The following is a 57,671-nucleotide window of genomic DNA, read 5'->3' as shown; positions in this document are numbered from 1 at the left end:
GCAGCATCCATCGCGTCCATACCCCGGGGCCGGATGCGGCGCCGGTGATGTCGGCGGCGATGATCTCGGGCACGAGCCCGCCGGGGTCGCCCGCGGTGATGCGCAGCACACGGGCCGGGTAGGCGACGACCTTCGAGCCGTCTGTGTCGACCCAAGCGGCCGCGGTCGGGCTGGTGCGGAAGATTACGTCGCCGGGGCGGGTGAGCTGCGCGTTCGGGTACTGGGTCGCGAAGGCGAGCTGGTCAACGCGAGCGTGGCCGATCGACGCAGGGTTGTCGAGATCGGAGGAGGTCACCACAGCGAGTCCTTCCGAGCCCAACAGGTCAGGATTGAGGCGGGTGCCTTGGATCCTCCTCAAGTGTCGGGCATCGATCAGCTCGAGAATTGACGTGGCTCGCGGCGCGTCGTGCGAATCGGGCGAGATCTCGATCGGGGTGAGGTCGGCGCGAACGGCGTCGGCGGCGATGTCGAGGAGTACGGGAAGTTCTGTCGCGTCCGTGGTCGTAGACGCAGGCTTCCGAGTCGCCGATGCCACAAGCGAACCACTTCGTGCCTGCAACGACGTCGTCCGCGCGAACGCCGCGAACCGGAATCTGTGGGCGCGCATGTCGCGTCCGCTACGCATGCCCGCGATCAAATCCGATACGAGGTCGGCGCGCGCAGCAGGAGTGAGCGGAATCGCGGTGAGGTCGGCAACGGCGGTGACTCGCTGCGCTGGCGTCACCTCACCTACCGGCTCTCCGAGCACCCACAGCGCGAGTGACTCGCGGGACGCGCTGTCGACCAGACCGGCCGCCAGACGTGCGATGCCCCTAACCCGGCCAGAACGCAGGATGTCTGCGCGTGCCCGCTCGTCGGCGGGTACCAACGAATCGACAAGCGCCCGCGCGGGGCCGATCACCACCGCTGCATCCGAATCCCGTAAAGACAGGGAGACCTCATCGACGGCTCGCAGCATCCCGGCCACGTCGTCACTTCGCTCAGACGGCACGCGCGCCACAACGACGGAGCGAGTCGCCGGTTCCTCTGCATCAGTGAGCCAACGACCATCGACTAGCAGTCGGCGTCGAACACGCCGGCTGTCTGACTCGGCAGGCAGCACGATACTTACATCGTCACCGAGTTTGCTCGCAAGCGTCGAGGAGAGAGTGGCGTCGCCCGCATCCAAGGTCACGGTGGTGCCGTCGCCGACGAGCGCGAGCGTGGCCTCGACGACCAGGGCGATGGCATCGGCTACGAGCGGTCCAGCCGACCCTGTCGCTCGATGCGACACAGCATGCCGACGGGTGACAAGCGCTAACGCCGCCGACGGCGAGTACGCCGCGTCGATCAGGTGCATCGCGTAGGTCAGCCACGGTGCACCGCGCCGCACGTGCGCGAGGATCTCGGCCTGGAGCGTGTCATCGAGGGGGTCGACCTCGGCGGCGGCGTCCTCAATCTGTGAATGCGTGAGCTCGCTCAGGTCGTCGGTCTGCACGTAGAGGGTGATGAGCGCTTCCAACTCAGCGACCGCGTTCGAGTCGGCGAACGAGAAGTCCGCCGGTGCGGCCGCTGCCGCGGCATCCTCACGTGCTTCTGGATTGTTCCCGTGCCCTGTGCGTACGAGCCAATCGGCGACCAACTGAGCCTCGAACTGCAGCCGACCGGTCGTCTCGCTGACCGCCCGCGGAAAGGGGTCAGAGGTCGACGCAAATCGCGAACGCCACATCGATGCCACGGGTCGCTGCACGCCGGCCAGCCGAGCGACGCCGGCTAGGTCGATGAGAAGCGATGGCGCTGTGGACATGCGGCCAATGTACTCGGAACCCCGCATTTGTGAGACTGATGGATGATAAGTGGCCTTATCAGACGGATTTGCTTTCGCGGCTCCTGTCTAGTCCACGATCTGTTCCGGCGGCATCAGGTCGCTGCTGCAGGCGGGGCGCTACTGGGGGCCGCCCCGCCTGCGGGATTCGCTCTCGCCCTCTACTTGGAGATACCCATGACTGAGATCACATCGACCAGCGCCTCGAACGAGATCAAGTGCCCGCACTGCGGCACCCGCTTCACGATCGACGAGGCGCAGTACGCCGACATCGTGCAGCAGGTGCGCACCACCGAGTTCGAGAACGAGCTCCACACACGCCTCGCTGCGGCGGAGAAGACCAAGGAGACCGAGATCGCTCTCGCGGTGGCGAACGCGACTCAGCAGGCGCAGAAGGTCAGTGCCGCCAAGGACACTGAGATCCAGCACCTCAAGTCCGAGCTCAAGTCGGCGGCGACCGATCAGGAGCTTGCCGTTGCGAAGGCTGTGTCGGCTGCGGAGAAGAACCTCAACGAGGCCAAGAGCAAGCTGGAGCTCCAGGCGGCTCAGCAGAAGGTTATGCACGCCGCGCTCAAGGAGTCGCACACCAAAGAGCTCGCTCTGAAGGATGAGCTCATCGCACGCTACAAGGACATGAAGGCGAAGCTGTCGGTGAAGCTCCTCGGCGAGACTCTCGAGCAGCACTGCGAGATCGAGTTCAACCGCATGCGCTCGCTCGCCTTCCCCAACGCAAGGTTCGGCAAGGACAACGACGCGTCCGCGGGCACGAAGGGCGACTACGTCTTCCGCGATTTCAGCGACGACGACGTGGAGTACGTCTCGATCATGTTCGAGATGAAGAACGAGTCCGACGCGACCACGACGAAGAAGAAGAACAGCGACTTCTTCGCCAAGCTCGACAAGGACCGCAACGACAAGGGCTGCGAGTACGCGGTGCTCGTTTCGATGCTCGAAGAGGACTCCGACCTCTACACCGGCATCACGGACGTGTCGCACCTGTACCCGAAGATGTTCGTCGTCCGCCCGCAGTTCTTCCTCGCGATCATCGCGCTTCTGCGCAACGCCGCCCAGGGCACCATCGTGGTCAAGGCGGAACTCGAACAGATCAAGAAGCAGAACATCGACATCACCGACTTCGAGTCCGAGCTCGAAGACTTCAAGTCAGCGTTCGGACGCAACTACGACCTCGCTAAGCGCAAGTTCGATGCGGCCATCAAGGACATCGACGTCGCCATCGACCGTCTCCAGAAGGTCAAGGACGGCCTGCTCGGCTCCGAAAACAACCTCCGCCTCGCGAACGACAAGGCCACGGCGCTTACGGTCAAGAAGCTCACCAAGGGAAACCCGACGATGGCGGCCAAGTTCGCTGAGCTGGATGCCCCCGAAGCGCTGGACGCCGCGTAGCACACTGCGGAAGGGGAGTCCTCCGGCGGTGAGGATTCCCCACCCAGCGGTCGTGCCAACGAACTGGTAGCCGGCCTGGCGAGCGATTCAAAGGATGGATCGCCGGACGCGCTCCCGGCATCCGAGAGAAGCACAGCGACGCACCGAGATCACACAGACGAGACCCAAGACCCAAGACCCAAGACCCAAGACCCAAGACCCAAGACCCAAAGACCCCAAGACCTCAAGACCCAAGCCGGACCGAGCCACGAAGGGAGAACGAAGGACCGAGCCACAAAGTGAGAAGGAGAACCAGCAATCCAGCAATCCAGCAATCCAGCAATCCAGCAATCCAGCAATCCAGCAAATGCACGCAGGCACCCACGGTGGACGGCGCCATTTGAAACCGCTTTGCTACAGCTACCTGCAACGCACAAAACTCCCTGGATAGCCGAGAAAACCTAGCCTACTCTGGCGCCATGCGCGGAGGTCTGGAGCGATGGAAGAGAGGCGTTGAATCCCGCGGGGTCCGGCAGGCGATCTCGTACGCGCTAGAGGGCACGTGCGACGCCCACATGCCCTACCCGACGGGCGCCGAAGCGCTCGAGGCGTATGGCGCAGCATCCGACTCAACCGTCTCTCGGTTCGTCGTCGACAACGGCGTCATCACGGCTGACGAGCTCACGGCCGGCGGTCTTCGTGTCTGGCTGACAGGAAACGACCCGGTCACCGGGGAAGAGCGCGGCCTGCAGCGGCTGAGCTCCGACGCCGACCTGCTGCTCGACGGCACGCTCAACCACCCGAAGTCGTACAGCATCGCCGCGCTGCTGCATCCCGAACTCGCAGCCGAGTTCGAAGCCCTCCAAGACCGGTTGCGGGACCGTATCCTGCTCATCTGGCAGACGGAGCTCAACGCACGCCGCGGACACGGCGGACTCATTCGCGAGGCGATCACGCGCATCGAAGTCGTCGAGCTGCAGCATCGACGCTCGCGCGCGCTCGACCCACACCTCCACCGTCACCTTTGGCTGAACATCAAGGTGCTCGGTGCGGACGGCAAGTGGTCGAACCTCGACTCGCGCATCGCGATGAAACTGCACACCGTCGTCAACGCCGAGGGCGAGCTCGCCGCCCGCACAGATCCCGCCTGGATCGCCGCGCTCGGTCGGCACGGATACACGCTCGACCTCAATGGGGAGATCGCCGAGCTCGCTGGCGCCGTCCGACCCGTCTCGCGCCGGTCGGCTCAAATCGAAGCCAACCGCGCGCGCCTGATCGCGGAGTGGTCGGCGGCGCACGGAGGATCTGCGCCGAGCGTGGAGGTGCTGCAGCAGATCGATCGGCGCGCGTGGGCGGTGTCGCGTCCGAACAAGCCGGCCGATCTCGATGAGGCGTCGTGGGAGGCGCGCGTCCGCGACGAGATCGGAGCGATCGATCCGAGTCTGATCACCCCGCGCGCCCCCATTCCAGTCGCTGCAACAGACGTGCATGCCGTCGACCTGGGTCTGCTCGCTGCACAGGCGGTCGTCGACGCGGACGAACGGTCGAGGTCATGCGGCGGCAGGTTCAGCGTGTTCGACATCCGCGCTGGCGCGATACGAGCGCTCTCACGCGCGGGCGTCGTTGCCGAGCGCGACCGGCTCGATGACGTGATCGCCGAGATCACGGAGCGTGCCACGCGTTCCGTCTACCGGCTCGTCCCGGATGATCTGCCGGCGCACGTCAAGGCGTTCATGGCGACGAAGACCGTATGCGCCAAGGTGCGTCTCGCCGGGCGCTTGGACGTGCTCGCTCAACCGGGGCGCTCCCTGTTGCCGGGCGAGTTGCGCCGGCTCGCACCGAACGCGGATCTCTTGGCGCTGGATCCGTCGCAAAGGGTTGCCGCGTGCGCCATCGCGGGCACGGACGGGCTTGTGACGGTGACCGGCCCCGCCGGCGCGGGCAAGACGACGATGCTGCGCGCTGCGTTCGCGGCGCTCACGTCGCAACGGCGACGGATGCTCGTGGCTGCCCCCACGCGAAAGGCGGCATCGGTGGCATCTCGCGAGGTCGGGGCCGCGGCATCCAGCATTCATGCCCTGCTATCGGACCATGGCTACCGATGGGGCACCGACGAGGCCGGCGCGACGATGTGGACCAGGCTTCGAGTGGGAGACGTCGATCCCAGCACGGGCGCCGCATACGGCGGACCAACCCAGTACGTGTTGCGTTCTCGCGATCGGATCGTCGTCGACGAAGCCGGCATGGTCGACCTGCAGACGGCGAACGTCCTCGTCGAGCTCGCGATCGAGCAGGGTGTCGGACTGGCGTTCGTGGGTGACACGCACCAGGCGTTGCCGGTCGGGCATGCGGGCGCGATGGGTTGTGCGATCCGGCACGCGAACGCTGCGGTCGAGCTCGACACGGTGCACCGGTTCCGCGATCCCGACTACGCGGCGCTCACACTGCGGCTCCGGGATGCGGGCGATCGCGAGCGTGCGCTGGTGGTGGCGGGCGAGCTTGCCGAACGCGGTCACGTCGCTCGGGTCGATCATCACGACGCGGCGCGTGAGCGGATGATCGGCGCGTACTTCGACTGGCACGCATGCGGCAAGCGGGTGGCGTTGGTTTCCGGCACCAATGCTGAGGCGGATGCGATCAACGACGCGATCCAGCAGCGGCGAGTCGATCGGGGCGAGCTTGACGTCCGCGTCGTCGCGTGGGGGATCGGGCAGCAGCGGATCCTCGTCGGCGACACCGTCCAGACCCGTCGCAACGACCGGCTGACGGGCGTCGAGAATCGCGCGCAGTGGATCGTGCGCGGCATCCGCGACGAGTACCTGTCTCTTGTCTCGGTGAGCGACAGCGGCGAGGTGGCGCGCGTGTCGACCGAGTACGCGCGCGAGCACCTGCAGCTCGCCTACGCGTCTACCGTGCACGGCGTGCAGGGCGACACCGCCGACGCGTCGGTGGTCGGGCCGGATGTGGATGCCGCAGGGCTCTATGTTGGCCTCACGCGCGGTCGGCTGAGCAACGTCGCGGTCGTTGTGGCGCAGACGGATGCCGCGGCCCGCGAGGGCCTCGCCGAATCGATGCAGCGCGGCACTCCGGAGTTGACGATGCAGGATGCTGCGCGCGCGGCCCAGGCGGAGATGCGGCGTGCGGCGCGGAGCCGGGAGGCAGCGACCGCTACGGGCCCGGTGGTCGAGGCGCCGAGTGCGGGGCACGGAGTGGCGATGCGGGCGCGCGCTTAGCGAGATAGCGTTCCGGCGGGCTACGCGGTCGCCGCAAGCGGGCCTCAGGTTCGCTCGCAACAATCTCCTCGCCTGCTGCTTGCGATCCGGGGTTGCGACTGTTGCACAACTGCGCATTCAGGCGTCAACGCGGATGAGGCATGTTGAATACGGCAAAGCTTGAGCGCAAGTGGACCACCGCCATGAGGCGTGTGTCGAGTTACTTCTGACGGAGGCTCACGCGCAGTTTGCCGTCCTGCAACGGGAACTTGGACACGACGCCCGCAAGTTGTAGGGCGTTAAGGATGGTTCGCGCATCTGCCGAGTCGGTGATGGGGGTGACGCCGAACCCGGGGTCGGCTACCTTAGACCACGGCCGACCGAGGGTCCGCAAGATCCCGCGGAGTTCGTCGCTCGAGATTCGCTCCATGAACCGCGCGAGAAGTGCGATGGTCTTCTCCGCGCTTATGCCACCGGCGCGCGCCGCGTTGATCCCACTAGCGCTGGGCAGGAATCCGCCGGCGAGTGCACGATCCGCGTACGCCTCGTAAGCGTCGCGCGGAATGGTCGGATACTGCTGGAACGCTCGCGCCACGGGGAGATGGAGCGTCGGGTGAGAGTCGTCCCGAAGAAGCGGCGCAATGAACCTCACGTCGAGTGTGTCGGGTGAGATCAGGGCGACGAAGTTCTCGGAGTGGGCCATCGCGTGGGACTGTGTTTGCCAGTCCACCATGAGCCTCGAGGAGAATGCGTTTTCGTCGTCGTGAATCAGTTCGGCGGCGATGAGATTGCCAACGAGCTCGCCCGGTCTCGGTGCTATTTGGGCCGCTTCCAGGACTCCCGGTTCGAGAGATTGCGCTAGCTTCACACGCTGGCTTGCGTCGAGTTCCCTTGCAGTTGAGTTCAGGATTGCGAGCGCCATTTGAGCCCGTTCCGCGGGGTCTGCGTCCGCCCACTCGGTGATCGCCGCCGCACTGCTCAGAGAATGACCGAGATCGTCGTCGACCTCGCCGTACTCCTCGATGTATGCCGCGACGTTTGCAAAGGTCATCGGTGCGCGTTCGCTTCGTGCAACCGCGGGCCATGTATCGGAGGGCACCTCGCTGAGGTCGGAAAGGCGACAATTCGGTTCCGCGTGAGCTAGGACGGTCTCCACAGCTGCGGAGTCTGCATCGCCAACCGCGACCAGGAACTTGATGAGCATCGCGGGCGAGGTGACTGAGTACCGCGTGTCGCCGGACTCGAGAAGCGCGCGCGCATAGTCCGACGCGAGGGTGACCGCGTAGTCGAAGGCGACGGAGCTGGCTGCTGCGAGTTGGTCAAGCGAGATGTCGCTGGGAGTGGCGATCAGTTCGAGGTTCTCGCGGGTCAGGGCGTACGAGCGAGTTGTCTTGAACTCAGCGACTGCTTCCTGAGTGAGCCCTGCGAGTGAGGGGACGACAGCATCTATGTAGCTGACGAAACGCACGACGTTGGCTGCATCTTCTGGCGCGGCGTCGGGAGCCAGCCCAGGAAGCTCGCGATAGTTCGCCTCGATGAAGGTGCGCAGTTCTGGGGAGCGGTGGTAGCGGACCTCGTTGCGGCGGTTCGAGATGGCGGTGTCCATGAGCACGACCCGTTCGGGGAGGCTCAGCGTGGGCGTGGAGACCAGGTGTACGTAGATGTCCTTCATCAAGGGAGCGAGGCGAGCCACCAGCGCCTGCTTCTGCCCACCCGATTCTAGGTACCGGTCGATGAATTCCAATCCCACGGAGTCGCTGTTGGCAATACTCGAGGCAACGGTCGCAGCTTCGTCGGGTCGTGACGACAGTAAATGATCGAGGATGCCGATGTTGAACATGCTTCGTTCGACGAGTACTGCGGATCCTTGGTCCCAGAGAATTGCGTCGACATCGTCACCGTCGAGCGGGTAGTCGGGTTCTGCTACTCCGTGGTCGATGAATCGCATCACGTACGTCATTGCGTCGGGGCGGATCAGCTTGCCGTAGAACGAGGACACGTGCAGAGCGAAGTACGAGGTGATGTATCCGTTGACGACCAGATCAACGGCCAGCCTGGATGGAAGAATCTCCTGCGCCCACGCTCGAAAGCTCACGCGCTTCTGGAGAAGGTGCTGGGAGTACGTGAATCGTGAGTCGGCGGCTAGCTGTTTCCAGGTGTGACGCTGAAGGAATTCGATCTCCGCTTCGTTTCGTTCGATCGTGCGCTCTGCCTCCGCGGCCGAGTCCTCCACGAAATCAGCAGCGTTCAAGGAACGGTCGATGAGGACTTCGATAACCTCCCTACCCAGTTGCATACTCTGCGTGCCGTAACCGCGTCCTGGGGGGTGGGCCTCAACGGTGAGTGGAAGGTCCTCGTCGAGGAAGGTTTCCCAGAACCCCGCCGACTGCAATTTGGCGTCTGGGACTTTCGCGCCCTTATGGCGAATCTCCGAAGTCGCCAGACCGGTGCCCGGCGCTCCGGCGAGCGCGTCGATGCGCTCGCGCAGACGTTGACCGATGTCTTTCGCGTGCTCTGCCGCGGCCGTTCGACGTGCGATGCGACGGCGGAGGTCCCGATTCTCTGCGCGGAGCGATGCGATGTTGGTCCGTACGAGTTCGCGCCAGGTCTCCCAGAGCCTGTCGAGAGAACTTTCCGCGTGGCGAATCTTCTCGAAGTCCCCCATGTGTGCGTTCTTGAACAGGATCATCGCGAACAGCCGGTCCGGGTCCAATTCCGGTACCGGTGTCTCAACATCGAGTAGTCGGTGTTTGAACACCTCGTATTCGTTTAGCGCGTTATGAACCAGACGCATGTCCGCGAGATGCCGAGCCGCAAGGTCAACCAGGTCCTTCGAGATCTTGTGTCCACGCTTGTCGAGCAAGTCGGACATCAGATCGCGGGCGTTCTTGTGCGTGATAAACGGGACGACGGGGATGACGAGTTCGAAAAACTTCGTCCGGTTGGCGCGCGCCAGCTCGGCCCGGGCCTCGTCCGTCCGCGCGATCGTCAGGTCCTGTCCGAGCTTTTCGAACACGCTGTCTCGCACCGCGTAGATGAACCGGATCCTCCGCCCGCCGAGCTGCTGCGCCGCGTTGAGGAGCCCGTTCAACGAACGTAAGGCTTCGAAGATGTTCGGGTCGTTGAAGCGGTCAAGGTCTTCGATGATGACGATGTCACGTTTCCGGTTCGTCTCGAAGAAGTAGATGATCTCGTCGAGATACTCGTCGAAGTAGCTGACCGACCGGGGCGGAAGAGTGATCGTCGCGGGCCCCGCAGTTACTCTCTCAATTCCGAGACGCCCACGAGCTAGGGCGCGCGCTAGAACTGTGACGCCACCCGCGATGAGGGCGACCACAAGGAATAGACCGATCACCGCAAACACGTGAGGACGCTCAGACACGGTCACCGCAAGCGACGGTGACACCACCACGTCAAGACCGATGACCATTCCGAGCGCGACCGCTATTGCTCCGGCGACTCCAGCGATCCACAGTTCGTGCCCCCATCGAAACCGACCGATCCGCCGAAACCGTGACGCCGGCGCCTTCGCCGGCCTCTGCTGGTATAGGAGTTGCTTGACGATCTCCTTCTGGATGCGATTGGTGGTCGATGTGGCTGCCGGGTTCGTGTCCCCGCCCGGCATAACGATCTCCGGCTGCACGCCGAGGGTGAGTAGGGAAAGCTCAACCACCCGCCCGTCGTACACCGTCGCGACTTGGCGAAGGATGCTGCTCTTGCCGGTGCCGTACGTGCCAGCGAGTGCGATGTTGCGCACTTCTGGCTGGGTGTCGATCGTCCTCTTCAAGATCGTGAAGTAGACGCCGTGCGCAGGGAATGAGTACTCGGGTGCCAAGCTCGACATCTGTGGCGCTGACTCAGTGATTTCGGCCCCGGTTCGCTGACGTCCCATTCGAGTCCCTTCTCGTCGCGAGTGCGTCGGATCGGAGCGCCGAAAGCCACGCTCTTGGCTGCTCGCTCTCGAAATCCTACGAGGAGCAATTGCGCGATCCGCTGCCAAGCCATGTCGGCGTGGCGGCATGCGCCGCGTGATCTCCGTCGGCATCCGAGGATCGACACGGGGGCGCAACCTTGGGGAACTGCCCCACGGACGTGGTGGCCGCTGCGGTGCCCCAGCGGCCAACCGATGCGTGCACACTTTGTGTCGCGGCGGACGGGTGTCCGCACCTGACGAGATACTTCAAGAGTGAGCACCAAACGCGGAACCCTCTTGTCGCAGATCGAACGCGATCTTCTCGACGAGAAGCCGCTCGACACGCTGCTGCGCAAGCTCATTCTGCTGGGCGGCAACACGGGGTCTGCGGAGCTACGCGACTGGGCCTCTATGGAACTCCGTGGCTACGAGAAGCAGGACGAGCTCCCGTCGTACAGATCCGTGCATGCACCGCTCCAGATCGACGGATCGGTCCCGGGTGGCATCATCAGGCACCAGACAATCGGCGCGCTCGACATCCCTGACTTCGCCCGAGACGAGATCAAAGAGGTCGTCCCACTGCGCATGGGCGTACGAGAAATTCGCGGCATGGTCGACCAGCAGAGGGGCGACAAGGTAGTGAAGCTGCTGCCTCCCGGGGCTCCAGATCTCGTGAGCTACATGAACATGACAGGCGAACTGAACGGCCACATCACTGACCTGTACTGGAGCGTCAGCACAGTCGCCCTTGAGGGTGTGCTGGACCAGATCCGAACCCGCCTCGCCGAACTTATCGCCGAGCTTCGCTCCAGCACCCCGGCCGGGCAGTCGCTACCCACCCCGGCCCAGGCCGCCAACGCCGTGAGCTTCGTTATCAAGGGCCGAGGAAATCGAGTTCATATCGCTCAGGCCGCCGAGGGGAGCACTGTCACGATTCCTCCCGAAGACGCGACGACGCCTTTCTGGACCCGGGCGAAAGTGATCGGCGCAGCGCTTGTGGGCCTCGCGACGATCGTGGGTACCGGCATCGCAGTGTTGCAGTACGCGGCTTGAACGAGCAGCGAACCTACGAGGAGAACATGTCAGCACCGGAGCTCCCCGAACTGTCACATACGTACTCGTCGAAAAGGACGCAGACTCTGTAACGGTGACGTGGGGTCTCGGCGACCCCGTCGAGACCCCAACGCCCGAGTACTTCGGATGCGGCATGTACTACTACGACCCGGCCGGAAACGGGGGTAAGCGGTTCGGCGTCAGGTTCAGCGCCGAAATCACTGCGTGGATCTTCGACAATGGAGCCGCAACTCAGGCCAACTACCTGGCAGACAGTGTCACGGCAACGACGGATGCCGTCGTCGTTCATTTCAATCATGCGACTCTCGGGTTGCTGCGGATCGGGACGATTGCGGCCTACGGGCACATCGAAGGGCGCAATGAGCAGCTTGAGAACCCCGTGAGCCTGCTCCGCTGATGACCGACGCCGACGCTGAGCAGGCCGACTCATTCGGCGAGAAGATCGTCGAGATTGTGTTCACAACTGGGTCGACGCCGAGTTGACTCGACGCGGCCACGGGTTCACGCGGGCCGATGTCGGCAAAGCGATCATCGAGCTCCCGCCGTTCGGTGCAACGCCGACCGTGCGGTTAAACGACGATGTCTCCCTCCAAGCACGGGCGTGGCGCGGCTCCGATAGCAAAAGTGAGGTGGTCACGCCGGAGAATGTCAGCAGCTTGGAGGCCTTTTGGCCCGTTGGCATCCGCGCCGACAGCGGTTGGCTGGCGTACGTCGTGGTGGGGGCGAGCGGCTACGTTGCCTTCCACTTCCGGTACAACAAGCAGCGCAACGCTGAGCTTCTCGGCTTGGCCGATGACTACCTCGAAACCGCCGGGGGGAATTACGCGCGCGCTCCGCCCAGCGAACGATAACCTGCTCTCGGCCGCCGAGCTGACGGTTCAGGCGCAGACGCTCGGCCGGTCCGAACAGACGACATTCCACAACGTTCGAACAAGTGGCTCCCGGCAACGAGCGCCTGGGAAATGCACCGGACGGATTGTTTGCGCTTCTCAAGCGACTCCGGAGTGAGGGCCCCGCTGCGCGGTACGGAGACGGTATGGATGAGATGCCGGAGTTGATCGCGACAGTACGAACGATGATCGAGCATGCGGCAGCGAGAACTGGCCCTGTCGCCGTGGACCCGTCAGTCGAGACAACTAAGCCTCGATCCATCGATGAGCCTGGGTGTTGAGCTGGTACCGAGACCGCACACTCGGGACCGCAAGCGCGCACTGCCCGCAGGGGGATCCAATTCGAGCGAGCGCTCGTGTGCGGATCCGACGCAGGAAGTTTCGGAGGGCCGAAAGGCTTTCGCGCGTAGCCAACCTCAGCCATGATCGGAACTATGGATGGCCGGAGCACGTTGCTGTACCCAGCGATCGAGTCAACGTAGCCGCGCCAATGTCGTCACGTCGACAACGCGAGAACGCCATCCAGTTCCTCGGCGGACACCCCACGGGTCAGCCTCTCTTCCGCGATGCCAGGCCAGCCCGCAAGCTGCAAGTGCTGGTCGACGTTGACGTGTGGGAGCAGCTCTCGAAACAGCGAGTCGGTTCCGAAGCCACCTTGTATCGCCTCCTCCAGGATGAACGCGTCGAGATGAGCTTGTATAGCGATGATGGCCCCCCACCGGACGTAGAGCGCCACGAAGCTAACGGCTATCTCCGCGGGGACGAGGCAATCGGATGGACCGTCCTATCGCCTGCGCACGACGAGATGGTCGCCTACTCCGTGACGACGGCGACCCGGACTACCGTCGTCCACCGGGCTCTCCTCGCCGACCAAGTACTCATGCCCGGCTGGGTGCTGACCGAGGAGACTGGCGCCGCCGACGATGCGGCGGCTCGCCTCATCGCTACGGCACATGAAATCGGCGTAGATATCCTCATCACCGAGCGGAAGGCCGTCCTCGACACCGAGTTCGAAGACCGCGGGAACTGTCGGTTCGCACCTCCTCTCGTCGCGCTATCGCTCATCGCTCTCTACCTACGCTCAGCGGGCGAGTACATCCTCGCCGCATCCTCGGGCTTCATCGGGACTGCCCACCGTCGAGGGTTCTACGACCGGGCTGCGTCCCGTGCTATTCCTTCGCTTGACACTTTCATAGGGCTTGCTGGCGAGAGCGTGAGTGCCACCAGGCTACTCACCATCACTCGTCGCGCCCGGGCGCTCATTGAGGCGCGCGACCGGCTGGCGTTACTGTTGAGTGAACCGTCCACCGATGACGTCGCTGATGCAGCCGAGGCCACTTTCACACACGCCTTGGTGGACATGGTGGCTTTCCATGACTTGCTGGCACGCGTGGTCAACGAGATGCTGCCCTCCCCAGAGCCCCTTGCGTTTCGGGCCAAGTGGCAGCAGGAGAAGTGGCGAGCGGCCGCCATCGCTGCGTTTCCCGAGCTTCATGACGCTTGGCGTGATGACGGCTTCGCCATGTTGCTGAACAAAGCGCTAAGGGCCTTGAGGAACGAGATCCACGATGTGGCCGCCGTCACCGCTCCGTTTCGGACCAAGTGGGGGCCTCCCGAGATGGGTCTTGCCTTCCACGAGAGAGTCGGCGACAAGGTACTCATTGCCGTGCGCGGAATCGCCCACAACACGGACCTAGGTATCGCTCGGTTCCTCGCCGACGGCCACGCGTTCCGTCCGCTCGTATTCTTCGAGTTCGCGCTGCCCTGGCTCTTCGCCTCCGTACACGCAACGCTCGCCGCGCTAGTCCCCTCTTTGACAGGTGAGGTCCGTCCCGCCGCGATTGGGATTCTGGATACGGAAGCCGTCGGCGAGGTTGTAGACGCCATTATTAACATCCGAGTGGTGACTCCGAAATAGCCCTCAGTTCCCTCAGCCACTAGGACCAGAGACCGCCGCAACTCCGCTCCAATATCGCGATGTCGAGTTCTGCCCTGCACGCTCCAATCTGCCCGCATAGCGATTCGCCGCAGCCGCACAGAACTTATTGCGGCAGCCCAAGGCCGAGCGCTGCTCATCTCGGTTCGGCGCACGCCCGATACACTCACGCTGTGATGAGGTTTGGGCCAATGTGGCCCGCGGTGCGGGCGGCAATCTGCAAACGGATGCCGAGGAGGGCTCGAAATGGTTTCCGGTCGGTCTGCCTGCGGTGGACGAGAGCTCGATTTGCACGTCCTCTTTAGCGCGGAGCGATCGTGCATCTGAGCCGCATCGAAGTTGAAGGGTATCGTGCGTCCGCGATCGCGCCGATAACGTGTGAGTTCGGCGGTCGGTTCGCCCTAGTCGTGGGCGCCAACGGAGCGGGAAAAACCACCATCAACGAGGCAATCGCGCTTTCGCATCCTCGCATTTTTCCTAGGTTGGCGCCGATGGATGCGAGTGCGCTTGGACCTGCCCCGCGCGCGGTTCGCGTGGAGTACGCGTACGAAGTTTCGGATTCAGAGGGTGCATTGGGCGAGTATCGCCAAAGTCATGGACTTCCGGCGCCCAAGTGGAGTCGGCCACTAGAACGTTCGCTCGGACAGGTGCGTGCTGGTCGCCCCGTCGAGCCGCAGAGCGAGTACGAGAACATGCGGCTTGTGCATCTTCCAGCGTTACGCAATCCGGTCGACGACCTGTCGCGACGCGATGCTCGAATCCTCTTGGAACTGCTCCGTGCTGACGATCGGCGCGACCCGGCTGCAGGGGCACTGCGGTCGCTTCGTGCGCAGGCTGAGTCAATGTTGCAATTACTCGCCGAGCACGAGCTCGTCGGAAATGTCGAGGGCCGAATTGCGGAGAACCTCCGAACGATCAGTGGCGGTATCCAGGAACACCACGCCTTTGTTGGCACGCAAACTGTCGACGATACATATCTCGCTCGAGTGTTCGAGATGTTGCTCGCCCTTCTGCCCGATCGCGGTGCGGCTCGGCGTCTACAGGCGTCCAGCCTCGGTTACGTCAACCTGCTGCACATCGCTGTGACTCTGGCTGGCATTCCTGACGCGGGAACGCTTCCGGCTCGTGATGCAGGTCCAGTCAGCAGCCCGCCGACTCTCGACTCGGCGCCGGACTCGAGTGCGGACGCAGCGCGCGCAAGACTCGCGGACGCCGCGGAGTCCGCTGACGCTGACGCTGACTCGTTCTACCCAGAGCTGTTTCACGCGACGGTTCTGATCGAGGAGCCCGAGGCGCACCTCCATCCTCAGCTTCAATACGGCCTAGTGCGATACCTACGCCGGTTGGTTGCCCAACGTCCGGACATTCAAGTGATCGTGACGACCCACTCAGCGGATCTTGTCGCGGCGTGCGACCCGGAGGACGTCGTGATCGTGCGGAAGGATGCGGCGGGTCACACGCTCGCTCGTCGCGTGGCGGACATCCCAGTCTCAGGGAAGCTCAAGACTTCTCTGTTCCAGCAGACGAGGTTGCATCTCGACGCCACTCGGTCCGCGGCCCTTTTCGGCGACCGAGTGCTGCTCGTCGAGGGAGTGACCGAGGCGAGTCTGCTTCGACTTCTCGGACGAGTTTGGGCGGGCGATGACGATGCCAGGGTAGGTTTCATCGACGCGCTGTCGATCCTGCCGATCGGTCACAAAGTTGGGCAATGGCCCATGCGCATGCTTGCTTCCCGAGGGCACGAGCTAGTGACACGGGTCGCAGCCCTGTCCGACACCGATTTTAGGGGCGATCCACTCCCCGACCCGGCTCCGCCTGCATGGCACGCCAAACTGGACCCGGCGTCGGCGCGATACTTCTGGTCGCGACCGACTCTTGAACCATCCCTCGTTGCCGGAAATGAATCGCTCATAGAGCGAGCCTTCGACGCAATCGAACTCACAAAACCCGCGAGCGGGATCGCGCCCGCCAGCGTGGATGCCTACTTTCGCGCGAACCCGAAGAAGAAGGCAAGGTTCTGCCTCGCGCTTGCAAGACTTATCGACACTGACGCCTCAATCGTCGTTGTGCCCGAACACATTGAGAAGCTGTTCTCCTGGCTCTTCGACGGCGACGAGCCAGGGTGACGCCCAAACGATGTGCCCCGGAGAAGTTACTTCGCCCATGATCAACGCTCATGGTCCGTCTTACTGACGCTCAGGTGGTAGCCGCTGCGGCAACAGATCGACTGGTTAATGTGGTGTCCGCGCCGGGCAGTGGCAAGACGACCGTAGCCGCTGAGCGCTACGGGTACCAGCGATTCTCGCACGGCGATTTGCGAGGGGTGATCGGCCTGACGTTTAACCGCGCTGCTGCCGCGGAGCTGGGTCGGCGCGTCCGGGCAAGGTGGGGCTCAAACTGCATCGTTCCGCCGCACCGGGTCGTCACGTTCGACCATCTGCACATCGACCTACTCACCTTCTTCCTGCGTCAAGGCAAAGTGAGCTGGCCGCAGGGGGCGGTCGATCTCGACGTTCGCGATGACTATCGCGGAATGCGGGGACATCGATTCTTGCAATCCGGCGGATATCTTCGGGTAGCCGGACTCGACAAGCGGGCGAACGTCATCTCGACGAGCAGGAGGGTGACGAGCCCTCAGATGGGCATAGGCAATGTCGATGATCATCGTGCCGCGCTATCCGCCGGTGTGTCGAGTCACGATGATGTCCGTGAGGTGTTGCGCGCAGCGATGAAGGTCAAGGGTCTGAGAGAGGCGGCAGCAAACTGGTTGTCAGACAACTATCGTGCCCTAATCGTGGACGAGGTGTATGACGCCGATGATCTTGATTTGATGGTCGTTTACCTTGCGGCCGAAGCTGGCCTGAGCGTCACGATCATTGGGGACCCGTGGCAAGCCCTGTACAAGTGGCGAGGTGCCCGGCCGGAGGTAGTCGAGGAGCTCTTGACGAGCACGACTGACCGCTTCTCCACATACGACCAGCCTGAGTCCTTCCGCTTTCGTGGGGCACAGATGCCTCAGCTTGCGCGGGACCTTCGAGCGGGACGCGGCGTCGAACTCCCCGCCGTCTCGAGTGCTGAGGTCGATGTCGCACTGGCACGCAATTGGTCCCAGCTTTGGTCAGGAGGAGACAACGTCCTCCCCTTGGCCTTTCGTACGGTCAACAACGCGATCGACGCGGCAATGAAGCTGCTACTCGATGTCATCACTCGAACCCGTCTGGGTGTCGAGTCCTACGGGCGTGATGGGTCGATCGCAAAGCTGGGGCTGAGTCGCGAGAGGTTCCGCGCGGAGCAGGACGTAGAGTTTGGTCCGCTCGTACTTAAACTGCGAGAAGGCGACCCTCCGTCATCCATACTCGATGGTCTGCGTGAGGCTGCCAGGCGGATGGGCGCCAGACGACCGTCCAGACTGTCGGACGACAAGGAGGCGGCGCTCGAGCAGCAGCTCACGATGCTCGCCACTCGGTTAAACCAGCCCACGTTGATCCCAGGCCTGACCGTTTTTCAGGCCAAAGGCCGCGAATGGGATCGAGTGGGTGTCGTGCTCTCGAGGTCCCAATCAGCGATCCTGAGTTCAGGCCTACGGGAACACGAGGAGGAACACTGCATAATCTACGTCGCCCTGACGCGTGCGAAGAGCGCGTGCGGGCGTCTCACAGATTCGGAGGGCGTTGCAGCAGACGCTCTCCCGTTGAACCTCTAACGGTGGGAACGCTGATCACCCCCAGAGCCGGCGATGGATCGCCGCTCGGTGGGTGCTCGCCGAGACGATTCTGAGCGGTTCGGAGGCGCCGACTGGGGAGCGGCGGCGGCGATCCCCGGCTGGTGCGAGAGCCCCTTGAGCTACTCGCTGCCCAGAAGGTCGTCTAGTTCCGCCCCGAGCGAGCCGATCTTGCCCTGGAGCTCGACGGCCCGCGTCATATCAGCATCGCTGAGATGGGCTCGCGCACGATTGATGCGGTCACCGGTGATTGCAGTCAACTCGTTCGAGAGGAGGGTCATGAGCACATCGTATGGTGAGCTGGCTCCGCGCCAAGAGACGACGCAATCGCGTGTGCTAAGAGGAAGACATCCCTGGGTCGCCACGCAGAGCGGTCCGTGGCCCACGCCGCTCCATCGGAGCGGATATGCGCCGCTGATGGAGGCGGCTCCTCCGCGTCCGCTTGGGGATTGCACGCGAACGCCTCTGCCCCCTTCACTGCGCGCGGCCCAGAGAAGCATCCTCAACGAGCAGCCGGACTCCGTCAGTCGGGACGACCCCGGCGGTTCAGGCGTCGACGCCGAAGGCGCGCAGCAGCGGCACGCGGGGGATCATGCGGCGCGGCCCGAGCTGGGCCGTGGGGATGGTCCCGCTCTCGATACCGAGCTTGATCGTGCGGTAGTCGACGCCGACGAGCTTTGCGGCATCCTTCATTGTCAGTGCCAGAGAATCTTGTGACCGGTTCATGGTCCCGCCCTCCTGTGAGCCAGCAGTGTCAGTCTCCCTTCATCGCAAAGTACCACAGGAGTGAGCCAAGATCGACAGTCTTCTTCGCGAATCTTCGATGACCTGGAATAGTGGGCTTCATGGCAGACGTCGAGGCGTACGACTTCAGCGACGAACGCATCGATCTCGGTAGTGGGGTGACACTTCCGAAGGTGTGGCACGCGCGCGTGTCAGGGGAGCAAGACGTGCCAGGGACCATCACCGTCCGCGTGGAGTGGGACAGGACGCTCGGACGCACCGCCGTCGTCTTCGCTGCCCTCAAGCGCGAAGCGGAGGGCGTCGATATCACCAGCCAGGTGCTCCGCGAGGTGCGAACGCACTGGATCATGACGAGGTCAGCTCTCGATGTTGTCACCGTCGACATCGGCGCTAGGGATGGCGAAGAGCTCGAGCGCATACCGGTGCGCGAATTCCTCACCCGCGTGCGGGCGCAGGGGGAGCGCGAGCCTGTCGAGTCCCTCCACGCCGCGATCTCCGTCTATCGCGTTGCGACAGCGATCAGCTATCCGCCACTGAAGCTCGTCGCCGACACTCTCCAGATCAGCCAGAGCACCGCGACCCGCCTCATGAGTCGCGCGCGCGACTCGGGTCTGGCACCCGAAGTCCGCATCCAGGAGCCGCGGCGCGCGCCGGCTGTCGACCCCTACAACCCGGGCGGGGCCTACGACCCCACGGCGCCCCACCACGGGCCTTCCCAGCCCGGAGGGCCTTCGATGGGCCGATGAGAGACGCGGTGGGGACGCCGTCCGTTCGCGAGATGCCGTCAACGCGCCGCCGCGAGCCGGCTGAACATGTTGCTAAATGAATACCGTAGTGTCCAGCAAAGTGCCCAAAATGCGTGACGCTCAATAGTGCTCGGAGCACGTTCTCAAACGGTGGTTCGCCGTGTGGCCCGGAATCACGCCTCGCGGCGGGCAATTTTTGCCCGCATTTTGCCCGCATCCTATTCGTCGCTGGCTGTTTTCGGACGTCGCCCGATGCCGCTAAGCTCCCGAAAACTCGCGTAATTCCGCGGAAGTTGTCGTTTGAGGTTGTTATGCAAAATGCTCAGAACGTGTTCGAGTCCCTCCAGGGGGCTCCGTCCTTCTGACCGCTCCCAGCGCGTCCCTCAGTTCTCCATGCGGATCTGCTGGCCCTTGATGAGCGGGTAGTCCACGAGGTCAGTGCCGTCCAGGTCCTCCTTGTGCATGTCGATCCCGGTCACCTGGCTGTTCTCGTAGGTCGTGTAGTAGTAGATCCCCTTGTCGGTGTTGCAGCAGGACGAGTAGATGGTGATCTCGAACTTGCCGGGAGAGACCTCGACGCATCCGCGCTGCTGGGCGACGGAGCCGAGGATCTGGAAGAACTGGCTGATCGATTCGGACTCCGAGTCCCCCGACACGGAGTTCATCTTCGTGAAGGCCACTTTGACGAATCGGGACGCGGATGAAAGGTCTCCGGGCAGGCCGATGGCCCCCATTCCACGGCTGTAGACGTCGAACTCAAGCTCATCGGAGAAGTGTTTCTCGGGCGGGTTCTTCGAGAGGTGCATGAAGTTGTTCAGGTTGAACAGCTGGATGTCGAAAGTGGGATTGTTCGTGAGCACCCCGACGGGGTTGTCGTACACCTTCAGGCCCTCCTTCACGCTCTCCACGGTGATCGATGCCGTCCGATCGGAGATGATCCAGTGCAGCGGCGACAGAGGGAAGTCGACGCTGAAGGAGATGTCGACGAGGCTGATCGTCTCGAGTGCCGCCTTCACTTCGCCCACGGTCTCGAACTGCCCGAGGATCCACGGGATGAACTCGAAGGGGGTGATGTTCGTCTTGCCTGCGACTTCGGGCTTGTAGTCCGCGTTCTCGGGGAAGTTGAGCCCCGCCATGCTGAGGCCCTTTTCGTTCGTGGCGTCGTAGTAGAGCGGGTATCCGTCTGCGATCGTCGCCATGCCGATGATGGCGTGGTGAGTTCGCATCGGATCCGTCTTGCGGAATTCAAACGGGAAGTTACGCGGTGTCACCGTCACTGTCTCGTTGTACGAGAACTCCAGGTCGAGATTCCGACCGAAGTAATGATCCCGCGTGGTGTAGTTGGCGCCTGTGCACATGTGTCGACCTCCGGCTGAGATCCTCCCCGTGCTGCGCAACCCTACGTCGGGGAGGACCGCTTGGCTACGGGCGGACGGACCGCTGGTCCTCGCCGGTCGTCGTTCTTTTCACTCATTGTGCGCGATGCTGCGACGCGCCCGAGGGAGTTGAGTACCCCCGTACTGTCGCGGAGGCACCGGGGGGTGCACCGACGACTTGGTGGCCGGAAGGCCTTCGAGTGGAGGTGTGACATGACTCAAGACAGCAAGTCGCGAGCGACGGCTGTGGCACAGAGAGCCGCAGCCGGCATGTCGTGGACGACGATGGCGATCCTCATCGCCACGGCCGTCGCGAGTGTGCGCGGCCTGCCCGCCATGGCGGAGTACGGCTGGGCGTCCATATTCCTGTACATCCTGCCCGCGCTCGTCTTCATGGTCCCGGTCGCCCTCGTCGCGGCCGAGCTCGCCAGTGGCTGGAAGGGCGGCGTCTTCGTCTGGGTCAAGGAGGCGTTCGGCGAACGGATGGGCTTCAGCGCCATCTGGCAGCAGTGGATCCAGAACGTCGTCTGGTACCCGGCGCAGCTCGCGTTCTTCGCGTCCGCCCTGGCCTACGTGTTCAATCCGGCGCTGGCCTCCAACGGCCTGTTCACCGGCGCCGTCATCCTCATCGTCTACTGGTTCTCGACGCTCATCGCGTTCCGCGGTGTCAAGGCGTTCGCGGGCGTCAGCAAGTGGGGCTTCATCGCCGGCACCATCGTGCCGTCCCTCGGTCTCGTGCTGTTCGCTGTGCTGTTCCTCACCTCGGGAGGCAAGTCCGAGCTGCCGCCGGTCAGTGAGGCGCAGTGGTTCCCGACGTGGACGGGCCTGGCGAGCATCGTGCTGATCGTCAGCAACTTCCTGTCCTACGCCGGCATGGAGATGAACGCGGTCCACGTCAACGAGATGGAGAAGCCGAGCCGCAACTTCCCGCGCGCGATCGTCCTCGCCTCGATCGTGATCCTGATCATCTTCGTCTTTCCGACCCTCGCCCTCTCGGTCGGCGTCGCACCCAGCGACGTCAACCTCACGCAGGGCGTTCTGCAGGCGTTCGACGTCTTCTTCAAGCAGCTGGGCATGCCGTGGGCGACGACCGTGATGGCGCTGCTCATCGTGTTCGGCATCCTCGCGTCCGTCGTGACGTGGATCCCGGGCCCGAGCAAGGGCCTCCTGCTGGTCGGCCGTCAGGGCTACCTGCCTCCGAAGCTGCAGGGCACCAACAAGTACGACATGCAGGTGCCGATCATGGTGGTGCAGGGCATCATCGTGACGATCCTCGCGGTGCTGTTCGCCGTCGTGCCGTCGGTGCAGAGCGTGTTCTGGATCTTCTCCGCGATGGCCGTGCAGCTCTACCTGATCATGTACATGATGATGTTCCTCGCCGCGATGAAGCTGCGTCGGACGCGGCCCGATGTCCAGCGCGGATTCCGCACTCCGGCCATGGGCTTCATCGGCTGGCTCGGCTTCCTCGCGAGCCTGCTCGCCTTCCTCATCGGGTTCGTCGAGCCCGAGGGCAGCACGATGGGCCAGCTGGGCTACACCCTCCTGCTCATCGGCGGCATCGTGGGCCTCGGCGTGTGGCCGTTCATCATCATGATGTTCCGCAAGGACAGCTGGAAGATCCATCCGGAGGTCTCGCACGCGCATGAGGACAACGACGTCGATGCGACGAAGACGGAGCCGACGACGACCTGACCGCGGCCCGTTACACGCTCACCCACTGACTCGATATCGGAAGAAGGAATCTCATGCTGCACCACCGTGACAACATCCGCGACGAGGTCCTCGACGAGGTGTTCGCTTCGACGGACCTGTCGGTGTCCATGCCGAAGTACCGGATGCCCGACAAGGAGCACCTCGCCCGGCACGCGTATCAGGTCGTGTCGGACGAGTTGATGCTCGACGGCAACTCGCGCCAGAACCTCGCCACGTTCTGCCAGACCTGGCTGGAGCCCGAGGTGCGGCAGCTGATGGCCGAGACCCTCGACAAGAACATGATCGACAAGGACGAGTATCCGCAGACGGCCGAGATCGAGGCCCGCTGCGTGCACATCCTCGCCGACCTGTGGAACTCCCCCGACGCCGCCAACACCCTGGGCACCTCGACGACCGGGTCCAGCGAGGCCGCGATGCTGGGCGGCATGGCGCTGCTGTGGAAGTGGCGGGCCCGTCAGCGTGCGGCGGGCAAGCCGACCGACAAGCCGAACCTGATCACCGGGCCGGTCCAGGTCTGCTGGCACAAGTTCGCCCGCTACTGGGACGTCGAGCTGCGCGAGATCCCCATGGAAGGCGACCGCTTCCTGATGACGCCCGAAGAGGTGATCAGCCGTGTCGACGAGAACACCATCGGCGTGGTGCCCACCCTCGGTGTCACCTTCACCGGCGGCTTCGAACCGGTCCAGGCGGTCAGCGACGCGCTGGACGCGCTGCAGGAGGAGAAAGGGCTGGACATCCCGATCCACGTCGACGGTGCCAGCGGCGGATTCCTCGCCCCCTTCACGGCACCGCACATCGTGTGGGACTTCCGCCTCCCCCGCGTGAAGTCGATCAACACCTCCGGCCACAAGTTCGGGCTCGCGCCGCTCGGCGTGGGCTGGGTGGTGTGGCGCGACGCGACGGATCTTCCCGAGGAGCTGATCTTCAACGTCAACTACCTCGGCGGCAACATGCCCACCTTCGCGCTGAACTTCTCGCGCCCCGGCGGGCAGATCGTCGCGCAGTACTACAACTTCCTCCGCCTGGGACGGGAGGGGTACCGCCGGATCCAGCAGTCCTGCTACGACACCGCCATGTTCCTCGCGGCCGAGATCGACAAGCTCGGCCACTTCGACATCATCAACGGCGGCAGCCCGCAGGAAGGCATCCCCGCCGTCTCGTGGAAGCTGAAGGACGGGATGGAGCACTCCTTCACTCTGTTCGACCTCGCTGACCGGCTGCGCACGCGCGGCTGGCAGGTCCCCGCCTACACGATGCCGCCCAACCGCGAGGACCTCCCCATCCAGCGCATCCTCGTGCGCGTGGGATTCAGCCGCGACGAGGCCAACCTCCTCATGGACGACTACCGGGCCGCCATCGAGCACTTCGACAAGCACCCCATCACCGTCCCCATGACCGAAGAAGAAGCGGGCGCGTTCCACCACTGACCTGCACATGCGCTGAGAATGCGCAAGCCCCGTGCCATGCACCGTCGCCTCGCGAAGGGTGGGGAACTCGATCAGTCAGATCGGGTTCCCCACAACCACGGAGGCAAGGATGTACTTCCACCTGCAGGAATTCATCAACGAGATCGCTCAGGACGAGCCGGATCCCGCAGCGGCCAACGCGCTGCAGGAGGGTCTCGGCGGCCAGTTCGGCGAGATGCGCACGATGATGCAGTACCTCTTCCAGAGCATGAACTTCCGGGGTCCTGACGGCAAGGCGTACAAGGACCTCATCCAAGGCATCGGCACCGAAGAGATCAGCCACGTGGAGCTCATCGGCACCACGATCTCGCGCCTGCTCGACGGGTCGCCACGCTACCGGGGCAAGCCCACCGACCCCGTCGACGAGCCCGCTTCCGGCGGACGGACGCCGCTGAGCATCGCCCTGGACACCAGCAACATCCATCACTACCTCGTCGGCGCGCAGGGCGCCCTGCCCGTCGATGCGGCCGGAAACCCGTGGTCGGGCAGCTACGTCTACAACTCGGGCAACCTCGTGCTCGACCTGCTGTACAACCTGATGCTCGAGTCGACCGGGCGGCTGCAGAAGTGCCGGCTGTACGAGATGACCGACAACAAGACGGCCCGCTCCACGATCTCGTATCTCATCGTGCGCGACCAGGCGCACGAGAACGCCTACGCCAAGGCGCTGGAGACGCTCGGGGTGAACTGGCGCACCGCCCTGCCGATCCCCAAGACGAACGCCGAGCAGTTCCCGGAGGTCCAGACGCTGCTGGATCGCGGCCTCCAGAGCAAGCAGTACAGCTTCGACCTCGGCAACCAGTCGGAGGCCGGCCGGATCTTCCAGGGCGCATCGCCGTCCAACGACGGCACGATGCTCGATGCGAGCGAGCAGGCGCCGCTCGGCACGCCGATCACGATCGCCCCGGAGCGGCTCGAGGAGTTCTCACCCGGTGCCGACACCGACCTGCGGGCCCTGATCGAGGCCACCGCCGCGATGGAGATGGCCGACATCGACGCGACGTTCGGCCGGCTGGGCCAGGCCTGATCGTCACCGACGTGACGGGGGGATGCCACGGCCACGCGCTCCTCCGTGACCGTGGTCATCCCGGCGCGGGGCGCCCGCCGCTGATGCGGCGGGTCGGGCGGATCATGTGTCGCGCGAGCGCCAGAGGAGCCACACGAAGTACGGTGCGCCGACGAGCGCCACGACGAGGCCCGCGGGCAGCTGCGCCGGAGCGATGACGGTGCGTCCGAGCACATCGGCGACCCCCACGAGCACCGCGCCGAGGAGCACCGCGACCGGGATCACGCGACTGTGCCGTGCCCCGACGAGGGCCCGCGCGGCGTGCGGTGCGACGAGTCCGACGAAGCCGACCACGCCGACGGCGACCACGCTGAGCGCGGCGAGCACGGCCGCCGCGACGAGCAGCAGCAGGCGCGTGCGCTCGAGGCGGATGCCGACGAGTCGCGGCGTGTCCTCGTCCATGGCGAGGATGTCGAGGTCGCGGCGGTGGGCGAGCACGAAGGGCAGCGCGATCGCGAGCACGATCGCGAGCGGGATCACCTGCTCCCAGATGCGCCCGTACGTCGTGCCCGACAGCCACGTGTAGATCTTCGGGGTGTCCCACGGGTTGGCGCGCAGCAGCACGAAGGTCGTCAGCGCCACGGTGCCGTACGAGACGCCGATGCCGATCAGGATGAACCGGTCGGCGCTGAGCCCGCCGCGCCACGCGAGGGCGTAGACGAGCACGAATGCCAGCAGGCCGCCGACGACCGCGGCCGCCAGCATCCCGAACGTCGTCGCCGTGGCGCTGGTCACGACCAGCACGGCGCCCAGGCCCGCGCCGCCGGTGATGCCGAGCAGGCTCGGATCGGCGAGCGGGTTGCGGCTGACAGCCTGGGTGACGCTTCCCGACAGGCCCAGCGCGGCGCCCGCCACGACGGCGGCGATCACGCGCGGGGCGCGCTCGTCGAGGGCGAACGCGATGCGCGGGGGTGCGGCATCCTGAAGCCACAGCAGGATGTCGCCCGTCAGCAGGCGGGTGCTGCCGAGCAGCATGCCGGCGAGCACGACGGCGCACAGGGCGACCGCGGCGACGATGAGCACCACGACGAACCGGCGCCCGCTGCGCACGCCGATGCGGATGGTGGGCGGGCGACGGGTCGGACCCGAATCGCGCAGTCGCCGCGCCATGACGACGAGCACGATCGCCCCGAAGACGGTGGTGGCGACACCGGTCGGCACGGCGATGGCGCCTTCGGGGCCGATGATCGCCCGCAGCAGGGCGTCGGCGAGGATGACGACGATCGCACCGACGAGGCCCGACAGCGGGATCAGCAGCAGATGCCGGCCGAGCGCCGGCACGACGCGTGCGAGCAGCCGGGCGAGCACCGGCGCGCACAGTCCGACGAAGCCGATCGGGCCGGCGAGCGTCACGGCCGTGGCCGTGAGCAGGACCGACAGCAGGATGCCGAACACCCGGGTCGACCGGATCGGCACGCCGAGCGACGACGCGGTGTCGTCGCCGAGGGCCAGCACGTCGAAGCGGCGCGCCAGCACGAGGGCGAGCACGACCGACACGACGACCACCGGCGCGGCGCGCAGGAAGCTCTCGAGGCCGAGCTGCGAGAGGCTGCCGCTCCCCCACGCGAGCAGCCCCTTGGTCTCTTCGGAGAAGAGCACGAGGAGCGCCGACGTGCCCGCCTGGAAGGCGAGGGCGAGCGCAGATCCGGCGAGCACCAGCCGGGTGGTCGAGGTTCCCGCTCCACCCGCAAGGCCGAGCACGAGCGCGGCGGCGGCGAGGCCTCCCGCGAACGCGACGAACCCGGACGCCCAGATCGGCACGGCGACACCGAAGGCGGCCACCGCGGTGACCGCGAGGTAGGAGCCCGCCGTCACGCCCAGCGTGTCAGGCGAGGCGAGCGCATTGCGCGACAGGGACTGCATCAGCAGGCCTGCCACGCCCAGCGCGATGCCGACCGCGACGCCGGCCGCGAGCCGCGGGACGCGCGAGCCCCACAGCACATCGGCGTCGGGGAAGGCGGCGCCGCTCGTGCCCTGCGTCAGATGCCAGGCCGCGACGAGCACCAGCACCACCAGCAGCGCGAGCAGCACGCCGACGGCCGCGCCGGTCGTTGAGCGAGCGGCCGGAGCCGGCGCGCCGGGGCCCGGCGCGGGATGCGACGCGTCAGCCCGGACGCCGGCATCCTCTCTCGACGAACGGGAGACCCGCTCGCTCAACGACCGCGTGCTCACTGGGTGATCGCGGCGACGTAGGCGTCGATGATCTGCCCGGCGGAACGGGGTCCGCCGAAGGTCCAGATCCCGCCGGGGAAGGCGGTGACCCGGTCCTCGGCGACAGCCGGGATCGATGCCCACGCCGGGTTCTCGGCAGCGGCGTCGACGAAGCTCTCGGAGTCGGGGTCGACGGTTCCGGTGTAGAACAGGTTCGCGTCGCCGATCGTGGTCATGCCCTCGATGTCGGTCTGGCCGAGGCCGTAGGCCGGGTCGACCTCGCCCGTCCACGCGTTCGTGAGGCCGAGCTCTTCGCCGATCTCGCCGACGAGCGATCCCTGGCCGAACGGGCGCAGCGACACGTTGCCGCCGTCGACCCACCCGTCGAAGTACACGAAGTCCGTGACCGCGGGCGCGGCGCCCTCGACCTCGGCCTTGGCGTCGGCGAGGTGCTGCTCGAACTCGTCCTTCACCACGTCGGCGCGCTCGGCGCGGCCGGTCGCCTGCGCGATGAGGTCGAAGGTGTCGAGCATCTGCCCGATCGGGTCGGCCGCGTCGGCCCCCAGCGTCGCGAGCACGGGGACGCCGTACTCCTCGAGCTGCGAGATGATCTCGTCGTCACGGGTGTACGCCTCGACGATCACGAGGTCGGGCTCGGTCGCGAACAGCGCGTCGAGGTTCGGCTCCTGCCGCGTGCCGACGCTCTCGACGCTCTCGGGAAGCTCTTCGGCCGTGTCCCACGTGCGGTAGCCCTCGGCATCCGCGACCGCCACCGGCGTGAGGCACAGCGACAGCACGTCCTCGATCTGCTGCCATTCGAGCACGGCGACCTTCGTGGCGGGCTCGTCCAGCGAGACCGTGCGGCCGAAGGCGTCGGTGAGTTCGACCGGGTCGGTCGAGGTCGCCGTCGTGTCGTCCGCGCAGCCGGCGCTCGTCGATGTCGTGGTGGCGGCGTCGGCGTCGGCGGACGCGGGCACCTGGGTCGTCCCGCACGCGGTGAGCGCCAGGGTGAGGGCGCCGAGAACGGCGAGGGCGGCAAGGGGCTTGGTCATCGGGAGGGCTCCAGAGGGTTGTGCGGACAGGAAGGGTCAGACGGGAACGGCTGCGGACCGGCGGAGGCGCTCGTGGTGGCGGCCGCGCGGGATCACCCGCACCCGGCCGGTGGCGTCGTCGACGTCGGTGTCGATGCGGAACCCGTACACGTCGGTGAGGTTGTCGGCCGTCAGCACCTCGGCGGGCGCGCCGGCGGCGTGCACCCGGCCGCTGCGCATGAGGACGACCTCGTCGGCGACGGCCGCCGCGTGGTCGAGGTCGTGCAGCACGACGCCCACGGCGGTGCCGCGGTCGGCGAGGTCGCACACGAGGTCGAGCGTCTCGATCTGGTACCGCAGGTCGAGGTGGTTGGTCGGCTCGTCGAGCAGCAGGATGCCGGTGCTCTGCGCGAGCGACGTCGCGAGCCACACGCGCTGCAGCTCGCCGCCCGACAGCTCGTCGACGGGCCGGTGCGCCATCGCGGTCAGCCCGGTGAGCGCGAGCGCGCGGTCGATGGCGTCGCGGTCGGTGTCGGTGAGCCCCGAGAACCGGCCCCGGTGCGGGTGCCGTCCGTAGGCGACGACGTCGCGCACTTCGAGGCCCGACGGATGAGGGCGCGACTGCGACAGCATCGCGACGGTGCGCGCGAACTCCTTCGCCGTGAGGGATGCCGCATCCCGCCGTCCGGTCGTGCCGTCGATGTGCACGGATCCGGCGTCGATGCGGTGCAGGCGCGCGAGGGCCCGAAGCGCGGTCGACTTGCCGCTGCCGTTGGGACCGATCAGCGCCGTGACGACGCCGGAACGGAGGTGCAGCGACACATCGTGGACGACCCGCGTGCGGCCGTAGCTCAGCGCGAGCGCTTCGCCGCGCAACTCGTCGGTGGGACGCTCAAGGCTCGCATCGGGGGTCACGTTAGGGAAGCCTAACCTATACGTGACGTCGGCCTCAAAAAGCCGACGTCACATCGCGCCCCGCTCCTGGTTCGGCGACCCTACGGGCGCTTGCGCACCGAGCCCCACCACTGCCGCATGCGCTGACCCAGCGTGGTCGGCACAGGGGCGTCGGGCTGGGGCGGAAGCGCCACGGCGAACTGCACGATCTCTTCGGCACCGTGATGCACGGCGCGGTACACGGCCGTGCCGATCAGCACGCCCAGCGCGATCGACATCACGGCGGTGAGCGCCGCGGCGAAGTCGGCCAGACCGCCGTCGGTCGCCACCGACTCCGTCAGGCCCACGAGCCCCGCCGCACCCGGCACGAGCAGCCAGAATCCGGGAAGGAACGTCAGCTGCGATGGGGCGCCGTGGCGCAGATCCGCGATCCACAGCACGAGCGGCGTCATCGCGAGCGCGCCGATGAGGCCGCCCACCGCGGGGTCGATCAGCGTCGCTCCGAGCTTCTGCGCGGCGTACGCGACCGCGAGCACCAGCAGCACCCAGCCGAACGTCGCCGACGGCGCGGAGAAGTGCAGGTAGTCGCCGACCGCGATCACGACGACGCCGACGAGCGCGACCCACCACGGCAGCGCCGCGGCGGACGCCAGCGGCTCGTACGCACTCGAGTCCACGCCCGCCACCACCCCTGCCGTGAGAATGCCGAACGAGAGCAGCGCGAGCTGGACCAGTCCGTAGACGAGGCGCGCCGCACCGGCGAGCATCTGCCGCGCGGCCAGCTCCATGGTCGCGGTCGTCAGCACGCCGCCCGGGAGGAACGTCGCCAGCGGCGCGATGAGCAGGTGCAGCGGATCGCCGATCGGCACGACTTCGGCGAGCAGGAACACCGCCACCGCGCACACGAAGGCGGCGACGATCGGCATGATCAGCTGCAGCGTGGGCGACCGCACGAGCTTGAGCAGGCCGATGCCCGCGCCGAGGCCCAGGGCGATGAGCGCGCCCTGCCACGTCGGCTCGAGCAGCAGAGCGAGGCCGAGCGTCAGCACGGCATGACCCAGCGTGCGCACGATCCACCCGAACCGTGGGCGCATGGCCCCGATCTCGTTGAGTCGATGGATGCCGTCTTCCGGCTCCACCCCGCCGCGCCTGGCCGCTTCGATCAAGCGGTACAGCTCGGCGATCTGGTCGAACCGGAACTGGGTGCGCGTCGTGGATCGCAGCGCTACTGGGCCGCCGTGCTCACCGGTCTCGACGAGGGTGAGCGTCGGCAGCACGACAAACTGGGCGCCCTCGCGCCCGTACGCCTTCGCGATCTGCGCCATCGTGTCGCGGATGCGATCGACGGACTCGCCCGAAGCGGTCAGCCCCTCGGCGAGCCCGAGCAGGAACCTGCTGAGAACGGCCGGGTCGGCGGCATCCGTCATGTCAGACGAAGACGAACGACAGCGCGACGCCGGCGACGATCGCGACCCCGATGTACACCAGGTTCGGCAGCTGGAACGAGTGGTCGAAGACGAACCTGCCCATCTTGGTGGTGCCGGTCTGGTCGAACGCGACGGTGGCGACCTGACTGCCGTTGGCGGGCAGCGTGTAGATGCCCATCGCGGCGGGCCAGAGCCCCACGAGCAGTGAGGCCGGGAGCCCGATCGTGATGCCGATCGGCACGATGGCGTTCGTGGCGCTGGACTGACTGGTGGTGAGCATCGCCACGACGAACAGGGCGAGCGCGAACAGCAGCGCCCCGAGGAACGCGGACGACCCGGCGACCACCGAGCCGAGCCCGTCGACGATCAGCTGCTGGTTGGCGGCGACGAAGGTGTTGGCCAGCCACGCGATGCCGAACAGCGCGATCGCGCCGACCATGCCGGCGGGGAACGTCGACTGCTTGGGCACGTCGGCCGCCTTGACCTTGCAGAGCAGGAAGATCAGCGCCGCGATGACGCCCATCGTGACCTCGATGATGACCGTGACGCTCACGCGCACCGGGTCGCCGCTGTCGTCGGTGCCGATGATCGGACGCAGTCCCTCGAACAGGCCGAACATCACGATCACCGCGACGCCGATGAGGAAGATGGATGCCGACAGCACGGCCGTGCGCGGCAGCTTCTGCTCGTGCGCGTCCTCGGTGGGCGGCTTGATCTGGTGGTCGGCGAGACGTTTCTGGAACACGGGGTCGTCCTCCAGCTCGCGGCCGTGACGCATCATGACGAGCGCCGCCACGAACAGGCCGAGGATCGACGCCGGCCACATGATGAGCAGCAGTCCGCCGAGGTCGACGCCCTCCGGGGCGAGGAGGACGACCATCGACGCGGTCGCCGCCGAGACCGGAGAGCAGAGGATGCCGACCTGCGACGCGACGGCCGATACCGACAGTGCACGCTCGGGGCGGATCTTCTGCTGGTACGACACGTCGTAGATCACCGGCAGCAGGGGGTAGAAGATGTTGCCCGTCCCTGCGCCGACCGTGAAGAGGAACGACATGGCGGGCGCGAGGAAGACCACCGACTTGGGCCGGCGGCGGATCACCTTCGCCGCCACCGACACCATCCAGTCGATGCCGCCCGCCGCCTGCATGGTCGAGGCCGCGGTGATCACGGTGATGACGATGAAGACGGCGTCGACGGGCGCGCTGCCCGGCGCCTCGCCGAACACGAACACCAGCACGGCGACGCCGACGAGCCCCCAGACGCCCAGGCCGATCCCGCTCGTGCGGGTGCCCATGTAGATCGCCGCGATGACGACCAGCAGCTCGGCGATGAGGATCCACACGTTGTCGTTCACGACGACGGCCCCTTCACGATCGGGCCGGTTCCGGCGAGCACCTGCGCGGGCAGCGGCGTCTCGACGATCCGGCCGTCCACGGCCTCGACCTTCAAGGCCAGCGGATCTTCGACCGGGCTCACCGCCGTGACGAACTCGGAGCCCTCGAAGTGCAGCGACTGCAGGTTGCCGACGGCATACCCCGTCGACAGTTCGCCGCTCAGCAGCGCCGCATGGAACAGTGGCTGCCGCTGGTCTTCGGCGTCGTAGTGCGGGCAGAAGCTCCCCGACAGGAAGCCGAGGCCCTCGGGGAGCACCTGCAGCGTGGGACCGTAGCTGTCGGTGGTGCCGCCCTCGAACCAGCAGATCCCACCGGCGCTGCCACCGGTGAAGACGACGTTCGAGGCAGGGTCCTCCCACATCTCGCGCATGATGCGGTCGAGGCCCTGGCGCTTCCAGACGTCGAGCATGTTCGCGGTGTTGCCGCCGCCCACGTGGATGACGTCGAACCCCTTCACATACGCCGCGAGGTCGTCGACCGCCCGGTGGAAGAGCGGAAGGTGATGCGGTGCACACCTGTCGGAGTCGTAGGTCGTGTAGAAGCTGACGACGTACGCGGCGTCGTCGCCGGTCGCCGTGCCGACGAACAGCACCCGAGGACGCTCCTTGCCGGTCAATCTCAGGATGTACTCGTGCGTCGGATCGTTCCGGCGCTCCATCATCGCCTTGCCTGCACCTGTCGCCACCACGTGCGCCATCGCATCCCCCGGTCTCTCGGTGTCCCCCGCGCCACACGCTAGCGGGGGCGGAGAGTGTCATGCCACAAGAAACTCCGCAGTCGCACTTGCTGCAGCGAGCAGCTCCAGCCGACGTCCGTCGGCCACCGTGACGCCGCCGACGGAACCGAAGCCCAGGCGCTCGTAGAAGGCCAGCGCGTCCGTCGCGACGGCGAACACTCCGAGCACCGCGCGCAGCCCGTCCTCCCGCGGCACGAGCCGCTCGAGGCACGCCCGGGCGATCCCGCGACGGCGAGCGCGGGGTGACGTCGCCAGCTCCTGCACGATGAAGACGGGTCCGTGCGTGTCGGCGAGCGCGTCGGCCGCGGGGGTCTGGGCTCGCCGGAGCAGCCGTTGCCACCCCTCGTCCGATGACAGCGGACGGCCGAGCGCGAAGGCCACCAGCCCCTCCGCGTCGCTCGCGGTGACCAGGGCGCTGCCGGGTGTCGCGAGGAAGCCGGGCCCCCACGTCGAGATCTCGGCGAGATCCTGCGGGTCCTCACCGTAGGGTTCAGCCGTGAAGACCTCGCAGTACAGCGACGTCACCGCCGCCCACGGCGTCGCGGGCGACGGTTCCGTGTATCGCTTCAAGGTCGCTGCGGACGCGGTCGGGTCGAGGATCACGTCAGCGACGGTAGCAGCGTCGACTCGGGGTGTACCTTCTTCGTCCGGCGACCGCAACCCCAAGGCGCAGATGGGGGTGGCGCGGGTAGAAAGGGCCACGTGAAGAGGGTGATCTACGCAGGAAGCGAATTCGTGACCGGGGACGATATCGCCGCTGCACTGTTGGCCACGTGCCAGGCGCTCGCCGAGGTCGGTGAAGCCGAGACGGTGTCGATCCCGACTCTGAACGCCGACGGCTCGGTGGGCGGCGTGCTGCTGCTGATCGGTCCGGCGAGCCAGATGATGGCGCATCAGATCGTGACCGATGCCGAGGAGGTGATCGACGCCCCCGCCGTCTCGCGGCTGAACGCGATCCAGCGCCGCCTTCATCCGACCGCGGCGTTCGACGTCGAACCCGCCGATCCGTCCCCCTGGGACGGCGATCTCTGAGCCTGCGCTCCACGACGAAGGAGGACACATGACCGCCGATACGGCACCCGTCGTGACCCGCTCCAACCGCGGGCAATGGGAGAACCATGTCGAGGGGCATCCCGAGCTCTCGCAGAGCTTCGCGAGCAGGGAGGAGGCCGTGGATGCCGGCCGCCGGGTCGCCGACGACCTCGGCGTGCACCATGTCGTCGAGGATGCGGAGCCGACCGGCGCGATCACCGACGAGCAGGAGCCGTCGGCGGGCTGAGCGGCGACGGGCTCATCGGAAGTCCCGCGCCCGATGCTGCACCTCGACGCGGAGATCTTCGAAGGCGTCGGCGACCAGGTTGGTCACCCCTTCGACCGATCGCTCCAGGATGCCGCGGACGATGAGCGCCGGAGAGTCCCGGACGACGCGTCGGTAGCGGTTCCAGACGCCGATCGAGCACACGATGTTGACGAGACCGTGCTCGTCTTCGAGGTTGATGAAGGTGATGCCGGATGCCGTCGCCGGACGCTGCCGGTGCGTCACGAGCCCCGCCACCTCGACTCGGCGACCGGTCTCGTACGTGCGCAGCTCGCGCGAGGTCAGCACTCCCCGGGCGTCGAGTCCGGAACGGTAGTGGGTCAGCGGATGGTCGTCGGTCGAGATGCCCGTCGCCCACAGATCGGCGGCGAGCCGCTCGTAGCTCGTGGGGTCGGGGAACAGCGGCGGCTGCACCGCGATGAGCGAGTCGGGCAGGAATTCGGGGCGATCCTGCGCCGCCGATCCCGCCAGCCAGATCGCCTCGCGCCGGCTGATGCCGAGGCACTCGAACGCCCCCGCGGTCGCGAGCGCCTCGACCTGCGCGGCGGTGATGCTAGTACGGCGCACGAGGTCGCGCAGATCACGGAACTCCCCGCCGGCGTCGCGCGCAGCCACGATGCGCTGCGCCACTCCCGCGCCGATGCCCTTGACGCCCGCCAGCCCCAGCCGCACCGCGAACCCGCCGTCGCGACGGTGCGCCGCCGACTCGTCCGGCTCGGTGATGTCGAACGTCCCGACCGGCGGCTGCTCGCGCTGCAGGCATGAGTCGAGCCCGGCAACCGGTCGTTGAGCGGAGGGCGCTCCAGCGCCCGCAGACGAAACGCCGTGGGCGTCCGCAGACCTCGACCCGAGGCCGTTCGTGCGCTCGGCGCGTTTCGTCTCTGCGTTTCGACTCGCAGGCTCGCTCAACGACCGCGTTCCTCGCTCGCTCAACGACCGCGTTCCTCGCTCGTTCAACGACCGGATGGGCTCCAGCACCGCCTCGACACCCGAGGCGTGCAGATCCGGGCGGCGCACGTCGACGCCGTGGCGGCGCGCGTCGGCGACGAGGGTCGCCGGCGAGTAGAAGCCCATCGGCTGCGCCCGCAGAAGCCCCGCGAGGAACGCGCCCGGATAGTGCAGCTTGATCCACGAGCTCGCGTACACGAGCAGCGCGAACGACAGCGAATGCGACTCGGCGAACCCGAAGTTCGCGAACGCCTGGATCTTGGCGTAGATCGCGTCGGCCTCCTCGCCGACCAGACCGTTCTCTGCCATGCCGTCGTAGAGCTTCTCGCGCAGCGACTCGATGCGCTCGACCCCGCGCTTGGAGCCCATCGCCCGTCGCAGCAGGTCGGCGTCCTCGCCGTTCAGCCCGCCGATGACCATGCCCATCTGCATGAGCTGCTCCTGGAACACCGGGATGCCGAGCGTGCGCTCCAGCACCGGCTTGAGCTTCTCGTGCGGATACGTGACCGGGTCCTGGCCGAGCTTGCGGCGCACGAACGGGTGCACCGCGCCGCCCTGGATCGGCCCCGGGCGGATGAGCGCGATCTCGATCGCGAGGTCGTAGAACTCGCGCGGCTGCAGACGCGGCAGCAGCCCCATCTGCGCCCGCGACTCCACCTGGAACACGCCCACCGCATCCGCGCGGCACAGCATGTCGTAGACCGCCTTCTCTTCTTTGGGGATCGTCGACAGCTCCCAGTCCTCGCCCGTCGAGGCGCGGATCATGTCGAAGCAGTACTGCAGGGCCGCCAGCATCCCGAGTCCCAGCAGATCGAACTTGACCAGCCCCATCCAGGCGGCGTCGTCCTTGTCCCACTGGATCACGGTGCGGTTCTCCATGCGGGCGTGCTCGATCGGCACGACCTCTCCCACCGGCCTGTCGGTCAGCACCATGCCGCCGGAATGGATGCCGAGATGCCGAGGCGCCTTCAGCAGCTCGCCGGCGAACTCCAGCACCTGGTCGGGGATGTCGTGCCCGGCGCCGGTCTCGAGCAGCGCACCCCAGCCCTCTATCTGCTTCGACCACGCGTCCTGCTGCCCCGGCGAGTGGCCGAGCGCCTTCGCCATGTCGCGCACGGCGTTCTTCGGCCGGTACTGGATCACGTTCGCGACCTGCGCCGCCCGGTCGCGCCCGTACTCCCGGTACACCCACTGGATGACCTCTTCGCGGCGATCCGAGTCGAAGTCGACGTCGATGTCGGGCTCCTCCTCGCGCAGGCTCGACAGGAACCGCTCGAACGGCAGCTTGTAGCCGATCGCATCGACCGCCGTGATGTCGAGCAGGTAGCAGACGGCGCTGTTGGCGGCCGACCCGCGCCCCTGGCAGAGGATGCCCTGGCTGCGGGCGAACTGCACGATGCCGTGGACGATCAGGAAGTAGCCAGGGAAGTCCTTCATCTCGATGACGCTGAGCTCGCGTTCGATGCGGTCGCGGTCGTCCGGCCGAAGGTTCGGGTACTTGCGCGGCACCGCGTCCCACACGAGCTTGCGCAGCCACGACATCGGCGTATGCCCCTCGGACACCTTCTGCTTCGGCAGCGCCGGCTTCGCCTTGCGCAGCGGGAACGCGAGCTCATCGGCGAGCGTCACGGTGCGCGCCACGGCGTCGGGGAACCGCACGAACCGCTCCGCCATCTCGGCGCCCGACCGCAGATGCGCGCCGGCGTGGGAGGGGAGCCAGCCGTCGAGCTCGTCGAGGCCTCGGTTCGCGCGCACGGCGGCGACCGCCGCGGCCAGCAGCTGCCGTTTCGGCGCGGCATAGTGCACGTTGTTCGTCGCGAGCAGCGGCAGCCCCCGCTCTCGCGCGAGCCCCGCCAGCACGTCGTTGTCGCGCGTGTCGAGCGGATTGCCGTGATCGATGAGCTCGACGTGCACGTTGTCGCGGCCGAACAGCGCCACGAGCCGGTCGAGCTCGGCGGCCGCGGCATCCGCCCCCGCCGTTCCCGACGCCGACGCGAGCGCACGCCGCACCGCTCCCTTGCGGCACCCGGTGAGCACCGCCCACTGGCCGTCCGCCTGCGCGGCCAGCTCGTCGAGGTCGTACACCGGGCGTCCCTTCTCGGCGCCCTGCAGCTGCGCGTGCGTGATCGCGCCGGCCAGCCGGTGGTACCCCTCCTCGCCGCGCGCGAGCACCAGCAGGTGCGCGCCCACCGGATCGGCCTCGCCGTTCTGGGGCTTCGGCAGCTCGAGCGACAGCTCCGCTCCGAACACGGTGTTCAGCTGCAGCGCCTCGGCCGCCTCGGCGAACCGCACGATGCCGTAGAAGCCGTCGTGGTCGGTCACCGCCAGGGCGTGCAGCCCCAGGCGCTCGGCCTCCTCCGCCAGCTCTTCGGGCGACGACGCCCCGTCGAGGAACGAGTACGACGAATGCGCGTGCAGCTCGGCGTACGGGATGGCGTCGACCGGCCGCTCGATCGGCGGCGCCACGTACGGCCCCCGCTTGTGCGACCACGCCGGGCTGTCACCGCCGTCCGCGCCCACCGGCGGGCCGCCCGGCCGGCGACGGCCCGACAGCACGCGCTCCATCTCGGACCACGACACCCCGGGGTTGTTGAAGCCCATCAGGAATCACCGCCGTCGTCCGTCAGCCCGAGGCGTTTCGTCTCGGGAGTCGGTCGCTCGCTCGACGACCGGAAGCGCCCCCTAGTCATACGTCGCCTCCGCGGTCCAGGCGTCGCCCTCGCACACGAGCAGCCAGGCTTCCCCATCGGCGTCGACGACCTGGAACCGATGCGCGCGACGCGCGCGTGCGGCATCCCATCCCCGCTCGACCACCGGCCACGGCCCGGCCCACGCCTCGATCGCCCGGCGCCGCCCGCTCTCGACGAGGAACGCGGGCACCGCCGACACGATGCCCCGCTCGTCGACGTCGACCAGCTCGCCGCCGAGCGCCCGCACGTCGACCGGCACCGGGTCGGCGAACACCGTCGTCGGCAGCGGATCGGGCAGGCTCCCGGGCCACGGCCGTGCGCGCTGCGCCGCAAGACCGCCCGCACCCGTGACACCGGGACCGCGCGCGCCGGACCGCCGATCGCGCGCGTCCTTGTCGCCCCACGGCACGAGCACCTGCCGCTCGGCCAGCCACCGGCCGCCGCCGATCACGGGCGTGAGCACTCCGCGATGCCCCAGCATCGCCTGCACGCGCGACAGCGCATGGTGCACGCGCTGCTCGGGACCGCCGCCGAACAGCGCCGGAGCGTGATGGGATGCCGCCTCCACCGCCTCGGGAGAGATCCGCACCAGCGCCACACCGCTGCGCAGCCCGCCGGTCGCGGAGCCGCCGGAGCCGCCGGCATCCCCCGCTCCCACGTCCTCGGCGAGCTGCCAGCGCACGCGGTCGACGATCGCCGGCGCGTCGAAGGAGCCGGGATGCAGCCACACCCGCTCACTGCGCTCGCCCCGGTCGCCGACGAGCTCGACCCGCAGCTCGGTGCACACGAGGTCGATGGCGCCGAGGCCTGCGACGAAGTCGTCGGCGGTGACGCGCATCGCGAACGCCACCTGATCGGCGATCTCGAGCGGCGGCTCGAACGCGACCTCGCGCTGCAGCTCTGGCGGCGGCGTGCGCGGCTCGACGGGTCGCGAATCCTGTCCGGCGGCCAGCGCACGAAGCCTCACTCCCCGCTCGCCGAACCGCTCGCGCACGCGTTCGGGAGGCATCTCGGCGAATCCGCCCAGTGTCTGCACACCCAGCCGCGCGAGCAGCCCCACGAGATCGGCAGCGCCGTCCTTGCCCGACGCGCCGCCGGCCGCCGCGTCGAGCACCGCGATCGACAGCGGCGCGAGGAATCCCGCCGCTCCCCCGGCCGGCACCACGAACACCGGCTCGTCGGCGCTCGTGCCGGCGCGCGCCGCCTGCTCCGCGGTGAAGGGACCGTCGGCGATCCCCGCCCGCACTCCCTCGAGCCCCTGATCGCGCAGCGCTCCGAGCAGCATGCGCGCCGCCTCGGCCTCGCCGCCGTAGTAGCGGGCGGGGCCGCGTGCGCGCAGCGCGCACAGCCCGGGCCGCACCAGCTGCACCCCCGGTGCGCGCTCTTCGATCAGCGCCACCACCGGCGCGAACGCCCGCTGATCGCGTGCCGCATCGGCCGCGACGACCGTGAGCCCCGGGCAGCGCGCCTGGGCATCGCGCCGGCGCTGCCCCCGCCGCACCCCCTCGACGCGCGCCGATGCCGAGCACGCGACGACGAGATTGCGCTCGACGACGGCGATGGGATGCCGCACCCCCGCCGCACCCTGCGTCCCCGCTGCGCCGGCCTCGCGGGCGATCGCGGTGACCGGCCAGTCCGGGAACCACAGGACGAGGCTCCGGACGGGCACCGGGGATGTCATGTCCCCACCGCCCTGGCGAGCACGGCGTCGTCCGAGACGCGGCGCAGGGGCTCGACCGCCCGCATCCGCTCCGCGACGGCGGACACCTGCCCCGAGGCATCCGGAAGCATCACCCGCGTCCGTCGAGACCGCGGCCAGCGCCGGCTCGACGAGGTGATCGTCACCTCGCGGCCGGAGAGATACCCGTGGCCGCGCCCCACGCCCTGCCACGCCGGCTCGCCGACCTCGAGCACCGCCTCGGCCTGCGGCCACGGCCCCTGCACGAGGAGCACGGCGCCGCGATGGCGCAGCCGGGCGGCGAGACGCGCGATCTCGCCGTCGGCGGCGCGCCCCGACGGCCGCACGGCGACCACCGGCAGCACCTCGGCGATCGTCGCGGTGACCGCGAGCCAGCGGGCACCTGGGTCGGGAATGAGCACGAGGCGCGACAGATCGACCCCCAGCCCCTCGGCGGCCTCGGCACCGAGCCGCGGCATGCCGATCACGCCGCACCACGAGCCGGACTGCGACGGCTGGGCGAGCAGCGCCAGGAGCACCGACGTCGAGCGCGGAAGGGAGTACGCGGCACCGGGGCGGAGCCCGCCGCCGGGCAGCAGAGAGGCCAGCGCCGGGAGCACGGGCAGCACGGGGGCGTCCAGTCGGCGGCCCTGCACACGTTCGAGCTGGGCGCGCAGCGACGCGACGGCGACGGCGGGATCCCTCTCGGAATCCGCCTCCTGCACGCTCCGGACAGAACGCTGAGCAGTGAGCTGCACGGTCGCCCCCATCTCTCAAGGCTAGAACAAATGTTCTAGCACTTCAATCGATGGGAACGACCATACCTCGCGCTTCCGACAATTATGTTCGAGACTGCGCGACCGGCGGAGCGATCGCGGATCGCTCGGCAGGTCGTGGCTGTGCCGCGCCGAGCATGATCCCCGACAGCACGAGCGCCACCCCGATGGCCTGGGGAACACCGAACGCCTCTCCGGCGACCAGGACGCCCAGTACCACCCCCGTGACGGGATTGAGAAGACCGACGACCCCCACCACGCCCGGCGACAGGCGGCGCAGCCCCGAGAACCAGGCGACGTAGGCCAGCGCCGTGGCCACGAGGGTGAGGTACGCGAACCCGAGTGCCGACGGAGCCGTGAGCGCCGGCGGAGCCCCCTCGATCAGCACGGCCACCGGCAGCAGCACGATCGATCCGCCCAGCAGCTGCCACGCCGTCATCGGCAGCGCCGGCACGTCAGCTCCCCAGCGCGATGTGAGCACGAACCCGACGGACGAGGCCACCATCGCGCCGAGCGACGCGACGACGCCCCACACGTCCGCGCCGCCGGCGTCGAACCCCAGCATCACGACGACACCGGCGAGCCCCACCGCCGCCCCCACCGCTGCGGCGAGCCGTGGCCTGCGGTGCAGCAGCAGCCACGCGAACAGCAGCATGCAGGCGGCGGACGCCGACATCAGCGTGGCAGCCAGACTCGACGGCAGGCGCTGCCCCGCCACGTACACGAGCACGAAGAACCCGCCCACGTTCAGCGTGCCGAGCACGAGCGAACGCCACCACCACGAGCCCTGCGGCAGCCGGCGCGCGAGCAGCAGCACGACCAGCCCCGCGGGCAGCGCCCGCAGCACACCGCCCCACAGGGGCGCGTCCGCGGGCAGCAGGTGCCTCGTCACGACATAGCCGCTCCCCCACGCGATCGGCGCGATCGCTGTCACGAGCACCCAGAACCAGCGCTTATCTTCCACGGAAGACATTTTATCTTACCAGGAAGGTAAACTGGCGCGATGGCCCGTCAGACGCCCTCGCCCGACCTCCCCGACGACAGGGTCGCCCAGATCCAGCAGGAGTGGCGGCGCGAGCGCCCGGACCTCGACCCTGGCCCCCAGGGCGTCATCGGACGCCTGCACCGCATCGCGCTGATCCTGACCGAGCGCCTGGTCGCCGTCTACGCGGACTTCGGACTCAGCGAGGGCGAGTTCGATGTGCTCGCCACCCTGCGGCGCGCGGGCGCGCCGTACGAACGCGCTGCCGGCGAGCTCGCCGACCACACGCTCGTGACCACCGGAGGCCTCACCAAGCGCGTCGACCGCCTGGAAGCCCGGGGGCTCGTCGAGCGCCGGGCCGAGGCATCCGACGCTCGCAAGCGCCTGGTGCGCCTCACCCCGAGCGGACGGGAGCTCATCGACCGCGCCATCGCCGCGCACCTGCAGAACGAGCACCGGATCCTCGCCGAGCTCGGCGAGGACGACACACGAGCCCTCGAACCGCTGCTCACCCGCTGGCTGCGCGTGCTGGACGGCGACTGACCGACCGGGCGCGACGCGTCAGGCGGCGAGCGTCAGGTACGGCTCCCAGCGCGGGTCGGTGCGCTCGGTGCCCCGCACCGTCCACTGCGCGCCGCGCGGCGGGCGCGGCGTGAAGCGCAGCTCCCAGTCCATCTCCTGCGGGGTGCGATCGCCCTTGACGTTGTTGCAGCGCAGGCAGCACGCGACCAGGTTCTCCCACGAGTCCGCGCCGCCGCGCGAACGCGGCAGGACGTGATCGATGGTCGAGGCGGACTTTCCGCAGTACGCGCAGTGGTGGTTGTCGCGCCGCAGCACGCCCCGCCGCGTCACCGGCACATGGCGCCCGCCCGGCACCCGCACGTAGCGGGTCAGGATGATCACCGCCGGTCGTTCGTACGAGCGTCTGGTCCCCCACACCGGATCCGTCTCGGTGTGCTCGACCACCGTCGCCTTCTCGTTCATCACGAGCACGAGGGCCCGTTTGAACGACACGACCGCGAGCGGCTCGTAACCTGCATTCAGCACCAGTGTGCGCATCGATCATCCTCTCGAACGGCCGGAACGGCTTTCCGGTGATTCGAATCACATGACGATCAAGGGCTCAGGGGCATGAAAAAAGGCGCTGTCTCACAGACAGCGCCCTGGCGCCACGGCAATGCCGCGGCATCCGCTCATGCAATGCCGAAGGACGAGGCGTCCCAGAGCATCCGTGGTTCGGATGCGTGGTGTGCAGCCCATCGGCTCCCTCCGCTCTCTCAGCGTCGGAATCAGGGTAACGCACGCTGCAGACACCGAGGGCGATGCGCATCGTGAACGTCGCGTGGCGTGTCGAAGAACGATGCCCCGCGCCATCGGCGCGGGGCATCCCTGCTGTGTTGCAGATCGTGGAGACTCAGCCGGCGTTCGCCTGCAGCCAGGCCCAGGGGTCGACGACGGACCCGTTGATGTGGACCTCGAAGTGCAGGTGGCATGCGGTCGAGCTGCCGGTGCTGCCGACCAGCCCGATGAGCTGCCCGGCCTCGACCGTCTGACCCACCGCGACCTGCCGCGAGCCGTACGTCATGTGGCCGTAGAGCGAGTTGACCCGCTGGCCGCCCAGGACGTGGTCGATCGAGACCGCCACGCCGTAGCCGCCGTAGCTCTCCTGCGAGACCTTGACGACGCCCGCGGCCGTCGCATAGATGGGCGTTCCGCACGACGTCAGCAGGTCGACGCCCTGGTGGTAGCCCGAGTCCCACAGGCCGCGGCCCTTCGTGAAGTTGAGGAGCGGCCAGCGCACCTCGCCGGATCCGGGCGAGATGAGCGCGATGTTCGTGCCGACGGAGGCGGATGCCGCCGACGCACGCTTCGCCGCCTCGCGGGCGCGCTCGGCAGCGGCTTCGGCCGCCTTCTTCTTCTCGATCTCTTCCGACGTCGTGGCCGAGTAGCTGTCGCGTGCGAGCTCGGCGCTCGTCGAATCGGATGCCGCCACGAACGTCTGCGCGTCGTCCATCGCCATCTGCTGCAGGGTCATCGACTCCTCGCCGCTCTTGGCGGCGCCGGCGGCGAAGGCCGGCAGTGCGACGGTCGCGACGAGGCCGCCGACCATGCTGAGGATGACGACGCTGCGCAGCGACTTCGTGATGCGCCCCTTCTTCGCAGGGGGGCGCGTCGATGCGGAGACCGTCGTGGGTGCGGACTTCGCGGGCGCCACCGTGCCGCGCGAGCGTCTCGCGGGAGCGGCCTGGCGCGTGCGCGCACGACGGCTCTGATGGGTCGCGTCGTGCTCGGGTCCGTTCGCGGGCGACTCGATCTGTTCAGCCAAACTGTCCTCCGGCGCCTCTGCGCCGGAGCGCCTGGCTCGTCGGGTTGCGTGAGGGCGCACGTGTCGGGACACGGACGCAACTGTGCACCGCGTGGACGACGAGCCGGAGAGGCGATCCACGCGGGGTCCGGTCGGCGGGCTTCTCGCCTGGTGGACTGTTCGAGGCTACCCGAAGGTCACGATTCTGTCACGCTACGCGCCTGGCAAACCTCTGGATGGCCATCACCGCGGGTGGCGGCATCCCGATCTCAGTGGACGTCGTCGACCAGGAAGATGTGCGATGCGAGCTCGACCGGGAGCTCGAGACCCTCGTCGCTGCCGCGCATCTGCACCAGGACGTAGCCCTCGTTGTAGCGGTAGTCGCCGACGGCGCCCGGCACGACACCGGCGCCCTTGAGCTGCTGCAGCAGCTCGGGATCGACCTGCGCGGGCTCGGCAAGGCGGCGCACCGTGCCGGTGATCGGCTCGCCGGCGTCGTTGAGACGGCGGACGAGTCCGACCACACCCTGCTCGAACTCCGTCGCCGGCACGTCGCCCAGCTGGTCGAGCCCGGGGATCGGGTTGCCGTACGGCGACTCGGTGGGGTGCCCGAGCAGCTCGACGAGGCGGCGCTCCACCTGCTCGCTCATGACGTGCTCCCACCGGCACGCCTCTTCGTGCACGTACGCCCAGTCCAGCCCGATGACATCCGACAGCAGGCGCTCGGCGAGGCGGTGCTTGCGCATGACGTCGACGGCCTTCTGACGGCCGGCGTCGGTGAGCTCGAGGCTGCGGTCCTCCGACACGACGACGAGGCCGTCGCGCTCCATGCGCCCGATCGTCTGCGACACCGTCGGCCCCGAGTGGCCCAGGCGCTCCGAGATGCGCGCGCGCAGCGGAACGATGTTCTCCTCTTCGAGCTCGAGGATCGTACGCAGGTACATCTCGGTGGTGTCGATCAGGTCTGTCATCGCGGTGTCCTCAGTTCTCAAGGGGCAAAGGACAGCCTATCCTCCGCACCCGACACCGAGGCCGTACGCCCGCGCTGCCGGGCCGTCACGCGGTCGGGCGGGGCGCGGGGGCGTCTCTAGAATCGATCCATGGCGCACATCGAGCTTCCCCGAGAGATCCTGCCCGCCGACGGACGCTTCGGGTGCGGCCCGTCGAAGATCATCCCCGCCCACCTCGACGCCCTGGCCGGGCGCGGCGCGGCGCTCATGGGCACCTCGCACCGCCAGGCGCCCGTCAAGGATCTCGTCGGCAGCGTCCGCGCCGGCCTGCGCGAGCTCTTCCGCGTGCCGAACGGGTACGAGGTCATCCTCGGCAACGGCGGGTCGACCGCGTTCTGGGATGCCGCGTCGTTCGGCCTCATCGACAGGCGCGCGCAGAACCTGGTGTTCGGCGAGTTCGGCGGCAAGTTCGCCAAGGCCGCCGGTGCGCCGTGGCTCGAGGCCCCGGATGTGCGCGAGGTGCCCGCCGGCACCCGCACCGCCCCCGAGCCCGTCGAGGGCGTCGACGTCTACGCCTGGCCGCACAACGAGACCTCGACCGGTGTCTCGGCCCCGGTGCAGCGCGTGCACGGCGACGAGGGCGCCCTCACCGTGATCGACGCCACGAGCGCCGCCGGCGGCATCGACTTCTCGGTGCACGAGGCCGACGTCTACTACTTCGCGCCCCAGAAGAACCTCGGCTCCGACGGCGGCCTGTGGTTCGCCGTCGTCTCGCCGGCCGCGATCGAGCGCATCGAGCGCATCGCCGCCTCGGGTCGCTACATCCCCGAGTTCCTGAGCCTCAAGCAGGCCGTCGACAACTCGCGCCTGAACCAGACGCTCAACACCCCGGCGCTCGCGACGCTGTTCCTGCTGAACGAGCAGGTGTCGTGGATCAACCGCAGCGGCGGCCTCCAGTGGGCCGACGCCCGCACCCGCGAGTCCTCGCAGGCGCTGTACGACTGGGCCGAGGCATCCTCGTTCGCGACGCCGTTCGTCGCCGACGCAGCCGACCGCTCCCCCGTCGTCGTCACGATCGACTTCGACGAGTCGATCGACGCCGCCGCGGTCGCGAAGAGCCTGCGCGCCAACGGCATCGTCGACACCGAGCCGTACCGCAAGCTCGGCCGCAACCAGCTGCGCATCGCGACGTTCGTCTCGGTCGAGCCCGACGACGTGCGCCAGCTGATCCGCTGCATCGACTACACCGTCGAGCGCCTGGGCTGACAAGCCTCGAGAGAGTGGATGCCGGGCGCCCGGCATCCACTCTCTCTATGTCTGCGCGCTCGGGGCCGACTCGGCCAGCGGCGATGGCTGCGGTGTGAGCACGGCCGACACGATCGCCTCGATCGCGAACTCGGACGCCCGGGCGAGGTCGACCGCGGAGGGGTCGAGCAGCCACTGCACCTGCAGGCCGTCCATGACGGCGAGGATGCTGGCCGATGCCACGCCGACGGTCGCGGGCTCGGTGACGCCCCGCTCGGCGCACACGACCTCGAAGGCGTGCGCGACCTCGGCCCGCAGCGTGCGGTAGCGCTTCTCGAAGAAGGCGCGACCGGGGTGGTCGTCCGTCACCGACTCCGCCGAGAGAACGGCGTACGCCTGCACGATGCCGGCGCGGTGGGCGTTGACGAACGCCGTCCGAACCAGATGGCGGAACAGCGGCATGCCGTCGGGGATGTGCTGACCCTCCAGGTCCGCGACATCGGTGTCGTCGCGGTGCTGCAGGACCTCGATGAGCAGCTGGTCCTTCGATCCGAAGTGGTGGAGGATCCCGGCGTGGGTCATGCCCACCTGGTCCGCGATCTCTTGCAGCGTCCCGCCGGCGAATCCCTTGCTGCCGAAGATCTCGACCGCGGCGTCGAGGATGTCGCGCCGGCGGGCGAGTGTCTCGGGTCGTGAGCGCGGCTGGCGTCGCTGAGCAGCCATCGTCAAGCCCCCTTCTCATCCGCGTTTCCGGGCGCATGAACCGGCGTGTGCGAGTTTATCGGCGGCATCCGCCGCGTCGCGGATGAAGCCTACTTGCAAAGATTACTTACTTGATTGTAAGTTGATGCGGCAATCACTCGGACATCGTCGTCTACCCTCCCGGAGGCACGATGTCGTGCACACACCCAAGGAGAAGCAATGAGGCTCAGAACAACCCTCGCAGCTGTCGGCGTCGCCGCCGCGCTGGTGCTCACCGGCTGCGCCGGTGGCAGCGGCGACAACAACGGCGACTCGTCGGGCGCGGCGCTCACCATCGCCAAGCCGGACGGTGCGATCACCACCGAGTCGAACAACCCCTACCTGGGCGACTCGTCCGCCTCCAAGTACGGCTACGGCAAGGTCATCTTCGAGTCGCTCGCCCTCGTCAACCCGACCGGCGACCTCGGAACGACCCCGTGGCTCGCGGAGTCGGTGACGTGGAACGACGACTACACGCAGCTGACCGCCGTGGCCCGCAGCGGCGTCAAGTGGAGCGACGGCGAGGACTTCACGGCCGACGACATCGCGTTCTCGTTCAACCAGGTCCTCGACGGCAAGCTCAACGACACCAACGCGCTCGACCTCAAGAGCGTCGCCGTCGACGGCGACACCGTCACGATCGACTTCAACAGCTCGAAGTACACGCAGCAGGCGCGCGTGCTGCACTTCCAGATCGTGCCCGAGCACATCTGGAAGGACATCGACGACCCCAACACCGACCCGGTCACCGGCGAAGGCCAGGCCGTCGGCACCGGTCCCTACGTCCTCGACTCGTGGACGACCGAGGCGGTCACCCTCACCGCGAACCCCGACTACTGGGGCGGAGAGCTGGCGGTCCCCGAGCTCCACTACGTCTCGTACGGCGACAACGCGGCCCTGACGACCGCACTGGCGACGGGCGAGGCCGACTGGGCGCAGGCGTTCATCCCGCAGATCGAGGACAGCTACCTGTCGGCCGACCCCGACAACAAGTTCCTCGCCTCCCCCACGGCCGGCGCGGGCACGCTGTTCATGAACCTGCAGACGAAGCCGTTCAACGACCCGGCACTCCGCCAGGCGCTCGCCTGGACGATCGACCGTCAGGCCTACGTCGACATCGCCCGCGAAGGCGCGAGCGAGGCGATCTGGAACGTGACCGGTCTCGGCGCGCTGCTCCAGGACGAGATCATCCCCGAGTACGCCGACCAGAACTATGAGGTCGACATCGACAAGGCGCGCCAGATCCTCACAGACGCCGGGTACACGTGGGAGGGCGAGAACCTCATCGACCCCGACGGCGAGGCGGTCACGTTCTCGATCTCGGTCCCCGCGGGCTGGAGCGACTGGAACACCGAGCAGGCGCTCCTGGCCGAAGAGCTCAAGGAGGGCCTCGGCATCGAGGTCAAGGTCGACCAGCCGGACTGGGGCGGCTGGGATGCCGCCCGCCAGGAGGGCACGTTCCAGGCGATCATCCACTGGCTCGAGGACACCGGCAACGCGTACGGCCTGTACACGTCCGCGATGGACCCGAAGTGGATCGTCGACGGCAAGGCGGCGTTCAACTTCGGTCGCTTCGACGACCCGGCCGTCACCGAGGCGCTGAACACCTACGCGAACGCGTCGTCCGACGCCGACCGTGAGGCCGCCCTCGCGGTCATCGAGAAGGCGTTCGTCGACAACGTCCCTGTCATCCCGCTGGGTGCGCACCCGCTGCTGGGCGAGTTCAACACCCGCAACTACGTCGGATGGCCGTCCGAGGACGACCAGTACGCCTCTGCGGACCCGACGCAGCCGGCGATCGTGCAGATCCTGACCAAGCTGCAGCCCGCCGAATGACACATCGCGGCGGGGCGGATGCCGTGCGCATCCGCCCCGCCGCCACGTCACCCTCACGAAAGCGACCCAGCATCCATGAGAGATCCCCTGCTCTCCGTCCACGATTTCTCGATCGTCTACGACGTCGATCCCCCCGTCAGGGCCGTCAAGAACGTCACCCTCGAACTCCAGCGCGGTGAGATCCTCGGACTCGCCGGCGAGAGCGGGTGCGGCAAGACCACGCTCGCCTACGGCGTGCAGCGCCTCCTCAAACCACCGGCGGTCATCACCAGCGGCTCGGTCGTCTTCCACGACGCGAACGGCGAGGACATCGACGTCAACGGCCTCGAGCCCGAAGAGATGCGCCGCTTCCGATGGGACAAGATCTCGATGGTGTTCCAGGGGGCGATGAACTCGCTCAACCCGGTGGCCACCATCGGCTCCCAGCTCGAGGACGTCTTCGAGGTGCACCGCCCCGCACTCACGCGGTCGCAGCGGCGCGCCGAGGTCATCGACCTGCTCGAGATCGTCAAGGTCGGTGCGCAGCGCTACCGCTCGTATCCCCATGAGCTGTCGGGCGGCATGCGCCAGCGCGTCATGATCGCCATGGCCCTCGCGCTGCGGCCGCAGCTCATGGTGATGGACGAGCCGACGACCGCGCTCGACGTGCTCGTGCAGCGCGAGATCCTGCGCCAGATCTCGCATCTGCGCCACGAGTTCGGCTTCTCGGTGATCTTCATCACCCACGACCTGCCCCTTCTGCTCGAGATCAGCGACCGCATCGCGGTCATGCGCGAGGGCGAGATCGTCGAGCTCGACACCGCCGAGCGGGTCTGGACCGACCCGCAGGACGAGTACACGCGGACGCTGCTGGCATCCTTCCCCAGACTCACCGGAGAGAGAGGGGTGGTCCACCGATGACCGTCCTCGAATTCGACGCCGTCACCAAGGTGTACTCCGTGCGCGGCGCCGGCCAGATGAAGGCCCTCGACGACGTGAGCTTCACGCTCCGCTCGGGCCAGACGATCGGCCTCGTCGGCCAGTCCGGCAGCGGCAAGTCCACGATCGCGAAGATCCTCACCCAGCTCGAGTCGCCCACGAGCGGCGAGGTCCGCATGGACGGCCAGCCGATCCCTCGGCGCGGCAAGGGGCTGCGCGCATACCGCCAGCAGCTGCGCATGGTCTTCCAGGACCCCTTCGCGTCCCTGAATCCGTACCACTCCATCCGCTACGCCATCCAGCGGCCCCTCGAGCTCGACAAGGTCGTGCCCAAGGATCAGCTCGAGGACGAGGTCCGTCGCCTGCTCGGTCGCGTCCGATTGGACGCCAATGCCGTCATCGACCGTCGCCCGCACGAGCTCTCGGGCGGCCAGCGCCAGCGCGTGGCGATCGCGCGCGCCCTCGCGTCCCGGCCGAAGCTGCTCGTCGCCGACGAGCCCGTGTCGATGCTCGACGTGTCGATCCGCCTCGGGGTGCTCAATCTCCTCGCCGACCTGCAGCGCGAACACGGCCTCGGCGTCCTGTACATCACGCACGATCTCGCGACCGCGCGCCATTTCAGCGACGAGATCCTCGTGCTCAACCACGGGCGGGTGGTCGAACGCGGCCCCGCGGACGACGTGATCCTTAACCCCCAGAACCCCTACACCCAAGAGCTGCGGGCGGCATCCCCCGATCCCGACACCTACTTCGCGCACGCAGCCGGCATCCTCGGAGGTGACAGATGAGCGCCGTGGCTCCCCAGCTCCCTGCCCCCGACTTCGACGCGATCGAGGCGGGAACGACGGCAACGGGCGCCGTCAAGGGCCGCGCACGGATCCCGTGGCGGTTCCTCGGCAACCGGGCCCTGTTCTATCTGTTCACGCTGTGGGCGGCCATCACGATCAACTTCTTCCTGCCGCGCCTGATGAAGGGCGACGCGGTGAGCGCCTACCTGGCCCGCAACCGCAACGTGACGCCCGAGGCGGCCGAGGCACTGCGTGCGCTGCTGGGCCTCGACACCGACTCCTCGCTCTGGCAGCAGTACATCGACTACTGGGCGCACCTGCTGCGCGGCGACCTCGGCATCTCGCTGCTGCACGGCATGCGGCCCGTGACCGAGGTCGTCGGCCAGTCGCTCATCTGGACCGTCGCCCTCGTGGGCTTCGCGACCCTCATCGCCTTCGCGGTCGGCACCGTCGGCGGTGCGATCGTCGGCTGGCGCCGAGGCAGCCGGCTGGACGTGCTCATCCCGATCACCACGTTCTTCAGCACCATCCCCTACTTCTGGCTGGGCCTCCTGGCGATCTCGATCTTCTCGGTCGCCCTCGGATGGTTCCCGATCGGCAAGGCGTACGGCGTGGGTGTGGTGCCGGAGTGGTCGTGGGAGTTCATCGGCGACGTGATCCACCACGGCTTCCTTCCCGCGGCGACGATCGTCGTCGCGTCGCTCGGCGGCTGGATGCTGGGCATGCGCAACATGATGCTGACGGTGCTCGACGAGGACTACGTCACCGTCGCGCAGGCGAAGGGCATGCCGAACGACCGGGTGCTCTGGCGGTACGCCGCCCGCAACGCCGTGCTCCCGCAGATCCAGAGCTTCGCGCTCGCGCTCGGCTTCATCGTCGGCGGCACCATCGTGATGGAGGTGGTGTTCAGCTACCCCGGCGTCGGCAAGCTCCTGCTCGACGCCACCAACGCGAAGGACTACGCCCTCATGCAGGGGGTGTTCCTCGTGATCACGATCTCGGTGCTCCTGGCGAACCTCCTCGCCGACGTCGCCTACGCGTTCCTCGACCCGCGCACTCGCCAGACGGAGGCCTGAGCATGAACACGATCGTCAACGACACGGCGACTGGCCGCTCGGCGAACGCACCGGCGACCGCGACCGTGCGCAATCCCGCCGCCGCCGGCAAGGCACCCAAGAAGCCGGGCTTCTGGTCGAAGCTCGGCGCCGCCTTCGCGATGTTCCGCAACAAGAAGTCGATCACGGGGCTGTCGATCCTCGGGTTCTTCGTGCTCGTCGCGATCTTCGCCGACGTGCTGGCCCCGTACTCGCCCACGAAAGTCGACAACACGGCGCGGTTCCAGCCGCCGTCGGCGCAGCATTGGCTCGGCACGACCCACATCGGCGAGGACGTGCTGAGCCAGGTCATCCACGGCACGCGCGGCGTGATCGTGGTGGGCTTCCTCGCGGCATTCATCGCGACGATCATCGCGATCACCGTCGGCGTGCTGTCGGGCTACCTCCGCGGGTGGCGCAGCGAGGGCCTGTCCGCCCTCACGAACGTGTTCCTCGTGATCCCCGGCATCCCCCTGATCATCATCGTCGCGTCGATGTTCGAGGATCCGCCGCTCATCCTCGTCGCGGGCGTGCTGGGCCTCATCGGCTGGGCGTGGGGGGCGCGCGTGCTGCGCGCCCAGACGATGTCGCTGCGCAGCCGGGACTTCATCCAGGCGGCTCGGGCCAACGGCGAACCGCTGCGGCGGATCATCACCGTCGAGATGCTCCCGAACCTCATGGCGCTCATCGCCGCGAGCTTCGTGGGAACCGTGACGGCGGCGATCATCGGGCTGACGACGCTCTCGTACATCGGCATCATCCCGGTCACGACCTACAACTGGGGCACCATCCTCAACTGGGCGAGCGCGCAGGGGGCCTTCCGCCAGGGCCAGTGGTGGTGGTTCCTCCCCCCGGGCCTGTGCATCGCCGCGATCGGCGTCGCCCTGTCGCTCATCAACTTCGGCATCGACGAGTACGTCAACCCGCGCCTGCGGTCCGCCGGCGAGCGCGCCCGCGCCATGAAGAAGAAGGGCATGAACGTGAACGACACCGTCACGGTCGTGCGCACGAACACCAAGAGCACCGACACCAAGACGCAGGAGAACGCGTGACCACGGCGACGATCCCGGACTACCTCGACGAGACGCTGCCGGTCGCAGACCGCATCGCAGACCTCCTCCGCCGCATGACGGTCGAAGAGAAGGTCGGGCAGATGATGCAGCTCGACGCGCGCGACGACCTCGACGACCACGTGCTGCGCAAGCACGTGGGATCGATCCTGCACACCTCGCCGGAGCGCGTGCTCCGCGCCCGCGAGCTGACGCTGCAGACCCGTCTGCAGATCCCGCTGCTGGTCGGCGAGGACTGCATCCACGGTCACTCGTTCTGGGAGGGCGCCACGATCTTCCCGACGCAGCTGGGCATGGCCGGGTCGTGGGATGCCGGGCTCGTCGAGCGCGCGGCGCGCGCGACCGCCGTCGAGGTCGCGGCCACCGGCATCCACTGGACGTTCTCTCCGGTCCTGTGCATCGCACGCGATCTGCGCTGGGGGCGCGTCGACGAGACGTTCGGCGAGGACCCGTTCCTCATCGGCGAGCTCGCCTCGGCGATGGTGCGCGGCTATCAGGGCGACGGGCTCTCGGACCCGACGGCGATCCTCGCGACGGCGAAGCACTTCGCCGGATACTCCGAGACGCAGGGCGGCCGCGACGCCAGCGAGGCCGACATCTCGCGCCGCAAGCTGCGCTCGTGGTTCCTGCCGCCGTTCGAGCGGGTCGCGAAGGAGGGATGCCGCACCTTCATGCTCGGCTACCAGACGACCGACGGCGTGCCGATCACGATCAACGACTGGCTGCTGAACGACGTGCTGCGCGGCGAGTGGGGCTACACGGGCACCCTCATCACGGACTGGGACAACGTCGGCCGCATGGTGTGGGAGCAGCACGTGCAGCCCGACTACGCGCATGCCGCGGCGGCTGCCGTGAACGCCGGCAACGACATGATCATGACGACGCCCGGGTTCTTCCAGGGAGCACTCGACGCGCTGGAGCAGGGACTGCTGACCGAGGAGGCCCTGGACCGCGCGGTGGCGCGCATCCTGCTGCTGAAGTTCGAGTTCGGCCTGTTCGCCGACCCGCGCCTCCCGGACGAGGCTCGCATCGCGACCGAGATCGCCACGCTCGAGCACCGCGCCCTGAACCTCGAGCTCACGCGCCGCTCGCTCGTGCTGCTGCGCAACGACGGCCTGCTGCCGCTGGACGGCGGATTCGAGGCGGATGCCGGCGGCCGCGCCGTCCCGGGTGCCGCGGGTGCGCGACGGGTCGCGGTGATCGGCCCGCTCGCCGATGACGCTCAGACGCAGCTGGGCGACTGGGCGGGCGGCTCGGGCCAGGCGGGCTGGCTCGACGGCCAGCCGCGCGACATGATCACGACGGTGCTGGACGGGTTCCGCTCGTTCGCGCCGGCCGACTGGACGATCACGCACGCGCGCGGCGCCGACGTCCTGACGCTCGAAGAGGATCCGGCCGGAGCCTTCTTCCCCGACGGCCAGCCGCGACCGCAGATCGTGGTGCCCTCGCCGGCGGACGACGAGCTGATCGCCGAAGCCGTCGCCGCCGCGCAGGCTGCCGACGTGGCCGTCGTCGTGGTGGGCGACGTCATCGAGCTCGTGGGCGAGGGACGCTCGACGGCGACCCTCGACCTCATCGGCGGGCAGATCGCGCTGATCGACGCGCTCGCCGACACCGGCACGCCGTTCGTCCTGGTGCTGATGGCGTCCAAGCCGCTCGTGCTGCCGCCGTCGGCCCAGCGCGCGGCGGCCGTCATCTGGGCAGCGTCCCCCGGCATGGAGGGCGGCCGCGCGATCGCCGAGCTCGCCCTCGGGCTCATCGAGCCTGCGGGGCGCCTGCCCATCTCGTTCGCCCGTCACGCCGGCCAGCTGCCGATCTATTACAACCAGATCCGCGGTCAGCACGGCGACCGCTACGCCGACCTCACCCAGGCCCCCGCGTGGGCGTTCGGCGACGGCCTGTCGTACACGACCGTCGAGTACGACCGCCTGCGCATCGTCGACACCGAGCTCGCGCCCGGCGACACCGTGCGCGCGACGGTCGAGCTGCGCAACACCGGCACCCGCCCGGCGCACGAGATCGTGCAGGTGTACGTCCGCGACACCGTCACGTCGGTCAGCTGGGCCGACAAGGAGCTCAAGGCGTTCCGGCACGTCGACATCGACCCGGGGCAGATCGTGACGGTCGAGCTGTCGGTTCCGGTCGCGGAATGCACGATCGTGGATGCCGGCGGCCGGCGCATCGTGGAACCCGGTGAGTTCGAACTGCTCGTGGGACCGTCTTCACGCGACGAGGTGCTGCTGGGCGCCGGATTCCGCGTGACGATGCCGACCTCCCAGGTCTCGTCGCACTCCTGACGGGTCGGCGAAGGGCGGTCCTCCGTGCGCTGCGGGCGCGGAGGGCCGCCCTTTCGGCATGCCGCCGAGCCGTTTCGTCTGCGGGCGCCAGAGCGCCCTCCGCTCAACGACCGGTGGTCGAACGGGCGACACCCAGCGCCCACCGACCCGCTCGTTGAGCGAGCGAGGAACGAGCGAGACGAAACGCCTCGACGGGACGAGCGGCATTCAGCGCTCGTCGTCATCCTCGTCATTGTCGGACTCGTCATCGTCGGACTCGTCGTCATCGTCGGACTCATCCTCGTCGGACTCATCCTCGTCGGAGTCCTCGTCATCGTCGGACTCGTCATCGTCGGACTCGTCGTCCTCGGCAGAGGGGTCGAGCACGTCGATGTCGACGCCGTCGACGTCGCCCGCGTGGAGGATCGGCGAGCCGTCGTCGTCGAAATCCGCGGCGTCCAGGTCGTCGACGTCGTCGAGCTCGTCGTCGGAGTCGTCCTCGTCCGCGTCCTCGTCCTCGTCAGCGTGCGCGGCCTCGGCGAGCGCGGCCTGAGCCGCGTGGTACTCGGCGAGGCGGACGGCCCACGGCACCCAGTCGGGGGCCAGCAGTGCGCCGTCGCCCGGGAGCAGCTCGACCTCGAGCACCGTCGGCTCCGAGCCCTCGACACGGGCGAGACTGACCGTCCAGAACCAGCCGGGGTACCCGGGAAGCCGGTTGGCGAATCGCAGCGACACGACACCGTCGGGCTCGACGCGGTAGTCGGCGGGCTCGCCGATCGAGGCCTCGCTCGTGATCTCGCGCAGCGCCGCGAGCGCGAGATCGTGCGCCTCGAACAGCGACGGATCCGGTTCGACCACGACGACCTCGGTCTCCGCCTCGGTCTCCGCCTCGGTCTCCGCCTCGACGGCATCCTCCACGAGGCCGACCAGCAGCGCGTCGAGCACGCCCGTCTCGACCTCGACGACCTCGACCTCGGTCACCAGGACCTCGTCGGCTTCGGGCGTCTGTTCGGCCTCGGGCGCGGCATCCACGGTCTCTTCCGCGGCGACGGACTCGTCATCGCCGTCCGAGACGGCGTCGGCGTTCGGATCAGGCGTCGAGCTCATCGGCCACCTTGCGCAGGACGGCCGCGACCTTGCTCGCGTGCGCGCCGCTGGGGTAGCGGCCGCGGCGCAGGTCGCCACCGACGCTGTCGAGGAGCTTGACGAGATCCTCGATGATGATCGCCATGTCGTCAGCCGGCTTGCGCGAGCGCTTGGCGAGGCTCACGGGCGCATCGAGCACGCGCACCGAGAGCGCCTGCGGACCGCGCTTGCCGTCGGCGACGCCGAACTCGAGTCGCGTGCCCGTCTTGGGCGCGGGCGTGCCGGCGGGCAGGGCGGTGGCGTGCAGGAAGACGTCCTGGCCGTCGTCGGAGGAGATGAAGCCGAACCCCTTCTCCTCGTCGTAGAACCTGACCTTGCCGGTGGGCATCGAGAACCTCGCTGAATCGGGCGCCGCGCGAAAAGCCGCGGCGAAACAGTGCATGACGAATGCGGGGGCGGCGAAACCCCCACCAGAACAGCCTAGTCGCACCCCGACGGGTAGGCTGGAGCGGATGAGCACGAAACCCGACGGCGACGTCCCCGTCCGCCGCATCGACCGGATCCTGGCCTTCATGTCGCTGGGTCTGCTGGCACTGTCGATCGTGTGCTTCTTCGCGATCATGATCGCCTCGTCCGCGGGCGCGAAGATGGACACCGGCGTGTGGCCCGTCGTCGGCGTGCTGGTGTACTTCGCCCCCATCGTCGCCTTCGCGATGCTGCTCGCCGTGCTCATCATGAGCTTCGTGCGGAGGGCTCGGGCGAACCGAGGAGGCTGACCGGGTGGGCTCCGACGCGCGCGCACTCGCGACGCGGCTCGCCGATCTGGACGACGCCGCGCTCGCCGAGACGCTCGCGGCCCGGGGCGTCTCACCACATGTCGCCTGGCACGACTTCTTCGATGCGGCCGAGGCCCTGCTCGATCCGGTGCAGCTCGACCGCGCGCTCACGCGGCTGGACCGCTCCGAGCTGATCGCCCTGGCCGCCGGCCGCGCTCTCGCGGGCGGCGACGCCGACCTGCTGGCGCTGACCGACGCCGACGGAGCCCCGTACGACGCCGTGGCCGACCGGATCGCGGCGGCTGCGGCATCCCGTCCCGACGCCTTCGCACCCGCGGCGCCGGCCGCTGCGCCGACGCCGGCCGACGCGCGTTCCGCCGCCGCGGCAGCGGAGCGCGCGTTCACGACCGCGGGGTCGCTCGCCGACGTGCTGCTGGCGTGCCTGCACACGCCGCTCGCCCGCACCGGCGCGGGAGCCGTCAGCGCCGTCGACCGCCGACGGCTGACGGATGCCGGCGCCATCGCGGCACCCGACCACCTCGAAGACCTGCTGACGTCGGCGGCCGACGCCGGGCTCGCCGTCGCGCGCGACCGCGAATGGGTCGTGACGGATGCCGGCGAGGCCTGGCTGCAGACCCCCACGCCGCAGCGCTGGGAGGCGATCGCCGAGGGCTTCCGCGCGAGCCTGCCCCGCGGCATCCGCACCGCCGCCGGCGGGTTCACGGCCCCCGCGTCGTGGCACGACGCGTATCCGCTCGACGACGAGTGGCCCGGGCGCGCCGACCGCCTCCGTCGCATCGGCGCGCGGTGGGGCGTGTTCGACTCCGACGGCTCGTCGTCCGCCGAGTACCCGTGGACCGCACGGTTGCGCGAGGGCGAGCGAGCAGATGCCGCCACCATGGCCCCGTACCTGCCCGCCGAGATCGACCGCGTCTATCTGCAGGCCGATCTCACCGCGATCGCCCCCGGTCCGCTGGCGCCCGCGCTCGACCTGCGGCTGCGGTCGCTCGCGCTGCGCGAGTCGCGTGCGCAGGCGTCGACCTACCGGTTCACGGCCGAGTCGCTCGGAGCGGGCATGGGCGAGGGCGAGACGGCGTCGTCGATGCGGGAGTTCCTCGCCGAGCTCTCGCTCACCGGCATCCCGCAGCCGCTGGAGTACCTCATCGAGAGCACGGCGTCACGGCACGGACTCGTGCGCGTCCGCGCCGACGCCGCCTCGGGACGCACCCGCGTCGACAGCGCCGATACGGGCCTGCTCGACACGATCGCCGTCGACCAGGCCCTGCGCCCCCTCGGCCTCGTGGGCGACGGCGACGGCCTCACGTCGCGCGTCGCGCGGGACGCGGTCTACTGGACCCTCGCCGACGCCCGCTATCCCGTGATCGCGGTCGACGCCGCCGGGAAGCCCGAACCCGTCCACCGCCGCTCCGCCGCGACGCCGTCCGAGCCCGCGCTCACGCCCGCGCAGACGTACGAGCGGCTGCTGACGACGCTGCGGCTCAGCCACACGGCCG

At 68.0% G+C, this 57,671-nt stretch carries 47 protein-coding genes (2 of these 47 cut by a window edge); 24 read left to right on the top strand and 23 right to left on the bottom strand.

What is annotated here, in order from left to right; genetic code table 11:
* Positions 1 to 1,786: the 5' portion of a hypothetical protein gene (locus JNB62_RS06475; protein WP_220300052.1), read on the bottom strand. The gene continues 191 nt to the left of window position 1, outside the view; 1,786 of the gene's 1,977 nt are visible here — the first part of the coding sequence; its start codon is at positions 1,784 to 1,786; its stop codon lies off the left edge, out of view.
* Positions 1,787 to 1,981: 195 nt separating this feature from the next.
* On the opposite strand from JNB62_RS06475, the gene JNB62_RS06470 reads away from it, so the two are divergent.
* The gene (locus tag JNB62_RS06470) at positions 1,982 to 3,208 is read left to right on the top strand and encodes a DUF2130 domain-containing protein (RefSeq protein WP_220300051.1); all 1,227 of its coding nucleotides are present in this window, start codon (positions 1,982 to 1,984) and stop codon (positions 3,206 to 3,208) included.
* A 554-nt stretch (positions 3,209 to 3,762) separates the two neighbouring features.
* A complete protein-coding gene (locus JNB62_RS06465) occupies positions 3,763 to 6,420 on the top strand; it encodes an AAA family ATPase (protein WP_308291741.1) in 2,658 nt (885 codons plus the stop codon).
* A gap of 199 nt (positions 6,421 to 6,619) precedes the next feature.
* Here JNB62_RS06465 and JNB62_RS06460 read toward each other — a convergent pair whose 3' ends face one another.
* Positions 6,620 to 10,186 carry a YobI family P-loop NTPase gene (locus tag JNB62_RS06460; protein ID WP_220300049.1) on the bottom strand — a complete coding sequence of 1,189 codons (3,567 nt, stop codon included), beginning with the start codon at positions 10,184 to 10,186 and terminating at the stop codon, positions 6,620 to 6,622.
* Positions 10,187 to 10,585: 399 nt separating this feature from the next.
* On the opposite strand from JNB62_RS06460, the gene JNB62_RS06455 reads away from it, so the two are divergent.
* The 3 genes from JNB62_RS06455 (at position 10,586) to JNB62_RS06445 (ending at position 12,237) form a co-directional block, all read left to right on the top strand.
* Positions 10,586 to 11,365, top strand: coding sequence for an AbiTii domain-containing protein (locus JNB62_RS06455; protein WP_220300048.1), 780 nt, complete (start codon positions 10,586 to 10,588; stop codon positions 11,363 to 11,365).
* Between the two features lie 154 nt (positions 11,366 to 11,519).
* Entirely contained in the window at positions 11,520 to 11,783 is a 264-nt protein-coding gene (locus JNB62_RS06450) for a hypothetical protein (RefSeq protein WP_220300047.1), read from the top strand.
* Between the two features lie 232 nt (positions 11,784 to 12,015).
* A complete protein-coding gene (locus tag JNB62_RS06445) occupies positions 12,016 to 12,237 on the top strand; it encodes a hypothetical protein (RefSeq protein ID WP_220300046.1) in 222 nt (73 codons plus the stop codon).
* A 535-nt stretch (positions 12,238 to 12,772) separates the two neighbouring features.
* On the opposite strand, the gene JNB62_RS06440 is transcribed toward JNB62_RS06445, so the two are convergent.
* A complete protein-coding gene (locus JNB62_RS06440) occupies positions 12,773 to 13,012 on the bottom strand; it encodes a hypothetical protein (protein ID WP_220300045.1) in 240 nt (79 codons plus the stop codon).
* 84 nt (positions 13,013 to 13,096) lie between these two features.
* On the opposite strand from JNB62_RS06440, the gene JNB62_RS06435 reads away from it, so the two are divergent.
* From JNB62_RS06435 to JNB62_RS06425, 3 genes are all read left to right on the top strand, one after another.
* Positions 13,097 to 14,194, top strand: a complete 1,098-nt coding sequence (locus tag JNB62_RS06435) for a hypothetical protein (RefSeq protein ID WP_220300044.1) — start codon at positions 13,097 to 13,099, stop codon at positions 14,192 to 14,194.
* 335 nt (positions 14,195 to 14,529) lie between these two features.
* Positions 14,530 to 16,338, top strand: a complete 1,809-nt coding sequence (locus tag JNB62_RS06430; RefSeq protein ID WP_220300043.1) for an ATP-dependent nuclease — start codon at positions 14,530 to 14,532, stop codon at positions 16,336 to 16,338.
* 50 nt (positions 16,339 to 16,388) lie between these two features.
* Positions 16,389 to 17,915: a UvrD-helicase domain-containing protein gene (locus JNB62_RS06425; protein ID WP_220300042.1), complete on the top strand. Its 1,527-nt coding sequence runs from the start codon at positions 16,389 to 16,391 to the stop codon at positions 17,913 to 17,915.
* A 140-nt stretch (positions 17,916 to 18,055) separates the two neighbouring features.
* On the opposite strand, the gene JNB62_RS06420 is transcribed toward JNB62_RS06425, so the two are convergent.
* Both JNB62_RS06420 and JNB62_RS06415 read right to left on the bottom strand, forming a co-directional pair.
* Positions 18,056 to 18,214: a hypothetical protein gene (locus JNB62_RS06420; protein ID WP_220300041.1), complete on the bottom strand. Its 159-nt coding sequence runs from the start codon at positions 18,212 to 18,214 to the stop codon at positions 18,056 to 18,058.
* A 265-nt stretch (positions 18,215 to 18,479) separates the two neighbouring features.
* Complete coding sequence (locus JNB62_RS06415; protein ID WP_220300040.1) at positions 18,480 to 18,626, bottom strand: helix-turn-helix domain-containing protein; 147 nt, start codon at positions 18,624 to 18,626, stop codon at positions 18,480 to 18,482.
* Between the two features lie 152 nt (positions 18,627 to 18,778).
* On the opposite strand from JNB62_RS06415, the gene JNB62_RS06410 reads away from it, so the two are divergent.
* The gene (locus JNB62_RS06410) at positions 18,779 to 19,423 is read left to right on the top strand and encodes a hypothetical protein (protein ID WP_222855788.1); all 645 of its coding nucleotides are present in this window, start codon (positions 18,779 to 18,781) and stop codon (positions 19,421 to 19,423) included.
* 383 nt (positions 19,424 to 19,806) lie between these two features.
* On the opposite strand, the gene bsh is transcribed toward JNB62_RS06410, so the two are convergent.
* Entirely contained in the window at positions 19,807 to 20,781 is a 975-nt protein-coding gene (bsh, locus tag JNB62_RS06405) for a choloylglycine hydrolase (protein WP_220300038.1), read from the bottom strand.
* A gap of 231 nt (positions 20,782 to 21,012) precedes the next feature.
* Between bsh and JNB62_RS06400 the strand changes: the two genes are divergently transcribed.
* The 3 genes from JNB62_RS06400 (at position 21,013) to JNB62_RS06390 (ending at position 25,005) form a co-directional block, all read left to right on the top strand.
* Positions 21,013 to 22,491, top strand: a complete 1,479-nt coding sequence (locus tag JNB62_RS06400; protein WP_220300037.1) for an amino acid permease — start codon at positions 21,013 to 21,015, stop codon at positions 22,489 to 22,491.
* 53 nt (positions 22,492 to 22,544) lie between these two features.
* A complete protein-coding gene (locus tag JNB62_RS06395) occupies positions 22,545 to 23,939 on the top strand; it encodes a glutamate decarboxylase (protein ID WP_220300036.1) in 1,395 nt (464 codons plus the stop codon).
* Between the two features lie 109 nt (positions 23,940 to 24,048).
* Positions 24,049 to 25,005, top strand: a complete 957-nt coding sequence (locus JNB62_RS06390; RefSeq protein ID WP_220300035.1) for a manganese catalase family protein — start codon at positions 24,049 to 24,051, stop codon at positions 25,003 to 25,005.
* Positions 25,006 to 25,107: 102 nt separating this feature from the next.
* Here JNB62_RS06390 and JNB62_RS06385 read toward each other — a convergent pair whose 3' ends face one another.
* From JNB62_RS06385 to JNB62_RS06355, 7 genes are all read right to left on the bottom strand, one after another.
* A complete protein-coding gene (locus JNB62_RS06385; protein ID WP_220300034.1) occupies positions 25,108 to 27,201 on the bottom strand; it encodes an iron ABC transporter permease in 2,094 nt (697 codons plus the stop codon).
* 11 nt (positions 27,202 to 27,212) lie between these two features.
* On the bottom strand, positions 27,213 to 28,247 hold the full coding sequence (locus tag JNB62_RS06380) for an iron-siderophore ABC transporter substrate-binding protein (RefSeq protein WP_220300033.1): 1,035 nt from the start codon (positions 28,245 to 28,247) through the stop codon (positions 27,213 to 27,215).
* A gap of 36 nt (positions 28,248 to 28,283) precedes the next feature.
* A complete protein-coding gene (locus tag JNB62_RS06375) occupies positions 28,284 to 29,141 on the bottom strand; it encodes an ABC transporter ATP-binding protein (RefSeq protein WP_220300032.1) in 858 nt (285 codons plus the stop codon).
* An 80-nt stretch (positions 29,142 to 29,221) separates the two neighbouring features.
* A complete protein-coding gene (locus JNB62_RS06370; RefSeq protein WP_220300031.1) occupies positions 29,222 to 30,547 on the bottom strand; it encodes a threonine/serine exporter family protein in 1,326 nt (441 codons plus the stop codon).
* 1 nt (position 30,548) lies between these two features.
* Entirely contained in the window at positions 30,549 to 31,904 is a 1,356-nt protein-coding gene (locus JNB62_RS06365) for an anaerobic C4-dicarboxylate transporter family protein (RefSeq protein WP_220300030.1), read from the bottom strand.
* Positions 31,901 to 32,629: a Type 1 glutamine amidotransferase-like domain-containing protein gene (locus JNB62_RS06360; RefSeq protein WP_308291740.1), complete on the bottom strand. Its 729-nt coding sequence runs from the start codon at positions 32,627 to 32,629 to the stop codon at positions 31,901 to 31,903. Before JNB62_RS06360 ends, JNB62_RS06365 begins: the two co-directional genes overlap by 4 nt.
* 69 nt (positions 32,630 to 32,698) lie before the next feature.
* Entirely contained in the window at positions 32,699 to 33,283 is a 585-nt protein-coding gene (locus JNB62_RS06355; RefSeq protein ID WP_220300028.1) for a GNAT family N-acetyltransferase, read from the bottom strand.
* A 99-nt stretch (positions 33,284 to 33,382) separates the two neighbouring features.
* On the opposite strand from JNB62_RS06355, the gene JNB62_RS19550 reads away from it, so the two are divergent.
* Complete coding sequence (locus tag JNB62_RS19550) at positions 33,383 to 33,712, top strand: hypothetical protein (RefSeq protein ID WP_220300027.1); 330 nt, start codon at positions 33,383 to 33,385, stop codon at positions 33,710 to 33,712.
* Between the two features lie 28 nt (positions 33,713 to 33,740).
* A complete protein-coding gene (locus tag JNB62_RS06345) occupies positions 33,741 to 33,959 on the top strand; it encodes a DUF2188 domain-containing protein (protein WP_220300026.1) in 219 nt (72 codons plus the stop codon).
* Positions 33,960 to 33,971: 12 nt separating this feature from the next.
* Here the strand turns inward: JNB62_RS06345 and JNB62_RS06340 are convergent, their stop codons facing one another.
* The 4 genes from JNB62_RS06340 to JNB62_RS06325 form a co-directional block, all read right to left on the bottom strand.
* Positions 33,972 to 37,547 (bottom strand): error-prone DNA polymerase, encoded by a 3,576-nt coding sequence (locus JNB62_RS06340; RefSeq protein ID WP_220300025.1) that lies wholly within the window; start codon positions 37,545 to 37,547, stop codon positions 33,972 to 33,974.
* 81 nt (positions 37,548 to 37,628) lie between these two features.
* On the bottom strand, positions 37,629 to 39,317 hold the full coding sequence (locus JNB62_RS06335) for a Y-family DNA polymerase (RefSeq protein ID WP_220300024.1): 1,689 nt from the start codon (positions 39,315 to 39,317) through the stop codon (positions 37,629 to 37,631).
* Positions 39,314 to 40,084, bottom strand: a complete 771-nt coding sequence (locus JNB62_RS06330) for a hypothetical protein (RefSeq protein ID WP_223230981.1) — start codon at positions 40,082 to 40,084, stop codon at positions 39,314 to 39,316. Before JNB62_RS06330 ends, JNB62_RS06335 begins: the two co-directional genes overlap by 4 nt.
* A gap of 70 nt (positions 40,085 to 40,154) precedes the next feature.
* Positions 40,155 to 41,054, bottom strand: coding sequence for an EamA family transporter (locus JNB62_RS06325; protein ID WP_308291739.1), 900 nt, complete (start codon positions 41,052 to 41,054; stop codon positions 40,155 to 40,157).
* Positions 41,055 to 41,093: 39 nt separating this feature from the next.
* Here JNB62_RS06325 and JNB62_RS06320 point away from each other — a divergent pair, with 39 nt between their 5' ends.
* Positions 41,094 to 41,615 carry a MarR family winged helix-turn-helix transcriptional regulator gene (locus tag JNB62_RS06320; protein ID WP_220300023.1) on the top strand — a complete coding sequence of 174 codons (522 nt, stop codon included), beginning with the start codon at positions 41,094 to 41,096 and terminating at the stop codon, positions 41,613 to 41,615.
* An 18-nt stretch (positions 41,616 to 41,633) separates the two neighbouring features.
* On the opposite strand, the gene JNB62_RS06315 is transcribed toward JNB62_RS06320, so the two are convergent.
* The 3 genes from JNB62_RS06315 to JNB62_RS06305 form a co-directional block, all read right to left on the bottom strand.
* Entirely contained in the window at positions 41,634 to 42,131 is a 498-nt protein-coding gene (locus tag JNB62_RS06315) for an HNH endonuclease (protein WP_220300022.1), read from the bottom strand.
* Between the two features lie 355 nt (positions 42,132 to 42,486).
* Positions 42,487 to 43,398, bottom strand: coding sequence for a M23 family metallopeptidase (locus tag JNB62_RS06310; RefSeq protein ID WP_220300021.1), 912 nt, complete (start codon positions 43,396 to 43,398; stop codon positions 42,487 to 42,489).
* A 248-nt stretch (positions 43,399 to 43,646) separates the two neighbouring features.
* The gene (locus JNB62_RS06305; RefSeq protein ID WP_220300020.1) at positions 43,647 to 44,348 is read right to left on the bottom strand and encodes a metal-dependent transcriptional regulator; all 702 of its coding nucleotides are present in this window, start codon (positions 44,346 to 44,348) and stop codon (positions 43,647 to 43,649) included.
* A gap of 129 nt (positions 44,349 to 44,477) precedes the next feature.
* Between JNB62_RS06305 and serC the strand changes: the two genes are divergently transcribed.
* Positions 44,478 to 45,593: a phosphoserine transaminase gene (gene serC, locus JNB62_RS06300; protein WP_220300019.1), complete on the top strand. Its 1,116-nt coding sequence runs from the start codon at positions 44,478 to 44,480 to the stop codon at positions 45,591 to 45,593.
* A gap of 45 nt (positions 45,594 to 45,638) precedes the next feature.
* Here the strand turns inward: serC and JNB62_RS06295 are convergent, their stop codons facing one another.
* Entirely contained in the window at positions 45,639 to 46,295 is a 657-nt protein-coding gene (locus JNB62_RS06295) for a TetR/AcrR family transcriptional regulator (RefSeq protein ID WP_220300018.1), read from the bottom strand.
* Positions 46,296 to 46,493: 198 nt separating this feature from the next.
* On the opposite strand from JNB62_RS06295, the gene JNB62_RS06290 reads away from it, so the two are divergent.
* The 6 genes from JNB62_RS06290 to JNB62_RS06265 all read left to right on the top strand — a co-directional run bounded on the left by JNB62_RS06290 (position 46,494) and on the right by JNB62_RS06265 (position 54,316).
* Complete coding sequence (locus tag JNB62_RS06290) at positions 46,494 to 48,149, top strand: ABC transporter substrate-binding protein (protein WP_220300017.1); 1,656 nt, start codon at positions 46,494 to 46,496, stop codon at positions 48,147 to 48,149.
* Positions 48,150 to 48,224: 75 nt separating this feature from the next.
* A complete protein-coding gene (locus JNB62_RS06285; RefSeq protein WP_220300016.1) occupies positions 48,225 to 49,049 on the top strand; it encodes an ABC transporter ATP-binding protein in 825 nt (274 codons plus the stop codon).
* The gene (locus JNB62_RS06280) at positions 49,046 to 49,855 is read left to right on the top strand and encodes an ABC transporter ATP-binding protein (RefSeq protein WP_220300015.1); all 810 of its coding nucleotides are present in this window, start codon (positions 49,046 to 49,048) and stop codon (positions 49,853 to 49,855) included. Before JNB62_RS06285 ends, JNB62_RS06280 begins: the two co-directional genes overlap by 4 nt.
* On the top strand, positions 49,852 to 50,931 hold the full coding sequence (locus JNB62_RS06275; RefSeq protein ID WP_220300014.1) for an ABC transporter permease: 1,080 nt from the start codon (positions 49,852 to 49,854) through the stop codon (positions 50,929 to 50,931). Before JNB62_RS06280 ends, JNB62_RS06275 begins: the two co-directional genes overlap by 4 nt.
* A gap of 2 nt (positions 50,932 to 50,933) precedes the next feature.
* Entirely contained in the window at positions 50,934 to 52,001 is a 1,068-nt protein-coding gene (locus JNB62_RS06270) for an ABC transporter permease (RefSeq protein ID WP_222855786.1), read from the top strand.
* Positions 51,998 to 54,316 carry an exo-beta-d-1,3/1,6-glucosidase gene (locus tag JNB62_RS06265; RefSeq protein ID WP_220300013.1) on the top strand — a complete coding sequence of 773 codons (2,319 nt, stop codon included), beginning with the start codon at positions 51,998 to 52,000 and terminating at the stop codon, positions 54,314 to 54,316. The genes JNB62_RS06270 and JNB62_RS06265 overlap by 4 nt, the downstream gene beginning before the upstream one ends.
* A 207-nt stretch (positions 54,317 to 54,523) precedes the next feature.
* On the opposite strand, the gene JNB62_RS06260 is transcribed toward JNB62_RS06265, so the two are convergent.
* Positions 54,524 to 55,402, bottom strand: coding sequence for a DUF3027 domain-containing protein (locus tag JNB62_RS06260; protein WP_308291738.1), 879 nt, complete (start codon positions 55,400 to 55,402; stop codon positions 54,524 to 54,526).
* Entirely contained in the window at positions 55,386 to 55,769 is a 384-nt protein-coding gene (locus tag JNB62_RS06255; RefSeq protein ID WP_220300012.1) for a cold-shock protein, read from the bottom strand. The genes JNB62_RS06260 and JNB62_RS06255 overlap by 17 nt, the downstream gene beginning before the upstream one ends.
* 124 nt (positions 55,770 to 55,893) lie before the next feature.
* Here JNB62_RS06255 and JNB62_RS06250 point away from each other — a divergent pair, with 124 nt between their 5' ends.
* Both JNB62_RS06250 and JNB62_RS06245 read left to right on the top strand, forming a co-directional pair.
* Positions 55,894 to 56,157 (top strand): multidrug ABC transporter ATPase, encoded by a 264-nt coding sequence (locus JNB62_RS06250; protein WP_191172374.1) that lies wholly within the window; start codon positions 55,894 to 55,896, stop codon positions 56,155 to 56,157.
* Between the two features lie 4 nt (positions 56,158 to 56,161).
* Positions 56,162 to 57,671, top strand: the 5' portion of a protein-coding gene (locus JNB62_RS06245; protein ID WP_220300011.1) for a helicase-associated domain-containing protein. 215 nt of this gene lie beyond the right edge of the window; the window shows 1,510 of its 1,725 coding nt (coding positions 1-1,510); it begins with the start codon at positions 56,162 to 56,164; the stop codon falls past the right edge of the window.

The organism is Microbacterium jejuense (genome assembly GCF_019511665.1).
Classification (GTDB): domain Bacteria; phylum Actinomycetota; class Actinomycetes; order Actinomycetales; family Microbacteriaceae; genus Microbacterium; species Microbacterium jejuense_A.
This window is presented reverse-complemented; position numbering and strand designations above follow the sequence as displayed.

Bases quoted from the DNA above. Each gene is read 5' to 3' on its own strand.
- JNB62_RS06470 (WP_220300051.1), top strand. From the start codon at position 1,982: ATGACTGAGATCACATCGACCAGCGCCTCGAACGAGATCAAGTGCCCG.
- JNB62_RS06465 (WP_308291741.1), top strand. From the start codon at position 3,763: ATGCCCTACCCGACGGGCGCCGAAGCGCTCGAGGCGTATGGCGCAGCA.
- JNB62_RS06450 (WP_220300047.1), top strand. From the start codon at position 11,520: ATGTACTACTACGACCCGGCCGGAAACGGGGGTAAGCGGTTCGGCGTC.
- JNB62_RS06425 (WP_220300042.1), top strand. From the start codon at position 16,389: ATGGTCCGTCTTACTGACGCTCAGGTGGTAGCCGCTGCGGCAACAGAT.
- JNB62_RS06420 (WP_220300041.1), bottom strand. From the start codon at position 18,214: ATGACCCTCCTCTCGAACGAGTTGACTGCAATCACCGGTGACCGCATC.
- JNB62_RS06415 (WP_220300040.1), bottom strand. From the start codon at position 18,626: ATGAAGGATGCCGCAAAGCTCGTCGGCGTCGACTACCGCACGATCAAG.
- JNB62_RS06410 (WP_222855788.1), top strand. From the start codon at position 18,779: ATGGCAGACGTCGAGGCGTACGACTTCAGCGACGAACGCATCGATCTC.
- bsh (WP_220300038.1), bottom strand. From the start codon at position 20,781: ATGTGCACAGGCGCCAACTACACCACGCGGGATCATTACTTCGGTCGG.
- JNB62_RS06400 (WP_220300037.1), top strand. From the start codon at position 21,013: ATGACTCAAGACAGCAAGTCGCGAGCGACGGCTGTGGCACAGAGAGCC.
- JNB62_RS06395 (WP_220300036.1), top strand. From the start codon at position 22,545: ATGCTGCACCACCGTGACAACATCCGCGACGAGGTCCTCGACGAGGTG.
- JNB62_RS06390 (WP_220300035.1), top strand. From the start codon at position 24,049: ATGTACTTCCACCTGCAGGAATTCATCAACGAGATCGCTCAGGACGAG.
- JNB62_RS06380 (WP_220300033.1), bottom strand. From the start codon at position 28,247: ATGACCAAGCCCCTTGCCGCCCTCGCCGTTCTCGGCGCCCTCACCCTG.
- JNB62_RS06370 (WP_220300031.1), bottom strand. From the start codon at position 30,547: ATGACGGATGCCGCCGACCCGGCCGTTCTCAGCAGGTTCCTGCTCGGG.
- JNB62_RS06345 (WP_220300026.1), top strand. From the start codon at position 33,741: ATGACCGCCGATACGGCACCCGTCGTGACCCGCTCCAACCGCGGGCAA.
- JNB62_RS06340 (WP_220300025.1), bottom strand. From the start codon at position 37,547: ATGGGCTTCAACAACCCCGGGGTGTCGTGGTCCGAGATGGAGCGCGTG.
- JNB62_RS06335 (WP_220300024.1), bottom strand. From the start codon at position 39,317: ATGACATCCCCGGTGCCCGTCCGGAGCCTCGTCCTGTGGTTCCCGGAC.
- JNB62_RS06330 (WP_223230981.1), bottom strand. From the start codon at position 40,084: ATGGGGGCGACCGTGCAGCTCACTGCTCAGCGTTCTGTCCGGAGCGTG.
- JNB62_RS06320 (WP_220300023.1), top strand. From the start codon at position 41,094: ATGGCCCGTCAGACGCCCTCGCCCGACCTCCCCGACGACAGGGTCGCC.
- JNB62_RS06315 (WP_220300022.1), bottom strand. From the start codon at position 42,131: ATGCGCACACTGGTGCTGAATGCAGGTTACGAGCCGCTCGCGGTCGTG.
- JNB62_RS06305 (WP_220300020.1), bottom strand. From the start codon at position 44,348: ATGACAGACCTGATCGACACCACCGAGATGTACCTGCGTACGATCCTC.
- serC (WP_220300019.1), top strand. From the start codon at position 44,478: ATGGCGCACATCGAGCTTCCCCGAGAGATCCTGCCCGCCGACGGACGC.
- JNB62_RS06295 (WP_220300018.1), bottom strand. From the start codon at position 46,295: ATGGCTGCTCAGCGACGCCAGCCGCGCTCACGACCCGAGACACTCGCC.
- JNB62_RS06290 (WP_220300017.1), top strand. From the start codon at position 46,494: ATGAGGCTCAGAACAACCCTCGCAGCTGTCGGCGTCGCCGCCGCGCTG.
- JNB62_RS06285 (WP_220300016.1), top strand. From the start codon at position 48,225: ATGAGAGATCCCCTGCTCTCCGTCCACGATTTCTCGATCGTCTACGAC.
- JNB62_RS06280 (WP_220300015.1), top strand. From the start codon at position 49,046: ATGACCGTCCTCGAATTCGACGCCGTCACCAAGGTGTACTCCGTGCGC.
- JNB62_RS06275 (WP_220300014.1), top strand. From the start codon at position 49,852: ATGAGCGCCGTGGCTCCCCAGCTCCCTGCCCCCGACTTCGACGCGATC.
- JNB62_RS06270 (WP_222855786.1), top strand. From the start codon at position 50,934: ATGAACACGATCGTCAACGACACGGCGACTGGCCGCTCGGCGAACGCA.
- JNB62_RS06260 (WP_308291738.1), bottom strand. From the start codon at position 55,402: ATGAGCTCGACGCCTGATCCGAACGCCGACGCCGTCTCGGACGGCGAT.
- JNB62_RS06255 (WP_220300012.1), bottom strand. From the start codon at position 55,769: ATGCCCACCGGCAAGGTCAGGTTCTACGACGAGGAGAAGGGGTTCGGC.
- JNB62_RS06250 (WP_191172374.1), top strand. From the start codon at position 55,894: ATGAGCACGAAACCCGACGGCGACGTCCCCGTCCGCCGCATCGACCGG.